Annotated in this window: 45 protein-coding genes (1 of these 45 cut by a window edge); 36 read left to right on the top strand and 9 right to left on the bottom strand. The window is 53.4% G+C overall.

From position 1 onward, the window contains the following. From SCARR_RS07805 to SCARR_RS07745, 13 genes are all read left to right on the top strand, one after another. On the top strand, positions 1–376 hold the 3' end of the coding sequence (locus SCARR_RS07805; protein WP_136060927.1) for a sulfatase family protein. 1,154 nt of this gene lie to the left of the window's left edge; only the last 376 of its 1,530 coding nucleotides appear in the window; its start codon lies off the left edge, out of view; its stop codon occupies positions 374–376. An 86-nt stretch (positions 377–462) separates the two neighbouring features. Continuing rightward, on the top strand, positions 463–1,866 hold the full coding sequence (locus SCARR_RS07800; RefSeq protein ID WP_168433110.1) for a sulfatase family protein: 1,404 nt from the start codon (positions 463–465) through the stop codon (positions 1,864–1,866). Positions 1,867–2,175: 309 nt separating this feature from the next. Next, complete coding sequence (locus SCARR_RS07795) at positions 2,176–3,528, top strand: sulfatase-like hydrolase/transferase (RefSeq protein WP_136060925.1); 1,353 nt, start codon at positions 2,176–2,178, stop codon at positions 3,526–3,528. A 27-nt stretch (positions 3,529–3,555) separates the two neighbouring features. After that, entirely contained in the window at positions 3,556–5,070 is a 1,515-nt protein-coding gene (locus SCARR_RS07790) for a sulfatase family protein (RefSeq protein ID WP_168433109.1), read from the top strand. Between the two features lie 346 nt (positions 5,071–5,416). Then, positions 5,417–6,574: a hypothetical protein gene (locus SCARR_RS07785; RefSeq protein WP_136060923.1), complete on the top strand. Its 1,158-nt coding sequence runs from the start codon at positions 5,417–5,419 to the stop codon at positions 6,572–6,574. Positions 6,575–6,679: 105 nt separating this feature from the next. Beyond that, positions 6,680–8,644, top strand: coding sequence for a sulfatase family protein (locus SCARR_RS07780; protein WP_136060922.1), 1,965 nt, complete (start codon positions 6,680–6,682; stop codon positions 8,642–8,644). Next, the gene (locus tag SCARR_RS07775) at positions 8,641–8,988 is read left to right on the top strand and encodes a hypothetical protein (protein WP_136060921.1); all 348 of its coding nucleotides are present in this window, start codon (positions 8,641–8,643) and stop codon (positions 8,986–8,988) included. The genes SCARR_RS07780 and SCARR_RS07775 overlap by 4 nt, the downstream gene beginning before the upstream one ends. A 95-nt stretch (positions 8,989–9,083) precedes the next feature. After that, entirely contained in the window at positions 9,084–10,649 is a 1,566-nt protein-coding gene (locus SCARR_RS07770) for a sulfatase family protein (protein ID WP_168433108.1), read from the top strand. A 192-nt stretch (positions 10,650–10,841) separates the two neighbouring features. Next, entirely contained in the window at positions 10,842–13,406 is a 2,565-nt protein-coding gene (locus tag SCARR_RS07765) for an outer membrane protein assembly factor BamB family protein (RefSeq protein WP_168433107.1), read from the top strand. 158 nt (positions 13,407–13,564) lie between these two features. Next, entirely contained in the window at positions 13,565–16,579 is a 3,015-nt protein-coding gene (locus SCARR_RS07760; RefSeq protein WP_136060918.1) for an HzsA-related protein, read from the top strand. Between the two features lie 110 nt (positions 16,580–16,689). Next, positions 16,690–17,550 (top strand): beta-propeller domain-containing protein, encoded by an 861-nt coding sequence (locus tag SCARR_RS07755; protein WP_136060917.1) that lies wholly within the window; start codon positions 16,690–16,692, stop codon positions 17,548–17,550. A gap of 461 nt (positions 17,551–18,011) precedes the next feature. Continuing rightward, positions 18,012–21,749 carry a glycoside hydrolase family 38 C-terminal domain-containing protein gene (locus SCARR_RS07750; RefSeq protein ID WP_136060916.1) on the top strand — a complete coding sequence of 1,246 codons (3,738 nt, stop codon included), beginning with the start codon at positions 18,012–18,014 and terminating at the stop codon, positions 21,747–21,749. Positions 21,750–21,880: 131 nt separating this feature from the next. After that, complete coding sequence (locus SCARR_RS07745) at positions 21,881–23,368, top strand: sulfatase-like hydrolase/transferase (RefSeq protein WP_168433106.1); 1,488 nt, start codon at positions 21,881–21,883, stop codon at positions 23,366–23,368. A 480-nt stretch (positions 23,369–23,848) separates the two neighbouring features. On the opposite strand, the gene tnpC is transcribed toward SCARR_RS07745, so the two are convergent. The 3 genes from tnpC to tnpA (SCARR_RS07730) all read right to left on the bottom strand — a co-directional run bounded on the left by tnpC (position 23,849) and on the right by tnpA (SCARR_RS07730) (position 26,101). Beyond that, entirely contained in the window at positions 23,849–25,372 is a 1,524-nt protein-coding gene (gene tnpC, locus SCARR_RS07740; RefSeq protein WP_168432867.1) for an IS66 family transposase, read from the bottom strand. A 64-nt stretch (positions 25,373–25,436) separates the two neighbouring features. Beyond that, positions 25,437–25,784, bottom strand: coding sequence for an IS66 family insertion sequence element accessory protein TnpB (gene tnpB / locus SCARR_RS07735; RefSeq protein ID WP_136059629.1), 348 nt, complete (start codon positions 25,782–25,784; stop codon positions 25,437–25,439). Continuing rightward, on the bottom strand, positions 25,772–26,101 hold the full coding sequence (gene tnpA, locus SCARR_RS07730; protein ID WP_136059628.1) for an IS66 family insertion sequence element accessory protein TnpA: 330 nt from the start codon (positions 26,099–26,101) through the stop codon (positions 25,772–25,774). Before tnpA (SCARR_RS07730) ends, tnpB (SCARR_RS07735) begins: the two co-directional genes overlap by 13 nt. A 407-nt stretch (positions 26,102–26,508) precedes the next feature. On the opposite strand from tnpA (SCARR_RS07730), the gene SCARR_RS07725 reads away from it, so the two are divergent. The 9 genes from SCARR_RS07725 to SCARR_RS07690 all read left to right on the top strand — a co-directional run bounded on the left by SCARR_RS07725 (position 26,509) and on the right by SCARR_RS07690 (position 37,892). Next, complete coding sequence (locus SCARR_RS07725) at positions 26,509–29,589, top strand: hypothetical protein (protein ID WP_136060914.1); 3,081 nt, start codon at positions 26,509–26,511, stop codon at positions 29,587–29,589. 177 nt (positions 29,590–29,766) lie between these two features. Beyond that, on the top strand, positions 29,767–31,071 hold the full coding sequence (locus tag SCARR_RS07720; RefSeq protein ID WP_136060913.1) for a hypothetical protein: 1,305 nt from the start codon (positions 29,767–29,769) through the stop codon (positions 31,069–31,071). A 353-nt stretch (positions 31,072–31,424) separates the two neighbouring features. Further along, a complete protein-coding gene (locus tag SCARR_RS07715; protein ID WP_136060912.1) occupies positions 31,425–32,909 on the top strand; it encodes a hypothetical protein in 1,485 nt (494 codons plus the stop codon). 161 nt (positions 32,910–33,070) lie between these two features. Continuing rightward, complete coding sequence (locus SCARR_RS07710) at positions 33,071–34,099, top strand: metallophosphoesterase (protein ID WP_136060911.1); 1,029 nt, start codon at positions 33,071–33,073, stop codon at positions 34,097–34,099. Between the two features lie 54 nt (positions 34,100–34,153). After that, a complete protein-coding gene (locus SCARR_RS28095; RefSeq protein WP_168433105.1) occupies positions 34,154–34,318 on the top strand; it encodes a hypothetical protein in 165 nt (54 codons plus the stop codon). Positions 34,319–34,337: 19 nt separating this feature from the next. Continuing rightward, positions 34,338–34,646 carry a hypothetical protein gene (locus SCARR_RS07705; RefSeq protein WP_136060910.1) on the top strand — a complete coding sequence of 103 codons (309 nt, stop codon included), beginning with the start codon at positions 34,338–34,340 and terminating at the stop codon, positions 34,644–34,646. A 232-nt stretch (positions 34,647–34,878) separates the two neighbouring features. Continuing rightward, on the top strand, positions 34,879–35,811 hold the full coding sequence (locus SCARR_RS07700) for a DUF1670 domain-containing protein (RefSeq protein WP_136060909.1): 933 nt from the start codon (positions 34,879–34,881) through the stop codon (positions 35,809–35,811). Then, the gene (locus tag SCARR_RS07695) at positions 35,808–36,620 is read left to right on the top strand and encodes a DUF1670 domain-containing protein (protein ID WP_168433104.1); all 813 of its coding nucleotides are present in this window, start codon (positions 35,808–35,810) and stop codon (positions 36,618–36,620) included. The genes SCARR_RS07700 and SCARR_RS07695 overlap by 4 nt, the downstream gene beginning before the upstream one ends. Before the next feature lie 447 nt (positions 36,621–37,067). Then, positions 37,068–37,892: a reverse transcriptase domain-containing protein gene (locus SCARR_RS07690; protein WP_222846217.1), complete on the top strand. Its 825-nt coding sequence runs from the start codon at positions 37,068–37,070 to the stop codon at positions 37,890–37,892. A 292-nt stretch (positions 37,893–38,184) separates the two neighbouring features. Here the strand turns inward: SCARR_RS07690 and SCARR_RS07685 are convergent, their stop codons facing one another. Further along, complete coding sequence (locus SCARR_RS07685; protein WP_136060907.1) at positions 38,185–40,830, bottom strand: glycosyl hydrolase family 28-related protein; 2,646 nt, start codon at positions 40,828–40,830, stop codon at positions 38,185–38,187. A gap of 132 nt (positions 40,831–40,962) precedes the next feature. Then, positions 40,963–41,937, bottom strand: a complete 975-nt coding sequence (locus tag SCARR_RS07680) for a glycoside hydrolase family 130 protein (RefSeq protein WP_187356372.1) — start codon at positions 41,935–41,937, stop codon at positions 40,963–40,965. Between the two features lie 273 nt (positions 41,938–42,210). Here SCARR_RS07680 and SCARR_RS07675 point away from each other — a divergent pair, with 273 nt between their 5' ends. From SCARR_RS07675 to SCARR_RS07650, 7 genes are all read left to right on the top strand, one after another. After that, complete coding sequence (locus SCARR_RS07675; RefSeq protein WP_168433103.1) at positions 42,211–43,620, top strand: MFS transporter; 1,410 nt, start codon at positions 42,211–42,213, stop codon at positions 43,618–43,620. 741 nt (positions 43,621–44,361) lie between these two features. Then, the gene (locus tag SCARR_RS07670; RefSeq protein WP_136060904.1) at positions 44,362–47,175 is read left to right on the top strand and encodes an alpha-mannosidase; all 2,814 of its coding nucleotides are present in this window, start codon (positions 44,362–44,364) and stop codon (positions 47,173–47,175) included. 3 nt (positions 47,176–47,178) lie between these two features. Continuing rightward, entirely contained in the window at positions 47,179–47,334 is a 156-nt protein-coding gene (locus SCARR_RS28090) for a hypothetical protein (protein WP_168433102.1), read from the top strand. Further along, complete coding sequence (locus tag SCARR_RS07665; RefSeq protein ID WP_136060903.1) at positions 47,334–47,744, top strand: hypothetical protein; 411 nt, start codon at positions 47,334–47,336, stop codon at positions 47,742–47,744. Before SCARR_RS28090 ends, SCARR_RS07665 begins: the two co-directional genes overlap by 1 nt. Continuing rightward, positions 47,741–48,319, top strand: coding sequence for a hypothetical protein (locus SCARR_RS07660; protein ID WP_136060902.1), 579 nt, complete (start codon positions 47,741–47,743; stop codon positions 48,317–48,319). Before SCARR_RS07665 ends, SCARR_RS07660 begins: the two co-directional genes overlap by 4 nt. A gap of 71 nt (positions 48,320–48,390) precedes the next feature. Then, positions 48,391–49,410, top strand: coding sequence for a LacI family DNA-binding transcriptional regulator (locus SCARR_RS07655; protein WP_136060901.1), 1,020 nt, complete (start codon positions 48,391–48,393; stop codon positions 49,408–49,410). Between the two features lie 201 nt (positions 49,411–49,611). Beyond that, positions 49,612–50,562 (top strand): HAD family hydrolase, encoded by a 951-nt coding sequence (locus SCARR_RS07650; protein WP_136060900.1) that lies wholly within the window; start codon positions 49,612–49,614, stop codon positions 50,560–50,562. A 143-nt stretch (positions 50,563–50,705) separates the two neighbouring features. Here the strand turns inward: SCARR_RS07650 and SCARR_RS28085 are convergent, their stop codons facing one another. Then, entirely contained in the window at positions 50,706–50,879 is a 174-nt protein-coding gene (locus SCARR_RS28085) for a hypothetical protein (protein WP_168433101.1), read from the bottom strand. A 22-nt stretch (positions 50,880–50,901) separates the two neighbouring features. Here SCARR_RS28085 and tnpA (SCARR_RS07645) point away from each other — a divergent pair, with 22 nt between their 5' ends. The 3 genes from tnpA (SCARR_RS07645) to SCARR_RS07635 all read left to right on the top strand — a co-directional run bounded on the left by tnpA (SCARR_RS07645) (position 50,902) and on the right by SCARR_RS07635 (position 52,296). After that, positions 50,902–51,231 (top strand): IS66 family insertion sequence element accessory protein TnpA, encoded by a 330-nt coding sequence (gene tnpA, locus SCARR_RS07645; RefSeq protein ID WP_136060899.1) that lies wholly within the window; start codon positions 50,902–50,904, stop codon positions 51,229–51,231. Continuing rightward, positions 51,219–51,566: an IS66 family insertion sequence element accessory protein TnpB gene (tnpB, locus tag SCARR_RS07640; protein WP_136060898.1), complete on the top strand. Its 348-nt coding sequence runs from the start codon at positions 51,219–51,221 to the stop codon at positions 51,564–51,566. Before tnpA (SCARR_RS07645) ends, tnpB (SCARR_RS07640) begins: the two co-directional genes overlap by 13 nt. Before the next feature lie 64 nt (positions 51,567–51,630). Then, complete coding sequence (locus SCARR_RS07635; RefSeq protein ID WP_136060897.1) at positions 51,631–52,296, top strand: IS66 family transposase; 666 nt, start codon at positions 51,631–51,633, stop codon at positions 52,294–52,296. Between the two features lie 167 nt (positions 52,297–52,463). Here SCARR_RS07635 and SCARR_RS07630 read toward each other — a convergent pair whose 3' ends face one another. Then, positions 52,464–53,204, bottom strand: coding sequence for a hypothetical protein (locus tag SCARR_RS07630; RefSeq protein WP_136060896.1), 741 nt, complete (start codon positions 53,202–53,204; stop codon positions 52,464–52,466). Positions 53,205–53,543: 339 nt separating this feature from the next. Here SCARR_RS07630 and SCARR_RS07625 point away from each other — a divergent pair, with 339 nt between their 5' ends. Next, on the top strand, positions 53,544–53,753 hold the full coding sequence (locus SCARR_RS07625) for a hypothetical protein (protein WP_136060895.1): 210 nt from the start codon (positions 53,544–53,546) through the stop codon (positions 53,751–53,753). After that, on the top strand, positions 53,753–54,760 hold the full coding sequence (locus SCARR_RS07620) for an ISL3 family transposase (protein ID WP_136060894.1): 1,008 nt from the start codon (positions 53,753–53,755) through the stop codon (positions 54,758–54,760). The genes SCARR_RS07625 and SCARR_RS07620 overlap by 1 nt, the downstream gene beginning before the upstream one ends. Here SCARR_RS07620 and SCARR_RS07615 read toward each other — a convergent pair. Then, positions 54,721–55,497, bottom strand: coding sequence for a hypothetical protein (locus tag SCARR_RS07615; RefSeq protein WP_136060893.1), 777 nt, complete (start codon positions 55,495–55,497; stop codon positions 54,721–54,723). The genes SCARR_RS07620 and SCARR_RS07615 overlap by 40 nt on opposite strands. A gap of 142 nt (positions 55,498–55,639) precedes the next feature. Here SCARR_RS07615 and SCARR_RS29485 point away from each other — a divergent pair, with 142 nt between their 5' ends. Both SCARR_RS29485 and SCARR_RS29480 read left to right on the top strand, forming a co-directional pair. After that, a complete protein-coding gene (locus SCARR_RS29485) occupies positions 55,640–56,005 on the top strand; it encodes an IS66 family transposase (protein WP_136060892.1) in 366 nt (121 codons plus the stop codon). Then, positions 56,002–56,535 (top strand): IS66 family transposase, encoded by a 534-nt coding sequence (locus SCARR_RS29480; protein ID WP_136060891.1) that lies wholly within the window; start codon positions 56,002–56,004, stop codon positions 56,533–56,535. Before SCARR_RS29485 ends, SCARR_RS29480 begins: the two co-directional genes overlap by 4 nt. 186 nt (positions 56,536–56,721) lie before the next feature. Here the strand turns inward: SCARR_RS29480 and SCARR_RS07600 are convergent, their stop codons facing one another. Then, entirely contained in the window at positions 56,722–57,648 is a 927-nt protein-coding gene (locus tag SCARR_RS07600; RefSeq protein WP_136060890.1) for an amidohydrolase family protein, read from the bottom strand. Positions 57,649–57,671: the final 23 nt, after the last annotated feature.

The following is a 57,671-nucleotide window of genomic DNA, read 5'->3' as shown; positions in this document are numbered from 1 at the left end:
CACATTGGCCGAGCTGTTGAATATTGAAATCCCCGCGAAAGAGCTTGGCGCAGAGGACAGTGTGAGCGTGCTGGATACCTTTTACGGCAAGCCCGTTGATCGCGATGCGCTCGCAACCTGCATTACGCACAGCGGGTCCGGTACCTTTGCTCTTACGCTCGGGAAATGGAAATATATCGAAGGGGTGGAGGTTGCGATAAAACGTAAAAAAATGGATCCTCCCGGTACAACCTGCCAGAACACCAGAGCTCTGTATGATTTGGAAAAAGATCCGCACGAGGACAATAACCTGATTGAAGCAAATCCCGAAGTCGCAGAGAAAATGCAGGCACTGCTGGATCAAACCAGAACTCGCTCCTTTTCACGCAAGCATTAATCTATATTTTTCACCGGATAGGTTCGAACTGCAGGAAATCCTAAATTCGAAGCATCCAAATCCGAAACAAAAAAATGGGAGAAAGTATGAGAAAACGTTGGTTACAAAGTCTTGTAGCACTGGGAGTGTGCGCATTTGTTTGTGGTGCATTTGCGGAAAAGCCGAATATTATTTTCATTCTGACGGATGATCTGGGTTATGGCGACCTAGGGGTGATGGGGCATCCCTATGTTCAGTCACCCAATATCGACCGGTTGGCGAACGAAGGGATCCGGCTGGAACAGGCGTATGCCGCTGCGGCCTGGTGCATGCCCAGTCGGGCGGCGTTTATGAACGGGGTCTATCCGGCACGGGAGTTTAATAAGACCAGAGTGCTTTCCGCGGATCGGCTCACGCTGGCGAGCATGCTGAAAGAGGCGGGTTATGCTACCGCCCACTTCGGAAAATGGCATATGGGAGAAGGCAAGGGGGCACCGCCTCCCGCTGAGTACGGAATTGACGAGAGTTTTACGAAGTATAGCACCGGGCCGGGATGGACGGACAAGGAGATGAAGGAAAAGCATCACCGCGAAAAAACGGCGGCGCGTTATGTTGATCTCTCTATTGATTTTATGATGCGGAAAAAGGATCAGCCCTTTTTTATCAACCTCTGGGTGCATAACCCCCACGCCGTTGTGAACCCGACCCCGGAACAATTGGCGGTCTATAAGGATTTGGAGGTATCGATCGCTGATTTCGAAAATCCGCTGCAGCGCGAATTTATGGAGTTTGTTTCCAAGTATGGAAATGTGCAGAAGGCCATGCGTGCTTTTTGTGCGGATGTGACCGCCGTCGACAAAGAGATTGGCCGTCTGCTCGACAGCCTCGCTGAACTTGGGCTTGAGGAAAATACGATCGTGGTTTTTTCGAGCGACAATGGCCCGGCTCCGTTGTTGAAAGTTGGGGAATGGGATCAGATTGTCCCGCGGTATAAGAAAGATCCGAACTTGATGAACAGTCTCGGCTCCGCCGGACCCTATCGGGATCGAAAAATCGCATTGCATGACGGGGGGATTCACGTCCCGTTTTTCATTCGCTGGCCCGCGAAAATTAAACCCGGCATCGACCGCAATACGGTGTTTTGCGGAGTGGATCTGGTTCCCACGCTTGCCGGACTGGTCGGTGCGGTTGCTCCGGAGGGAATGGATGGCGAAGATCTCAGCACGGCGTGGCTTGGCGCTCCGCAAGCCCGGGAGAAAGCGCTCTTGTGGAGCGATACTTCCGCATGGCTCGCATTGCGTGATCGGCAGTGGAAGGCGCATCTTCAGGGGGATACGGTTCGCCTCTACAACTTGGATGAAGATCTCTCGGAGTCGAACGATCTGGTTGGCGCTTATCCGGAGATTGCCGCGAAATATTTTAAAACGCTCAATCAATGGGAGGCCTCGATCTATCCGAAAAGGACATCAAAATCCAAAGTAGGCGGCAAGAAAAAGAAGCGTAACGATTAGAACCTGCGTGCCTTTAATGGATTAAGCATCAGGTAGCAGAAAGAACCTCGAGCAGAATCGGTACAACGGACGCCAGATCGTTAAGCGAGAGCTTGGAACAGAACCAGCGCACGAGGTTATTTAAATTATTTTTCATGGGTATTCCCTTGGTTGGATTTACCCACGATTTCATTCACTGATGTTCAGTATTTTGAAGACAAAAGAGGGGGCGAACCCGAACGGGTCGGGTTGCTCCCATAAACATTGATTGAAATAACAAAACAGGGTTCTGGGGTTTTACAGAACCTTTCACCGGCAAGGGAGTGGTTTATGAAAAAAGCAATTTATTTATTCATCGCAGGCGTGTTGGTTTCGTTATCAGCAGGGGCTGGGAATTCCAGACCGAATATTGTTGTGATTGTTTCGGACGATCAGGGCTATGCAGATGTGAGCTATAATCCTCACAGCCCAAAGGAGGTCCAGACGCCGAACATTGACCAGCTGGCAAAATCGGGCGTCGTCTGTTCGGCGGGCTATGCCTCGGGCTATGTCTGCTCGCCGACGCGCGCTGGGCTGATCACCGGCCGCTACCAGCAAAGGTTTGGAATTTATACCGCCCAACAGGGCGGATCGGGAATGCCGCTCGATGAAACCTGGTTTCCGGTGCACTTGAAACAGGGGGGCTACCGCAGCGGTGCATTCGGGAAATGGCACCTTGGTCTGACGATGGACTATCACGCGCTCAATCGTGGGTTCGACTATTTCTACGGCTTTATGGAACGCGGGGCGCATGACTACTTTCATCTGAAGCCGAAGACGGATAAAGGACGGGTGCACCCAATCTATCGGAACCTGGATGCTGCTGAGAATGAGGAGGGCTATCTGACGACTCTCATCACCCAGGAGGCCGTCAATTTTATCAAGCGCGAAAGCGACGGGCCGTTCTTTGCCTACGTGGCCTACAACGCAGTGCATTCGCCCGCGCAAGCACCGGCGGAGGATATCGCACGTTATAACACGGGCGATGAGAAGCGAGATATTCTTATGGCGATGCTTTACCATCTAGACCTCGGCGTTGGCGAAATCGTCAAGGCGCTGAAAGAGGCCGGCGTTTATGAAAACACGCTCATTTTTTACCTGAGCGACAACGGGGGTGACAAAGGGATGAAAGCCAGTAACGCTCCGCTGAGCGGCGCTAAACATCAGGTCCGTGAGGGCGGTATTCGCGTTCCCTTCATTGTTTCGTGGCCAGGCAGGTTACAAGCGGGAACCACGTGCGATGTGCCGGTTTGGTCGACGGATATTCTGCCAACATCGCTGGTTGCTGCGGGGCTGGAAGCGCTGCCCGGCTCCAAACCTTTCGATGGGAAAAACATCCTTCCGGCACTGACCGGAAAAAGCAATAAGATCCACGATGCGCTTTACTGGTGCAGCGGCAGTGATGGCAAGTGGGCGGTCAGGAAGGGGGACTGGAAATTTGTATTCACCCTCGGAAAGGTTGCCCTCTACGATCTATCGAAAGATATTGCTGAGGCCAATAATCTCAAGGATGCGCATCCCGAGAAGCTGCAGGAACTGCAGAAACTATACGATGCCTGGTTCGCGGAAATGGGCGATCCTTCTGAAGGATCAAAACATTGGGTTGCGGGGAAAAATAAGAAAAATAAAAAAGCGAAGAAGTGAGGGGTTGAGATGATGAAGACGAGAAATATGAAATGTGCACTATTGAGTTCCATGGCGGTGATGGTCCTGATTTCTACGGGGCAGGCGGCGGGTGAAAACAGGATTCCGGCCTCTGGTAAAAAACGTACCGACAAACCGAATATTGTCGTATTTCTGGCTGACGATTTCGGGACGGGGTGCATCAACGCCTACGGCGCAGATGAGCAGTTGGTGCGGACGCCGCGCCTTAATCAGCTGGCGAAGGACGGCATGCTCTTCACCGAGGCCTATGCGCCGGGCTCGGTTTGCACGCCGACGCGCTATGCCATGCTGACCGGGCGATACGCCTGGCGCGGGCGGCTCAAGTCCGGAGTCGTCAATCCCGGCGATCCGCTGCTGATCGAAGAGGGCCGACGTACGGTGGCCATGATGTTGCAGGAGCAGGGCTACCGTACGGCGCACATTGGTAAGTGGCATCTGGGCTACACTCGTGAGGTTAAGACGCGTAATTATGCCGCGCTTGAACATGTTTCGCCGGGACCGAACGATATCGGCTTTCACTATCATTTTGGACTGCCTAACAACTTGGACGACCAAACGCGCATCTACATGGAAAACGACGGGATTTATGGATTGCGTTCGCGCCGGGTGAATCCGTATTCCAAGAGTTTTTACGGCAGCCAGTATCACGGCTACGATGCGCCGCAGCGACAGCGGGAAAAGGTGACGCAGGATCTTAACGCTTGCGCCCGTAAATGGGTACGATCCTCTATTGAGGAATATCCTGATCAGCCGATGTTTCTCTATTTTGCCGCCGCTGCAGTGCATCATCCGATTGAGCCTTCTGCCCAGTTCCGCGGCACCAGTCCGGTCGGTGCTTATGGCGACTTTATTCAGGAACTGGACCACTCCGTCGGCGAAGTGATGGATGCGCTGGCTTATGCCGGCGAGATGGATAATACGCTGTTTATCTTTTCGGCCGACAACGGTAGCGATGCCCCCGGTAACGGCCGGCCGGAGGGGTTCGCGATCGATGCCGGGTTGAAGATCAATGGCGAGCGCAGGGGCGATAAACATACCATATGGGAAGGCGGCGTGCGTGTTCCGTTTATCGTACGCTGGCCGGGGCAGGTGCAAGCGGGGCAGGTGTCTGACCGCCTCGTCAGCTTGGCGGATATCTATTCCACGCTACAGCATATCGTGACCGGCAAGCCGGTCAGCGGTTTCGATGATGCGCCCGACAGCTTCAGCTTTGCCGATGAAATTTCGCGTTGCAACCACGCCGGCCCGATGCGTAAGCATGCCGTGTTGAATAACGTGCATGGCATCAAAGCGCTGCGCATGGGCAATTGGAAATATATCGAAGGCATGAATGATGAAATTGGCGAGTGGGCTCGCAAGCGGGTTTCGAAGGCTGAAGCAGAACCCGGCCTCTATCAACTCGATAAGGACCCGATGGAGCAGAACAACGTCATCGACCAGTTCCCCGAAGTGGTTGAGCGGATGAAGGCGCAATTCCAGAGCATTCGGGAAACCGGCTCCGAGCGCAAAGTCTCTCAGTAAGGTTGGAAAATAAGATGGGTGCAGGACAATTTTGTTTTCTGCCTAAACTCCCTTTTCTTCATTGCTTGGAAAAATCCGTCCGCAAAGTTCCAAGGGTTGGGACAGCCTTTCAGGAAAACGTTTGCGTATCATGCTTGAATACGGGGTGTCTATCTCCGTTTTTCGGATCCTTCTTAAGGATCTTACTGCGATTAAAATAGCGTAGATGGCGTTGTTCTTGGCTGAGGATAAAAAAAAGAAAACGTTTGCATTTCGGGGGCGATGGGGCTATGTTGCTTGACAATGGATTGTGGGTCGGTAGGCGAGTTGCCTACATAAATGGTACAGTGCATAAAAGGAGAATGAGATGAGATCGTTATTCAGAAAAGCAACCTTGTTCGGGCTGGTTGTATGTGCGGCGGGGCAGTTGAGTGCGGATACGGTGGGCTATTGGCGTTTTGAGCCGGGCGCTGTAACGAATGATTCCAGCGGAAACGGGTTGGATCTGACGCAACTGATTGCGGGTGCCTCCGGTGGAGGCGGCATCGGCTATCCAACGGGAGTGGCTCGCAATGAATCCGGAGAAGGCTCGTATTTGCCGACCATCCCTCAGAGCGGGGTGACGAACGCCGGGGTTTCTTTTTTTAATACCAAGGGGAATCACTGGTCCGTTGGCGATACGAACCTGTTCGATTTCGGAGCCAACGCCTTTTCGTTCGAAGCGTTTGTGACGCCAGCGACAGGGAATGGGTTTCAAATTGTTGCTTCAAAGGCTGAAGAGTGGCGCGTAACGGTTAATGAACTATATGGCGATCTTGCCCTAGCGGTATGGGATCCTTCCATCAGCAACTGGGCGATTGCGCAGGCCAGGCTGGATGGGACGAACTCTTTTACGGGATCGGTTGATTATTATATTGGAGTCGTCGTGACACCCGGAGCAACAGATACGTCTGTCACGCTCTATTATCAAAACCTGACCGATGGCGGGGATCTGTTGAGCGCGGAGAGAACCATTGCCGGGGTGACTGCCATTCAGAACACAACGAATTCTTTCTTGCTGAATGGCGATGCAAACCAGAGGGCTGTCCGCTACATGGATGAGGTGCGCATTACCAGGCGCGTCCTGGCGCAGTCGGAACTGCTGATCAGCCCTGGCACACCTGAGCCCGATCCGAGCGGGTTTGATCTGTTTGTCGACACGTATGGCCTTTCCGGCGACCCATCCTCCAATGCGGACGGTGATGAACTTACGGACTGGGGCGAGTATGTCTTTGGCGGAAATCCGACCAATTCGGGGGATATCGGAACGCAGCCTTCGTTGGTTTCCGGGGACTACCTGTTCTCGATTGTCGGCGACAACACCCTGCAGTATTATGTACTGACAAACATCAATCTGGTCGTGGGCAGTTGGGGAACCAATATCGGCCCCGTTGCGATCACCGACGAGAGCGGAGAGCTGGGCAGTTACACCAATGTTGTCGGAACCGCGGACGACGAACTGTTCATTAAACTGCTGGTAGAATAAGAATCGTTGTCTCACTTGGATTGCCCCTGTTTGTGCCTGGATGTTCGGGCACAAGCGGGGGTTTGTATGTGACGATATCAGTTGTTGAAATTGAACGGGGTGGATATGAATTGTTTGTTGCGTAAATATAGTGGTTTGGTTTTCGGTCTTCTCCTGATCGCTGCGGTGGTCGCACGGGGCGGTGAGAAGCGTCCGAATATTCTGTTTATCTTGACAGACGACCATCGTTGGGATGCGATGGGGTTTACCGGGGCTTATCCCTTTCTGGAAACCCCGAACATGGATCGGCTGTGCTCCGAAGGCGCGTATATTAAAAACGCATTTGTGACGCTCTCGATGTGCGGTCCCTCGCGGGCATCGTTTTTAACCGGCATGTATCCGCATAGGCATGGGGTCAAGGATAACGAGAGTCATCGCGAATGTGATTGGATGAAGACTCCGTCGTTCGGGCAGTATTTGCACGATGCGGGATACCATACGGGCTATCTCGGTAAGTGGCATATGGGGCACGGCAATGATCCGCGCCCGGGATTCGATTTCTGGGCGATGTTTTCGGGGCAGGGCAACTATGTTGGCAACGACCTGAATGTGAATGGAAAACCGGTGCATGAGCCGGGCTATGTGACCGATGTGCTGAACCGTTACGCGAAAGAGTTCATTCAGATGGATCGCGGCGATGCGCCGTTCATGCTCTACCTCTCACACAAGGCGGTGCACCAGCCGTTCGATCCGGCCGAGCGGCATAAAGAGCTGTACCCTGATGCACATTTCCCCGCGCCGGAAACGTTGAGGGAAAACCGTGAAAATAAGCCGGATTGGCAGGGGAAGATTTCCTGGGAACAGACGGTGATGGTGAATGGGGAGCTCAACTCCGCAGTACCCAACACCAAGCTGCTTGGGTGGGATGAAAAGACGGGATTCATCGGCCGCAACAGGAAATATCTGCAATGCGTTGCGGCGGTCGACGAAGGCATCGGCGAAATTCTTGATTTGCTCGAAAAACGCGGCGAGCTGGATAACACCTTCATCGTTTATGCCGGCGACAATGGGTATATGCTTGGCGAGCATGGGCGCAGCGACAAGCGCGTGGCGTATAATGATTCGATCCGCATTCCGATGCTGGTTCGTTATCCGGAACGGATTGCACCCGGAACGACGATTGAAGAGATGGTGCTGAATATCGATCTGGCCCCGACGCTGCTGGAACTCGCAGGTGCGAAGATTCCCTCCTCGATTCAGGGAAGCTCAATGCTGTCGCTCTTTGCCGGAAACCAGGCCGGATGGCGCGAAGGATTTCTCTATAACTATAACCGGGATCTCCAGCCGCTGCTTCCGACCATTGTGGCGTGGCGCACGCCCGACTTTCTTCTTTCAACAACGCCGCTTCGTAAAGACCTGAACGAGTTGTACGATTTGCGGTCCGACCCGCTGGAAAAAAACAACTTGATCAACCATCCCGAATATGAGCAACGGCGCAAAGCGCTGCTGCGGGATATGGAGAAGGAAAAGAAAAAGCTCGGCTTCACGCTCGATGTGCCCGATCCGCACCCGGACCGCTGGAAGGTGGAACGCGAGATGGATTTTGTGCACGCCCCCGCTTCCGTTGATTTTTCGCCGGAAAAACAGGACGTGCTTTCAAAAAATAGAAATGTGGATCTGCGTTACGGCACCGCCCGGTTTGATCTCGATTTTGTGGCGGAATCCGATGGGATGGTGCTGAGCCAGACCCGGGAAAATAACGGGATCTGGCTTTATGTTCAGGATGGAAAGGTGAACTTCTGTTATCACAACCGGAAGTTTTCATACATCGCTCGGGACGATCTTTCTGTGCTCGGAAAACCTGCCCATGTGGTGGTCCGGTTTGACAATGCCTCCTCATCGTTTTCACTCTCCGTGAATGGCCGTCCCGAGAAATCTGGGTGGTTTGTGAATCACTACAAACCGTTGGGTAAAGTTCCGCCGCCCCTCACGCTCGGTAAGCCGCGGAGCACTTCCCCTAAACCTGTCGCGCTTCAGAAGGGAATCGAGGGCGTGATCAAACAGATTTCTGTGTCTCAAACGAATAAATGATTGCCTATTTCGCGTCCCTCGGTTTTTCTGATCAGCCAACCGATCATCTGAACCTCTTTATTGACACGGGGTATAACGGACACACTTTTCCTTCGGCAACGGTGCCGTTTGGTGCGGTGGTTCCGGGGACTGAAGCCGAGCCGGGAACGGGCTATCGCTCGCGCTTTTCCCACGATGACGAGGCGGTAGAGGTCGGGTATTATCAGGTACGCCTGAAGAATTATAATATTAATGTGGAGCTGACGGCAACCGAACGGGTAGGCATGCATCGGCATACCTTTCCGGGTGGCGCGCCCCGCCAGATCCTCATGGATCAGGAGCGTCGCGCAAAGAGGAAGAAATAATCGAAAACGAAATCGTAATCATGGCAGTTGTCGCGGCACTGCCCCTCGCGCGGCGTGCTGCAAAAACAGCAAAACAGAGGGTCTCGGAGAATAGAATGAAGAAGCAAATTTGGATATTTGGAGTTGTTTCGGTTGTGAGCGCAATCCTGCAGGCAGGCACGGCGCAGGCACGGCCGAATTTTTTGATTATCGTCGCCGATGATTTGAATCATGACAGCCTGGGGTTTTCCGGGGCGGGGATTGCCCCGGATGTGACTCCGAATCTGGATCGTCTGGCCAGCCAGAGCTACTATATTGAAAATGGGTTTTCTACGGTCGCGGTCTGTCAGCCATCCCGGCAGTCGATGTTAACGGGCCGTTATCCTGGAAAGTATGGCAGCGAGGGATTCTTTCCGATTGGTAAAGAGGTGGAAACCGTTACGGCGAGGCTCAAGAAGCATGGGTATATAACAGCAACGCTACACAAGGTCCATCATATGCTGCCTGTGGAAAATTTCGCCTGGGATTATACCGCGCAGCAGTTTGGGATCGAGGAAGAGGATTTCATCGTTGGTCGATCGCCCGACTTGTTTTACAAGTCGGTCAGCCAGCTCGCGGAGCTGTCCAGAGAGCGAGACGCCCCGTTCATCTTTGTGGCGAATTCCGCCGACCCCCATCGTCCGTTCTCCGGGAACGCGAAGGAGGAAAAGAAGTTTATGCCGACCCGTTATCAGGAGATCCCGCCCCCGTCGCGCACCTATTCACCGGAGGAGATCAACGTGCCGGCGGTTCTTCCTGATCTGCCGGGAGTACGCCAAGAGCTGGCTTATTATGCAAATTCGGTACGGCGGCTCGATGATACGGTGGGTGCCTGCATGAAAGCGCTTCGCGACTCGGATGTGGAGGGGCAGACCGTTGTCATCTTTGTGGCGGATAATGGAATGGCACTTCCGTTCGCGAAGTTTGACTGCTACTTGGACAGCAATAAAACGCCCATTCTTTTCCGGCTTCCCGACGGGGTGGGGGCGGGGAAGAAAAACTCGAACGCCCTCGTTTCGCTGATCGACATTACGCCGACGCTTTTGGAGTTGGCGCAGCTCCCCCCGATGGAAGGGATTGACGGAAACTCTCTGGTTCCAGTTTTTCAGGCCGCTGAAGAAGGCAAGATGTCCAGCTTCAGGGATTACGTTGTTACATTTCGGCACGAGGATATCTTCTATGCCAACTATATAAAGATGTTCTCGGAAGGGAATCCTGGATTTCTCGATGGTTTAAAAGCAAAAGGCTGGCGATTGCGCCCCGATCATCCGAGTCCCGGAACCTATTCATTGGATCGCAATATGAGAATGATCTTTGATGGGCGTTATTCCTATATCTATAACCATTGGATGATGCATGGCAAGAAGCGGGTAACTCACCCTTCTAATATGACGTTTGATGCCATGTTGAAGGGCGCAAAGTCCGATCCGATACTTGCGGAGCGGTTGGATTCCTTCATGTATCGGGCTCCTGAAGAGCTCTACGATTATACGAAAGACCGGGACGCACGGAAAAACCTGATGGGTTCTCCTGAATATCGCGGGGTTTCTGAAAGGTTGAAAAAAGAGCTGCTGGATTGGATGCAGCGCAACGATGATCCGCAGATGGATGATTTTTCCTCCGATGCTGGGTTGATTCGTTAGAGAGAGGGCGGGGTAGCTTTAGTTTCGTCATGTTGACCCGTTTGCGTTGCTCTCTGTTGATGGTTTGGAGTTGGATGTAATAAAGAATGGATGGCCGGCTTTTGGTGAGTCGGAGAGAAGACTGTATGTGCTTTGTAAAAAGAGAGGTTGATTATGAGAAAGTTGGGTTTTGTGTTTTTAGCGGGGTGTTTTGTGGCTAATTTAAATCTTTTTGCGCAGGTAAAAACGGGAGTAGAGGAAATTGACGCTGCTTGCCTTAGCGTGAAGAGCGCGCCGACAAACGATCAGAACGCCCAGCATCGCCAATCGGTACTGTTTTCGTGGTTTCGTCACATGATCAATCGGGGTGTCGATCTGCAGAGTATGCACGAATTGGGGTTTACTCTTGCTCATTGGGGGGTTGTTAAGCCAAAGAATTATCATCTGCTGGATGAGGCCTATGCAGTGATGGAAGAATTGCAGGAAAACCCGGTTTATATCGAAGAGATTCGCGGGCCTGGAGCCGCCCCGGACAAGGATGTGACCGATTGGCCATTCTTTGGCGGGAGTCCCCTACAGGCGGGTTTGTCGAAGGATACTGGGCCGACGACCGGCGACATCGCGTGGAAATTCCCGACTGGACACTCCTACTACGCACCGGCCGCCGTCGAGGATGGCCGAGTTTATATTACCTCGCCCGGAATCCGGTCTCTCATGTACTGCCTGGATGAGGGGACCGGCGAGGTCATCTGGAAAACAGAGCAGGACGGCCTGCAGATGTATGCTACCCCGCGAGGGGCCTCCAATGTGGAGATTCTGAAAGACCAGGTGGTCATGCGGGCGACCAGTGGCAGCTGGGAATATGAGGAGCCCGTCAAGCACATCTTTTACATTGATAAAAAAACCGGAGAGATCCGCAATCAGATCGATGCAAACCGTGTGGATTATCGGAGAGGAGCCACGTCCGTTACCGCGACGGAAGAGGTGGTGGCCTATCCCTATGGCCGGGTGGATCTGAAGAACAAGCCGGGCACAACCATTATGCAGGACACCGTCACGGTAAAACTTCGTAATGGTCGCGGTGGGTGGGCCCTCCGCACGGGCCAGTTGTTCGGTGAAATCGTGATCGATGACGATCTGGTCTTTGCTGGAACCGATGGCGGCCTTCTCTATGCCCTCAATCTGTGGGGGGGGAACCGGATGAAATGGAAGTATGATGCGGGCTCTCCTATCCGCACGACGCCTGCGGTCGACAAAAATATCGTCGTGACGACCACGGAAAGCGGATGTCTTATTGGCCTCGACCGTTCCTGCGGAAAGGAACTCTGGCGCACACAACTTAATTCCGGTGAAGCCCGGGCATTCCAGCTGTTTTCCGCCCCGGCCATCAGCGATGGCAAGATCTTTATTGGATCCGCCACCAAGGAACTCTACTGCGCGGATTTGGAGTCGGGCAAGCTCCTGTGGCGGGTGGCGGCGAGTGACTGGATTCGGTCCAAACCTTTGGTCATCAAGGATCGGGTTTACTTTGCGTCTCTGGATGGAACCGTCACAGCCTTAGAGTTTAATGATTCCGGAACCAAGCAACTTTGGAGTGAACAAGCGGGCCGCCACGAGATTTTCTCGGATCTGTCTGGAACCGAAAGCGGAATTCTTGCCAGCACCTCCGAGTTGTATCTGTACTCACTGAACCCTGAAAACGGAGCGGTGCAGTGGAGGCATAGCGTGGTCGAGTCCACCTACGAAGACGGCGAGAGAAGGATGGCCGATATCGTCGCCGGCGGGGGGGATTTCCAAAGTCCCCCAACCGTGAGTAACGGCAAGGTCTACGTCGGCACTCCCTCGCGCTTTGTCTTTGCGGTGGATGCCAAAACCGGCAAAAAGATCTGGCGGTTTGAAACGTCCGGACAGGTTTCCGGAGCCCCCAGCGTCTACAAGGGGCGGGTCTACTTTGGCCAGCAGGGCGGTAATGAGGAGATGTATTGTGTCGATGCGGAAACGGGAGATCCCGTCTGGTCGAGCAAGGTCGGCTGGGTCTGGTGCACCAGTACGCCCGATGATGAGCGGGTCTATACCGGCACCGTGGATGGACGGATCGTCGCCCTTGATGTCGAGACTGGCGAAGAGGTGTGGGAATACCTGACGAATGGAGGCGTCTATCCTGCTCCGGCGGTTGATGACAAACGGGTCTATACCGGGGCGTGGGATGGACACTACTTTGCAATCGACAAGAAGACCGGCTTGCTGGACTGGGCCTATTCCTCCTTTCGGGGGGCCCCGGATTCCGCCGCGGGCGTTCTCTGGAAGGGCATGTACATTTGTCGCTCGTCTGGCGAACTGTGTGCCTTGGACGCAAATACCGGGGGAATGTATTGGACCTTTAAAGACCCGCGCTCTGGGCCGGGACGAATGACCGTCATGAACGCCACGCCCTCGAATTCGGGCGATTACACCTTCGTTTCCGCAACGATCGACCACGACGGGGCCGCCCTGGGGGGAATCTTGTATTGCCTGGATACGTCCACGGGAAAAGAACTCTGGCATTATACCGGTGCCGGTGGCTGGACGGGTTCCTCCTGTACAGAGAATACCGTCATTTGCGGTTCCTCTACGGAATCCTTCGTCACGTGCCTGGATGTTGAACCCAATCCGGATGGTACGCCGAAAATTATCTGGCGCACGAAGATTGGCGGTATCCTGGAGGAGACCATCCCGGCCATCTCTGGAAACAGGGCCTATCTTCTCTGCTCCGATGGCTATTTGTATGCCTTTGATTAGCATTTAAATTCAATACGTCAGAGAGTGCTGAAATAGTTAACGAAGGAGCAGTTCTTAAAACGAATCGGTGGGTGAGAGAGCTGGGATAATGAAAGCGGAAGGCGGCCAGCGATGGCTGTCGAGCCGTGCTAAGGTACATATCTTAAAATGGATTAAATATGACGATGTTGAAATTTCTACTTTCTGGATTTCTAACCATATCCTTGTGTAGTATGGCCGCCTTTGCCGACAGCAAGCAGACGTCCACTACGGTTTCGGCGGATACCAACGCATCCGATCTGTTTCAGTCCGGTCAAGAGCTGGAGGGCATACGCATCCTGTGCGTCAAACGAGCGTGGCCAACGTGGAGCAAAAAAAAGGACAAAGACGTTCTGGATCACCTGGGCTTTCCGGTAAACCACGTCGCCCACTCGTCACTGTCGCGCGATTCCTATCAGAATGAAATTGGCATCTACGATCCGGCAACGGGGAGCTATAAAACGCTTTACAAGCCTGACGGAAACTACTTCGTCGGCCAGATCGACCTGCACTGGCAGGCGGACAAATTCCTGTTCACCGAGTCCAACAGCACCAACTGGAAGATTTTTGAAATGAACATCGATGGTTCGGGGCTGCGGCAGGTCTCCCAGACCCCGGAGGATGTGAGCAGCTTTGATGCGTGTTACCTGCCGGATGGGGGGATCGTCTTTGCCAGCGATGCACCCAAGCAGGGTGTGCCGTGCTGGCATGGCTGGCGAGCCCGCAAGGACCCCAAGAGGTATGTGGCGAACCTGTACAGGATGAATGCCGATGGCAGCGGAATGCGCCGTTTGTGTTACGATCAGGATCACGACCTGCATCCGTTTGTTCGCAATGACGGGCAAGTCATGTTCAGCCGGTGGGATTATACGGGCATCAACCGGATATACATGAGGACCATCATGACGATGAACCCCGATGGAACCGGTCAGAAATCCATCTACGGCAGCAACCGGTGGTTTCCAAGTGGCTTTTACTATCCCCAAGAATTGCCCGGGCAACCGGGAACGTTTTTGGGCATTGTGGCCGGATACCACCAAAGCTGGCGATCCGGCAAGCTTGCTTTGCTGAACTTAAGTGACACGGACAATGCCCACGCCGGCACCACGCAGATCCACGGGCCGTGGGAGCCCTTAGAACCGGCCGTCCGGGATGGCTGGACACACTCGAGCTGGCCGGAATTTATGACGCCGTCCTACATTACGAGTCGACACTATCTCACCTCTGCATGGGAAACGCCTGCAAACAAGAAGATTGGCATCTATCTGGCCGATGCAGACAACAACATCTTGCTCTTGCACGAAGAGGAGGGCGTTGCATTCCTGGAGCCCATTCCCGTTCAACCACGAAAAGTACCACCGGCCGTCCCCCAACGGGTCAACCTGGATAAGGATGGTGCCACCGTTTATATCCAGGATGTGTACATGGGGCCGGGATTAAAGGAGGTGCCCCGCGGAACCGTCAAAAATCTGCGCGTCATCGCCTATGACTTCGGCTATTCGCGTTTGGCCGGGACCGATAAGATCGGGCTGTCGGGGCCCTGGGAAGCCATGCGCATCCTCGGGACTGCGCCAGTGGAGTCAGACGGATCCGCCATGTTTAAGATTCCGGCTAATACGCCGGTGGCCTTTCAGCCGTTGGATGAAAACGGACGCGCGGTTCAGCTCATGCGTTCGTGGGTGACCGCCATGCCTGGCGAAACCATGTCGTGTGTTGGGTGCCACGAGTCGCCGGAGACGGCGCCGCTGTCCAAGCGGTCAATTGCCCTGCTCAAAGAACCCGAACCGCTGGCCGAATGGTATGGCCCCGCCCGCGGGTTTGATTTCGAACGCGAGGTGCAGCCCGTCCTCAATCGCTACTGCGTCAGCTGCCACAACGACGAGCAGCCACTGGATCTGCGCGGGGAAAAGTATTTTCCCGAGTATACCGGGCGCGTGCCGGGCACGTGGGATTTCTTGCGCTTGCATCCGGACCTGAAAGCCAAATATGACAACAAGGTGTTGTACACCCCTGCCTATGAAGCGCTGCTACCCTACATTCGGCGGGTTAATGTGGGTGATGATGTTTCGTTGCTGGAGCCCGGTGAATATCACGCCAACACCAGCGAACTGGTTCAGCTGTTGAAGGAAGGACACAAGGGCATTGAACTCGATCCGGAATCCTGGAGTCGGATCACGACCTGGATTGACATGAATGGCCCCTGTCACGGCACTTGGTACGATGTGTATAATGAGCCGGTTCCGGAAGATGACACGAACCGCAGATGGGAGCTGGCCGCTCTGTATGGCGGGCCGGCGGTGATCCCGGACATCATTCCGGAAGTGGATCCCTACGATGAAACCCCGGTTACGTTTCGTTATGAAGAAACAAAATCGCTCGAAAGAAAGCCGCTGAAGGACCTGCCGAAGCCAACCAGTAAATCGCTCGACCTGGGCAATGGGGAACGCATTGATCTGGTGAATTTTGGCGCCGGATATTGGATGGGCTCTTGTGAGATCAGCAACGCCCAGTTTCGGCAGTTCGACCCGAACCACAGCAGCCGCTATTTTGGCAAGCGCCATGATGAAGAGAGTGATGGCAGTGGAAAGGGGTTGCCGCTGGACGAGGATGAGCAACCGGCAGTGCGGGTTTCGTGGAACCGGGCCATGGCGTTTTGTGCGTGGCTGTCCGAACAGACCGGGACGAATGTAAGCCTGCCAACCGCCGCGCAATGGGAGCAGGCCTGCTTGGCGGGGGGCCGCGGCGAGTTCTATTACCCGGGAGACGATTTCTCTGTATACGAGAATATGGCGGATAACACGTTTGCCTCGTATGGATATAAAGGAGACTCTGCGACCGGACATTTTCAGGTGGCGGGGGATGTGGATTTGGTCATTTCAGAAGGTGTTGACTTCGCGGATAGAACATTTGATGACGGAGCCTGCGTGACCGCCCCCATCGGCAGTTACGCTCCCAACCGATTCGGATTGTACGATATGCACGGAAATGCTGCGGAATGGACGCTTTCTGATTATGGACGTAATGAAAAAACGGTCAAAGGCGGCTCGTACCTGGACCGCCCCGAGCGCTGTTCAGTTTCCGTTTCGCATGGCTATCCTGCATGGCAAAACGTGTATAACGTCGGCTTTCGGATCATTGTCACCGAACGGCAATAACCCAACCCGGCTCTGACGGGCCAGAAAGAGGCACTATGAGAAAAACAGCCGCGCTGTCAGTCATTCTAATCTGTTCCGTAACAGCCGCTTTTGCACAACTGCCGCGGTTGTTGGTCGCCGGCGGAAATAAAGTATTTGTTCTGGAACCGGACAAAACGGTGAGCTGGGTTTACCAGGCAAACGCAGGCGGGTTATACGATGCCTGGCCGCTGGAATCAGGACATGTTCTGTTTTCGACACGGTGTGGTGTTCATGAGGTCACGCCTCAAAAAAAGATTGTGTGGGAATATGTTTTGGAAAAGAAGAGAGGCGTGGAGATCGACGCCTGCCAGCCCTTGGAGAATGGCAATGTCTTAATGATTGATTCCGGTAATAATCGGCTGGTGGAGGTGAACAAGGACAACGACATTGTTGTCGAGGTGCTCCTGCCTTCTACATCCGAAAAAATTCATTGGCGCTATCGACTGGGCCGTAAAAACAGACGTGGGAACTATCTGGTTGCCATGCTTCCTGACAAAATAATCGAAGTGGATGCCGCCGGCAAACTCCACCGGGAGATTGACTTAAAACGGTATGGAAAGCCGCAGGGTCAAGGCATGTTGCACAGTTTCGAAGTTCTTGAACTGGACGATGGAAACCTGCTGGTTTCAACCGGGTTTGATGGCCGGTGGCTTGAAATCGATGCAGACGGCAACGCCGTGTGGGAGTTTTCTAAACAGACTCATCCTGACATTGAGATCTGTTTTGCCGGGGGGGCGCAACAGCTGGAGAATGGCCATTTTATCTTGTGTAATGCGGATTATCATACAACCGATCCCGAACAGCAGAAGGTGCAGCTGCTGGAGGTTACTCCCGATCATAAGATCGTCAACCGCGTGCTGTTTGACGAGTTAGCTCCGCTTATTCAATTAAATAAGGAGAAGGGTAAAAATATGGATTATATCCATTTGATTGGGGCGAAACCTTTTTAACCGCAAGAGCTGTGTCGCCCCGTTCTTGGGGCTGACTCTGGGTGTCGCAAGGTCGAGCCGGGGGCATCCCGCCGTACGCCGCTTTCCTTCAACAAATTCACATCTTGATTCAACATAACGTTGCTATTTGCGGCTCAATTTTATTGTTACGTTCTCCCTCTTTAAGCTGAGATCATTTTAAGGAGTTTGAATTTGCTGAATACAGTAATATTCAGGTGTCTCGGGCTGATTCTATTAGCTGTGTGTTGTCTCTCTCTTGTGACTCCTATTGTGGCGGGGGCCTGAGTGCGCAAGGGCTATGAATCAAATATGATGGACTGCTATCCGACATTGGCCTCGCGCTGGCCGGAATCAGGGTTTCGAAAGACGTGATCCTTGAGGGGCGCGATAAGACACATTTGAAGATCAATCAGCGATTTTCACTGAGTTGGTTTTCGAGAAAAATAACAAGGGTAAAGATTATGAAGAAATTGAGTCTGGCAGCACTTCTAGGTATCGCATTTAATTTAGGTTTGTTTTGCTGTAATAGTGCGGCAGCAGCTGATCAAGCGGGCTCGGAGTTGTCCTCCGAAAAGGCGAAGAAGGTCTTGATCTTTTATGACAGTGCCTATCCGGCCTGGGGCTATTTGCCCTGGTTTTTATATGACCCGTTGATCCGTTCTGAAGTGAATGTTGAGGTGGATAAAGTTTATGCAGGTCAGGGGGAAACTGACCCGTTGAAATATATTAAAGCCGGTGCTGATTTGCAATCAGATGATGCAGGTGCCGCGACCACTCCGATGCTAACCGAGCAAATCATCTCATCGTATGATTTGGTTATTGTTCCGTATCCTCACACCATTAAGAACGAATATATCAATGACCTTTTAAATTATGTAGACAACAACGGTTCGTTATTGCTCGTTCAGCCCACATTTGAGTCCCCGACCCAGGCCGCCCGGTTCTTGAGCAAACAGGGGATTGCATTTAAAGGGATCGCGGATCAAACGCCGGCGTCTTCCTTGCTGACCGATCATCCGTCTGCGAGAATATTAGGTCTTCCCGAAGGGAGCAGTGTTTATCCGCATCGGACGTGGCTGCCGCACGTGAGATTTGACCCGGGCCAGAGTACGGTCCTGACCCAGGTGGGTTTGGGAGGGGACCCCGACCTGTTTGTGAGTGCAAACGGGAGGGTGGGCCTGGCCGCCACTGACATTTTCAGTGATTTGGATGCTCATGTCCGAAACGCGAAGGAGTACGCTCAGTACAAAACGAACATTGGGCATCTCATTGTCAATACATTCAGATCTCTTTTAGGCATGGAATTTTTTGACCAGCCGGTACAAGCGCCGATGCGGAGGTGGAGCGAAATGTTCTACGCGTATGCTTCCAGCAGGGACTATGTATTGCTGGCCCAGCAAGAAGAGCCGTTTTCGGAAAGGTTATCCGCCGAAAAGTTGATGCGGATGCTTGATAAAGCCGACCATGGAATCGGGCAGGCCGCGAGCCTGTTGGTTCAAGGGAAATTTGATGAAGGAAAAGCTGCATATAATTCAAGTGTGAAGCTTTTATCCGAGTGCATGGATCAAATGACCAGCGTAAAGCGCTATATGATCCGGGGCTGGCACTCGAGCGTCCTGACTCCCGATTATTATGGCGGGGGCTTGTTGGGTTTCGCGGAACCCGAGTACCAGGACCACCTGATGCAGTGGATGGAAAAACAATTAGGCTGGTGCGAACGTACGGGCGCAAGACGGCTCATGAACGTATACCCCTGTGACTTGCAGTTGCTGGTCAAATATTACCCCGATGAATTCAAGCGGTTTCGCGACGGAATCAAAGATGGTTATTTGGAATCCGTGCACGGCATTTATTCCGCCGCCTTTCTTCCGATCCTATCAGAAGAAAGTAATGTGCGGCAGTTTGCTTATGGGTTGCCCGTATTTGAAGATACCCTTGGCAAAAAAGTGCAAACGTATGCGACCCCGCGAGATCATTTCGATTACCACCCCCAGCTACCCCAACTATTAAATAACTTCGGATATAAACAGGCGATTTTGCATTCCGGATGGTTAGGGGAGATCAAGCGGATCCGAGCGGATAAGATCATGTGGCGTGGCTTAGATGGCTCGGACATTGAAGCGTGTCCTCAATATGAAGGGATTCGAAAACCGTTATTTTTGGCTCACCCTGAAAACATTGCAAAAGCTGACAAACTTGGCTACAAGACGATTCTCCTGGGAGATACGCTGGATGCGACCTGCCCGCTCTACCCGGTCAAGATCCCAAGTGAAAAGGAATTAACTCTGATCAACCCGATTGCTCCCATTGCAGGGACTTGGGTCACGGCGAAAGAGTTTTTTGAACTAACTCCCAAAGCCGAGCAATCGGTCTTCCTGGGCGTGGATGATTTGTGGGCGTGTCGAATCGATATCTGGTCCAGCTGGGGCTGTCTGAATCAGCACGCGGAATGGAATCGAACGACTGAGAATAAAATCCTGGCAGCAGAGAAATTAAGCGCAATGGCGGCAGTGTTAGGCAAAATGCCGAGCACGGATTTAATGAAAACAAAGGAACAGCTGGATGAATCCTGGCAGACCCTGCTGCGGACCCAGGATCACATGTTTTATGGTCCTGTGAATTACGCAAATCAGGTGCCGCCTGTGTCCGTCAAACCAGGGGAAGAGAAAGCCGGCGGGCACGCTTGGGGATATGATCGCGAAATATTGCCGAGGTCATCTGCAACGCCTGGCGGTATGGAAAATTATACCGAGGACTTAGGACCGAATTACGCCGGCCCAATGATCCCGGTCAATCGGTACAACCGGGTAAAAGAGTTCATCAAAGAGACCCAGGGGACCGCCGATACCATTGCAAGCAAAGCATTCAGCGAGTTGTCCGGAGAAGTGACCGCCCCGCCGCGGGATAAGAGTTCGATTCCCCTTCTGGTGTTCAATCAACTTGGCTGGGACAAAGGCAATTATGTCGAGTTTGAAAAAAGCTTCAGTCAGGGGGAGGTCTTCCACTTTAACTTAAATGATGGAAGCAAGGAGGTCTCGTATCAGGTCGTCTCGGAGGACCGGTACGCGGATGGTTCTGTGAAAAGGGTTAAGGCGCTGTTTTGGGCGGATATTCCATCCCTCGGCTATAAAACCTATTACCTGAAACCCACGACAGAAAAACCGGCCCCCGTGGTGGCGAAATCATTGCAAACGGGCCCAGCTCATTTGGAGAACGATTACTACCGGGTTGAAATTAATTCTGAGAATGGCGGGATAAGCCGTATTTTTGATAAAACACTCGGGAAAGAAATGCTTGATTCAAACCGGGTCGGCAACGAGCTGTTTTCTCCCTGTCTCCCCGCGGTTCGTTCTTCTGACGAATCGGCAACGGTTGAAGTCGTGGAACAGGGCCCGTTGCGGTCGACGATCCGTATTCGGTCAAAGGTTGGGGCCGCCCCGTATGACTGTTTGGTTCGCCTCTATGACAACATGAAACGGATTGATTTTGATTTGACCGTCGATTATGGCAAAGAGGGGATGAATTTTGGCAGGAACGGGATGAAATTTGGCGAGATCGAAGACCGCTATACAGGATTATTTGTTCAGTTCCCGTTAAATTTCAAGGGCAAGCTATACATCAACCAGCCCTTTGGGCTGTACGAGACCCAAAAAGAACGGCAGGTCACGACGGATTTTGCCGATGTATACCAAGGGCAATATGGGCTGTCGCTTATCCACAGGAATTCGCCGTCCTATAGATATCGGAACGGCATTCTGTCGATCTGCTTAACCCGTGCGCGTCCCTATGTCGTTGGAAAACAGAACTATCAGTATTCCATATATACCCACAAAGAGGATCCCTTCCAGGGAGATGCATATACGGTTGCAAAAAGTGTAAATACGCCGTTTATCGTCTACTGGCCTGATACGTTGCCGGTAGAGCAACAGCAGGCATTCTCGTTTCTCTCCGTTAACAAGCCAAATATCGTATTGTCCGCCCTTTATTATGAGGGGGATACCACATATGTCCGGTTTTACGAGAGAAGTGGTAAGAAAACGAAAGCCAGTATCCATCTGCCGTACCTCAAGTCAGGCGAATATAGCAAGGTCAAATTGAATCACGAAAAGGTCCGCGAACTAAAAAGTAGAAACGGAAAAATCAAGCTTGAGTTTGAGCCTTGGGAGATCGTGACTATTGCCATCAGCGGTGCGTTGTAAGGTTCATAGACCAGATAGGATTCAAGAACTTCAGAGAAGATAGAGATACACATATCGGGCCGCGCACCGAGCTTTTAGTTCGTATCGCTTGAGAGCTCGCGCAATAGTCAAAGGAAATCACGATGAGAAAAATGAAAAATAAAATAGTGCTGGCGGCGTTGGCGCTCACCCTTATGCCGGTTGGGTTGCAGGCCACCCAGCAACCGAACATTATCCTGTTTCTAGTAGATGATTGCAGTACGCATGAGCTGGGCTGTTATGGGAATACGATGGTATCGACGCCGAACATCGATGCATTGGCCGAGGGCGGTATTAAATTCAAGTCCGCCTGGGCGACGCCGGTGTGTGTGAGCAGCCGTGCGGCCATCATGAGTGGTCAGTATGGGTTCCGCAATGGTGCCTACGGCAACTCATACAAAGAAAGCGAAACGTACGATGCCATGCCCTGGGGAAAAATGACTCTTTTCCGCGCGATGAAGGAATCCGGATATGCAACGTTTCACGGAGGCAAATGGCATCTGCCTACCTCTCCGGCGGATCCGGACTGGGGTGTGGATGAATATTTTCTGTACGGTTCACTGATGGGCGGGGATGGACTGAATCCGGAATGGACCCGGGAATATTCCGGTTCATGGTGGTCGTGGGGGAACTCAAACAAATTTTCGCCGACCGAGAAACCCCAGCACAGCCCATCAGCAACCTGGCACCCGATGGTGATTAAAAATGGCCAGTTGCGATCGACGGGGCCCGATGATTTCGGCCCGGAAATGCTCGCGGATGCTGCCCTTGATTTTGCACAACGGAACAAACATGCCAAAAAGCCGTTTTTTATCTATTATTCTTCCCACCTGACCCATTTTCCCTGGACGGAGATGAAAGCGCCGGGCAACCATGAGGTCACAAAAACGGAGCCGGGCATGGTGTCCAATGTACAATATCTTGATACGGTAGTGGGCAGGCTGGTGAACGAGCTCAAAGCGATGGGTGAATACGAAAATACGGTCATCGTTTTCATGGCGGATAATCCAACCTATGGGCTCGGGAAAGGCGCCGCGTCGGAGATCGGGGCACACATCCCGTTTATTGTGGCCGGGGGATCCAAATGGGTAAAATGGCATGGCGAGACCGGAAGTTTGACCGATTGCGTGGATCTGTATCCTACCTTGTTGGAGTTGGCCGACCATCGGGCCTTGCCGTCCCAGGTGCTGGATGGACAAAGCCTGGTTCCGTTGCTGGAGGGCGATCGTGCACATAGCCGTGAGTGGCTCTTCAGTTATACATTTGGGTTTCATCGGATGATTCGTAATCGGGACTATTCGCTGGATGCTCAGGGGCAGCTTTGGCGTTGCAATCCATCGGGGAACCCTTTCACGTTCGAAAAAGTTGAGACGGACAATGAGGCCAGCCGAACCGCCCGGATGGTATTGGAATCCCAGCTGGAGCATCTGCCGATTCCTGATGAAGACCAGATGAAAAAGAACCCGAAGGTGTATAAGCAGTATGTCAATGTCATGGCCGGTCAGCTAACCCATCGCCAGAAAAACGCGGAAACATTTTACCAGACCGGAGTTCAATCCCTTTTAAATCGGCCGGGACGACTGAAGTATGACCTTAAATAAACTAACGAATATCCTATTCATACTGAAGATAAAGGCGGAGGAGAACCCAAATGGGTCGGGTTCCTCCCATGAACATTGAGTAGGGGAGTCAGGGGCTGCACATTGAACAAAGACGAACGTGCCAGTCCGTCTAAATCATCGGTCCGGTTTTGAACCACTCGTTCCTCGTTATTTTACTGCGTAAAATTATTTATCGCTGCGCTTTCAGGCTCTACTCTTTGCGTCGTCGCGTCTTCGCGGTCAAAACTTGCCCCGCACCGAATTATTGCCGCTACGCTTCTTTCGGGGAATACCGAAAGCACTTTCGGAGTACCTCAGGTCTGTCCATAATTGTTCTGTTAAAATTGCAGTCGCATCAATCTGAGAGCATCGGCGTAATCTGTGGATTCCTCCTCCGGCGGATCAGCCGTTGGCTGAAAAACCAACTCCGCACCGTCCCATCATTTGTATGCGTCTGTTCGTTCACCCACTTGACAGCATTTATGCTGACTGTGCGCGGGATGAGTTCCATTGAGCCGGAGTCCAGCTGGCAGCTTCGTTCTGTCCCATGGTTGGAAGGGCTTCGAGCACATCCCGCAAATAGTCGGCGGGGTTGATGTCGAGTTTTCGGCAGGTTTCGATGAGACTGTATATGATGGCGCTATCCTGACCGGATCGGGGGCTGCCGAAGAAGAGGAAGTTTTTCTTGCCGATGGCCGTGGGCCTGATGGCATTTTCGACAAGGTTATTGTCGATTTCCAGCTTCCCGTGCTCAAGAAACAGGTTCAGGCTGTCCCAGCGTTTGAGGGTATAGCTGATAGCTTCTCCGAGCTTGCTTTTGGGCAGTTGTTTTTTCTGTTCACGATCCAGAATGGTTTTTATTTCATTAAGCACTGGAGCAGAGTGTTCCTGCCGATAGGTTGCCCGGTCGAGCTCCGGTTGTTTGCGCAACGTGGTTTCGTTGCGATAGAGCTTCGCAATGAGTTTGATAATTTTCCGGCTGATTGAATCCCCGGCCTCATGAAATTTACGCCGGGCATGTGCCCAGCAGCAGGCATGAATAATATTTCCCTTTTCCTGTTCATGAGCCGGGTCGTTCAGCCATGACGGATAAGAACCGTATCCATCGCTTTGCAGAAGACCGGCGTAATCTGTCAGCATCGAATCAAGACATGATGCAGCACGACTCGGAAACCATTCAAAGAGCACTCCAACGCCTGGACTGTGATAGGCCCATAGGTATCCATTGGGACAATGGTCCTTTTTCGGGTCTTGGTATTTGATAAAAGTTTCGTCGGCCTGAATATACTCACTTTGCCGGATTTCATTTCTCAGTGCTTCGTAGATCAACGTTAACCAGTCGGCGATAAGATACATCCAGTTGCCCATGGTTTTGCGGCTGATTTCGATGCCGTGGCGGTATTTTAAAACCTGTTCCTGACGGTAGAGCGGAAGATGGTCGCAATATTTGCTCAGAATGATCTGTAGGAGCAGACCGGCAGAAGCATAGCTGTTTGGAATCAGTCTTGCCGGAGCTGGTGCGATCAGCGGCGGCACTTCACGGTTATCAATCTCAATAAACTTTTCTCGAATGATTTCACGGATAAAATACCGGGTCGGAACAACGTCGAGCTCCCGTACTTTTTCCTCCCCGATTTTTTTATAGCGACCAGGATTTCCCTGAACCTCATCGGGAATGATGATCACCTGCTCAACCGGCAGGTCTTCCGGGACCCGTTCCTTGAGCGGCTTGCGCTTTCCTCGACGGGACTCAACCGGCTCTGAATCATCCTGTTCGGCCTCTTCCGCTATTTCCAGAGCCTCTTGGGCTTCCTGCAGTTCATCGAGCAGTAGTTCCATCTGATCCGGGCTTAACTTTTCGGAACTGCGCCCGAACAGTTTTTTCAGCAGATACTGAACTTTCTCATTAAGCAGTTTAACTTCGGTTTTGAGCTGAGTGTTTTCGGCATTCAGAGACGTCCGCTCCTTTACCATCAGATCAAAATTTTCCCGGTTAAAATTCATGCCGTACATTATACCAAAACACGTTGAAAATGCGGCACCAACCTGATGGAAAATGCAAAAAAAATCAGCGCTGATACCAAGGTTTGAGCGAGCCTTGTTTTAGATCAACTCCATCGAGCAGCAGGGCCAGCGCTTCCGGAGCAAGACTAAGCTTTTCATCTGCGCCAACGCCTTGAGGCCAACTGAAACAGCCCTTTTCAAGCCGCTTGATAGCAACCCACATGCCGGTACCATCCCAGTACAGCGTCTTGATCCGGTTTTTCCGTCGGTTCGTAAACACAAACAATGTGCCCGAACACGGATCTTCATTTAACCTATCCTGCACTACACAGTGCAATCCGTTGAAGCTCTTACGCAGATCCACCGGCTCAACCGCCAGAAATACCCGGATTGAATTACTTAATCCAAACATCCGGCAGCCTCCCGCAGAACCATACCGAGTTCATTCAGTGACGGAATTGGAAGCTGAACCTCAATCCCGTTCGGCAGAAAGATCTTCAGTTCATCTATCTCAGGAGGTCCGGGCTGAACTTCCACCTCGCAAAAAGCAACCTCAGATTCCTGACGTTCAATTCGCAGCCAACGGGCCAGCGTTTTCGGGTTGATGCTCCATTCCCGGCAAAACGCCGCCTGGGTCAGCCCCGCTGAATTAAACTCCTCGATCAGTTCCCGGCGTTCTTCCTCCGTATAGGAAGCCCGCCCCGACACATTGTTTTCATTCGTATCCATGCCTGACAAATTATCAGGCTTTGCCGGAGCTGACTACGGGGTGAAAGAAGAGGCGTTTACCATCATTTTGTCGTCAAATGATTTTGTCATCATCAGTTGCCGCATCGTGCCGAGTGCAACTCGGCGATCCTGTTGTTTCCAATGTCTGGAACCTTTTTTTCCAATGCTTGGAAAACCTGGGGGGCTACTTTGAGTTCTCTGCCCCGATCCGAAGGGTCGGATTCAAGGAAAGTGTCGGGGTAATCACGCTCTCTTCGAGCGTCAGGCTGATTCCCTTCAACAAATTTACATATTGATTCAACGCAATCAAGCTGGGGTCGCGACAGGTGGAATTGTAGTTTCTAGGTTCTAAATAGAGTTTTAGGGTGAACGGTATGAACGCCGTGTTTAATTCGATGAGGAAACAAATGATGCGCTGGAATAGTTCGACACTTCTTTGTGTGGCGATGGTGGTGGGAGCGGGGGCCTTGACGCAGGCAACCGAGGCTGCCTCTCCCCCGGCCGATCATCGCAATTACGCGTTTCTTGATGGGGAGATCTCACAGGAGGTGCTGGAAAATTACCTCTCCCGTGCGATTACCATTGCGGAATGTCTGCATTCAAACGGCTTGTACAATAGTGGGATGCCCTATGAGGATTCGGATGATGATCTCCGCATGATTCTGAATACCGGGGCCAAATTTGTCGGCCGGGCCATTTTTCAGTGGGACAAACCGGCTCTGTTTAATGAGCCCGGCTGGCTCGCCGCCGCTAAGACGAAAATGGAAGCGGTCCATCAGGAGGATCCCACCGTTATTTTTCAGGCCGCAATCTTTGAGAGTGTCACTGACAAAGTAAATGAAGTCCCGATCCCGGACTGGGTGTTTGAAGAATTCGGAATGAGCGTGGAACAACGGAACTTCAACTATGAAGCGATGCTCAATCTCAATGGGAACTATGTGGCCGGGACCCCGGGATGGGACAAGGGCTTTAGTGTTCCGGATATTACTCGCTTGGAAACGCAGCTGTTCTTTTACTTTATGGCCAGGCAGTACATCGATATCGGGATCGAGGCCATTCACTGGGGGCAAATGTCGCTCATGGCCATGGGGGACCACAATAATGATTATACCGCCTGGCAGACGGTGCTGGGCAAAGTTCGGGCGTATGCCCGCGACCACGCCCGGCGAGGCACGGTCCTGTGTGACGCACACATGACCAACTATGGTCTGAAGACGGCAGATGGTCATTTCCTGTGTGACTTTTCCTCATTCCCCTTGCGGGTGAAAGAGGATCTTGCCAACGAGGGCGGCGGGCTGCTGGAAGTGGGGCATATTAGCTCGATTTACGGGAAAACTCCGGGCGGAATCACTCCCAGCGGATGGTTCTGCAAACGCATTCCCTATCTGGTCGAGTTTGATAACTTCGGAGGTGTGCTCAATCCCGGGGTTGCTGATCTCAACAGCCATTGGGTTTGGGGATATGACGAAATAAGCTGGTTTGGGTCACTGGATGAGGCCCGCCGCAACGAATTTCTGCGCTATGCCTTCAGCTGGTTGAAGAAGCATGACAACATGGGATATCTGGAAATGCCGGGGAACCGGCGCCACAAACTCACGGTTGAGGGTAGTTGGTCACGCTTCCGGGCGAACCTGAAACAATACTGCTCGACCGGGACGGATCTGGAGGTTGTAATTAAAGAATTATGGAGTGCGGGTACGGTGGGATTCTGGCGTTTTGAGACGGGTGCCGTTACAAATGATTCCAGCGGGAACGGGTTGGATCTGACGCAACGGATTGCGGGTGCCTCTGGTGGCGGTGCCGGCTATCCAGAGGGAGTCGCCCGTAATGAATCCGGCGCAGGCTCTTTTTTATCGACCATTCCTCAGACCGTGGCGGCGAACACCGGGGTTTCATATTTTAACGCCAAAGGGAACCATTGGGCCGTTGCCGATACGAACCTCTTTGATTTCGGAGGCGGCGGTTTCACATTCGAAACGTTCGTGACGCCATCGGATCAGGGCCTTCAGCAGGTTGCAATAAAGGACGAAGAGTGGAAGGTTACCATTAATAGCGCCAATGGAATTCTGACTGTGTCGCTATGGGATAGCGCAACCAATGACTGGGTGGATGCGAAGAATACATTTGATGGAAATACGACCTTTGCGACGGGGAAAGATTTTTATATTGCCGCGGTTGTGGATCCGGGCGATACCGATACCGCACTGACACTCTATTATCGGAACCTGACCGATGGGGGAGATTTGTTGAGCGTGGATACAACGATTGCCGGATTAAATTCTATCAATAATACAACGAATGATTTCTTGCTGAATGGTTCGCAAAACTTCCAGGCGGTGGACTATATGGATGAGGTTCGTTTGAGCTACGGGGCGCTGAGCCGGTCCGAGTTGCTTGCAACCGTGCCCGAACTCGGCTATTGGCGTTTTGAGCCAGGTGTCGCCACGCATGATTCCAGCGGAAACAGGTTGGATCTGACGCAACTGATTGCGGGTGCGCCTACTGGCGGTGCCGACTATCCAAAGGGTGTGGCTCGTCCTTCCACCGGCGACGGCGTGTATCTGCCGACCATCCCACAGAGTGGCGTGACGAACGCCGGGGTTTCTTTTTTTAATGCCAGGGGGAATCACTGGGCCGTTGGCGATACGAACCTGTTTGATTTCGGAGCCAACGCCTTTTCGTTCGAAGCGTTCGTAACGCCAACGGCGGGGAATGGTTTTCAAATCGTTGCCTCAAAGGCTGAAGAGTGGCGCGTAACTCTTCATGAAGGAACGGGTGACCTTATCTTTGGGATATGGGATACAGCCATCAGCAACTGGGCAACTGCGCAGGCCAAGCTCGATGGAACGAACTCTTTTGCGGGATCGGTTGATTATTACATTGGAGCCGTCGTGACACCGGGTGTGAGCAATACAGCGGTAACGCTCTATTACCAGAACCTGACCGATGGTGGGGATCTGTTGAGCGCTGAGAAAACCATTGCCGGGGTAAACTCTATTCAGAATACAACGAATTCTTTCTTGCTGAATGGTTCTGCAAACAACAAGGCTGTCCGCTACATGGATGAGGTCCGTTTGAGCGCCGGGGCGCTGAGCCGGTCCGAGCTGCTGGTTTACTCCGCGGTCGTGGCCGACCCGAGCGGGTTTGATGCGTTTGTCGATCAGTATGACCTTTCCGGTGATCCGTCCGCCAATGCGGACAACGATGAACTCACCGACTGGGGCGAATATGTCTTTGGCGGAAATCCGACCAATTCGGGGGATATCGGAACGCAGCCTTCGTTTGATTCCGGGGACTACCTGTTCTCGATAGTTGGCGACAGCGCCCTGCAGTATTATGTGCTGACAACCACCAATTTGGTCGAGGGCAGTTGGGGAACCAATACCGGCCCCGTTGCGATTACCGACGAGAGCGGAGAGCTGGGCAGCTACAGCAATGCGGTCGGAACCGCGGCCGACGAGTTGTTCATTAAACTGTTGGTGGAATAAGAACCGATTTTTATATATTTACATTTATATGGAGGTTTTATGAATACGGGTACAGAGTTTATTAAGGTTTCTGCGGACGGCCGCAACTACGGTGACTCGTTTGCGGTCGGCTGCGCCCCGACCGGCAGGCGCGATGTGAACGGTATGACCGCCGTGGTTTATTCGATGAGGAAACAAATGATGCGCTGGAACAGGTCGACACGTCTTTGTATGGCGATGGTGGTGGGAGCGGGGGCCTTGACGCAGGCAACCGAGGCTGCCTCTCCCCCGGCCGATCATCGCAATTACGCGTTTCTTGATGGGGAGATCTCACAGGAGGTGCTGGAAAATTACCTCTCCCGTGCGATTACCATTGAAGAATGCCTGCATTCAGACGGCTATTACAATAATCCTGCAGTCTATCATGATGCGGATGATGACGTCCGCATGATTCTGAATGTCGGGGCCAAGTTTGTCGGCCGCGCCGTCAAGCAGTGGAATAGTCCGCAGTTGTTTAATAAGCCCGGCTGGCTGGTTGCGGCAGAGAACAAAATTGAAGCGGTCCATCGTGAGGATCCAACCGTTATTTTTCAGGCTGGGATCTTTGAATGTATTTCTGAAAAAGTAAATGTAGTCCCGATCCCGGACTGGGTGTTTGAAGAGTTCGGAATGAAGCCGGAACAACGGAACTTCAGCTATGACGCGATGATCAATCCCGATGGCAAGTTATGGGCCGGGGACGTCAATTGGCCCCCAAACTTTACGGTTCCGGATATTGCCCAAACGGAAACCCAGCTCTTCTTCTTCTTTATGGCCAAGCAGTACATCGATATCGGGATCGAGGCCATTCACTGGGGGCAAGCGTCGAAAATCGCCATGGTTGACAAGAAGAATGATTTTGCCGCCTGGCAGACGGTGTTGGGCAAAGTGCGGGCTTATGCCCTCAAGCACGCTCGGCGAGGCACTGTCCTATGTGACGCACACATGGAATCGAACACCTTTGGTCTGAAGACGGCAGATGGTCATTTCCTTTTTGACTTTTCCTCATTCCCCTTGCGGGTGAAAGAGGACCTTGCCAATGAAGGCGGTGGGCTGCTGGAAGTGGGCCATATTAGCTCGATTTACGGGAGAACTCCGGGCGGAATCACTCCCAGTGGATGGTCCTGCAAACGCATCCCCTATCTGGTCGAATTTGATATCTTCGGAGGTGCGCGGAATCCCGGGGTTGCTGACCTCGACAGTCATTGGGTCTGGGGATATGACGAAATGAGCTGGTTTGCGTCATTGGATGAGGCTCAGCGCAATCAATGGCTGCGCTACGCCTTCAACTGGCTGAAGGAACATGACAGCGTCGGATATTTGGAAATGCCGGGGAACCGGATCTATCAGCTCAAGAAGAATGAAATCTTCAGACGCTTTCAGGCGAACCTGAAAGAACATTGCTCGGCCGGTACGGACCTGGAGGTTGTGATTAAAGAATTATGGAGTAATGATTGTCCCTGATTAAAGCGGCCCGGATCCTGGCGGTAGCGCGAGAATTGACCCGCACCGTTTGTGGCGGAGCTGCGCTAGGTTCCTTTGTTGCTGAATGCGGTTGGGGCCTCTTTTCTGCATCTTTGAACTGATGCATGAAATGGCAGAGGTGGGTTTAGCCGGCGGCGCGGGCGATCTCTTCGAGCGTCAGGCCGGTTCCCTTCAACAAATTCACATCTTGATTCAACGCAATCAAGCTGTGGTCGCGACAGGCGAAATTGTAGTTTCTCGGTTCTAAGTAGAGTTTTAGGGTGAACGGTATGAACGCCGTGTTTATGGAATAAGAATCGATTTTTACATATTTGCATTTATATGGAGGTGTTATGAATACGAGAGTAGAGCTTGTTAAGGATTCTGTCATACTGTTCAAGCAGGATGTAGCGAAGAAATTTACTTTAAATGCGGAGGGCCGCAATTACGGTGATTCGTTTGTGGTCGGCTGCGCCCCGACCGGCGGGCGCGCTGTGAACGGTATGACCGCCGTGCTTCATTCGATGAGGAAACAAATGATGCGCTGGAACAGGTCGACACGTCTTTGTATGGCAATAGCTGCGGGAGCGGGGTCCTTGCAGGCGACCGAGGCCGCCTCTCAATCGGGCGACCAGCGCAACTACGCGTTTAGTGATGGGGTCATCTCACAGGAGGTGTTGGAAAATTACCTGTCCCGTGCGATTACCATTGAAGAATGCCTGCATTCAGACGGCTATTATAAAGATACATTCCTCTATCCTGATGCGGATGATGACGCCCGCATGATTCTGAATATCGGGGCCAAGTTTGTCGGCCGCGCCGTCAAGCAGTGGAATAACCCGCAGTTGTTTAATAAGCCCGGCTGGCTGGTTGCGGCAGAGAAAAAAATTGAAGCGGTCCATCGTGAGGATCCAACCGTTATTTTTCAGGCTGGGATCTTTGAATGTATTAGTAAAAAAGTAAATGTAGTCCCGATCCCGGACTGGGTATTTGAAGAGTTCGGAATGAAGCCGGAACAACGGAACTTCAGCTATGAGGCGATGATCAATCCTGATGGCAAGTTTTGGGCCGAGGACGTCAATTGGCCCCCAAACTTTACGGTTCCGGATATTGCCCAAACGGAAACCCAGCTCTTCTTCTTCTTTATGGCCAAGCAGTACATCGATATCGGGATCGAGGCCATTCACTGGGGGCAAGCGTCGAAAATCGCCATGGTTGACAAGAAGAATGATTTTGCCGCCTGGCAGACGGTGTTGGGCAAAGTGCGGGCTTATGCCCTCAAGCACGCTCGGCGAGGCACAGTCCTGTGTGACGCACATATGGATCAGGCAACCTTTGGTCTGAAGACGGCAGATGGTCATTTCCTTTTTGACTTTTCCTCATTCCCCTTGCGGGTAAAAGAGGATCTTAGCAACGAAGGCGGTGGGCTGCTGGAAGTGGGCCATATTAGCTCGATTTACGGGAAAACTCCGGGCGGAATCACTCCCAGTGGATGGTCCTGCAAACGCATCCCCTATCTGGTCGAATTTGATATCTTCGGAGGTGCGCGGAATCCCGGGGTTGCTGACCTCGACAGTTTTTGGGTTTGGGGATATGACGAAATGAGCTGGTTCGCGTCACTGGATGAGGCTCAGCGCAATCAATGGCTGCGCTACGCCTTCAACTGGCTGAAGGAACATGACAGCGTCGGATATTTGGAAATGCCGGGGAACCGGATGTATAAGCTCAAGAAGAATGAAATCTTCAGACGCTTTCAGGCGAACCTGAAAGAACATTGCTCGGCCGGTACGGACCTGGAGGTTGTGATTAAAGAATTATGGAGTAATGATTGTCCCTGATTAAAGCGGTCCGGATCCTGGCGGTAGCGCGGGAATTGCCCGCTCCGCTTGCGGCGGAGACGCACCAGAAAGAAATGATCAGCCGAACTCTCTATTGCTAATGGAGCCTTCTGGAATCCACTGCGCTGTAAAATTCGGAACCTCTAAAAACGGATGTCTTGATGAAAACGAATAGAGTCTCAGTTCTTCTAATAGCCTTGCTATCTCAACTGTTTGCGGTGGCGGAGCCGTTGCCTGCGAGCTTGCCGAACTTTAAAGAGGGGCAGGCGTTCACCATTGCGGTTTTGCCTGACACCCAGTTCTATGCCGACACGCGACACAAGCTGTCGAGCAAGTGGGGCAACGGAGACCTGCGTCGCTACTTTTTCGAGCAAACCCGCTGGGTGCGTGACAATCAGGAGCGGCTCAACATCGCGTTTCTCATTCACGAAGGAGATATCGTGCAGGCGGACGGGCCGGAGGAATGGGAAATCGCGAAAGAGGCCATGTCAGCTCTGGACGGAGTAGTGCCTTACTGCATGTGTCTGGGCAACCATGACATGGGGTATGAAAAGGTGCCTCAGGATAAAAAGTATGGCTTCAAGATTGCCGTTGATCGGACTACGCAATTCAACACCTACTTCCCCCGCGAAAAATTTGCAAAATGGCGCGAGTTCGGCGGCACCTTCGATCCGGATCTTCATGACAATTCCTGGTATCACTTCGAGGCTGCCGGTATGCAGTTCCTGATTGTGAATCTTGAATTTATGCCGCGCGATGCCGTGCTGGACTGGGCGAATAAAATCGTTGCCGAGCATCCAGGCCACCGTGTGATTGTGAATACGCACTCCTACCTGAACCCAAGAAAGATGAGACCCGTCAAGCGGGTGAAACCCGGCGGCAACCCCGGCGAGCTGATCTGGCAAAAGTTTGTCAGCAGGCACAGAAACATCTTCATGGTGCTCTGCGGGCACTACGGCGGAGAGGCGATCCTCACCTCCACCGGTGATCACGGAAATCAGGTTTACCAGATTTTGAGCGACTACCAGGGTCTTGAGAACGGGGGGCAATCATGGCTGCGAACCATGGTCTTTCAGCCGGAGGCGAACAAGATCGGCATCTATACCTACAACCCTGCACTCGATAAATTCAGAAACGGCCCTTCCAGCAGGTTCGACCTAGATTATCCCATGATACCTCCGGGAATGTAACGCGTTTGCATTGTCAATGATTACATAACCTCCGCGGGGATTGAATACCGGCTGGTGTATAAAAACGAGCTCACCTCCACGAACGGATGGCTGCCGGTCACACCGCCGATGCCGGATGGATGGACGAACGGCAGCGGATCAGCGATCCTGATTACAGATCCACAGAGTAGCCCGCAACGCTTCTGCCGCATCGAGGCCCGGGTGCCGGGAGGGAAGTGACCATTGGCGTAGCAGATCTGTGGGAACGCGACTATATCTGCGCCTCCTCCGGCAATCTGACGGCGCCGCCTTCACGGATCCAGAAGAGGCGCTTGCCGGAACCGATGCCGCCAGAGCCGATTCGATCTTTACGCTGCTGCCGACCACATCCGGTGCCATGAAGTGGAACGGCAAAGCAGGGTGCAGTTATACCGTCTCGGAATCGCCTGAATTGGATCCGGCGGATTGGAACGTGGCCACTAACATCGGCGCGCTCGCGACCGATCAGCTCATCGAGCTCTCCCTGCCCACATCATTCTTCTACCGCGTTGAAGTTCAGTATCCCTGAGGTAGGGCTCGGTCGGCGGTCCGTCCCTGCCGACGATGCGGACAGACGGGGATATTCAATATCTCCGCCTGTGTTTGCTATTCTAACCATAATTCTGTCAGGTTGTTACGCCATAATCATTCATTCTGCGATCTTCTGGTGTGTCAGGATAAATCGGACTTATCTATTCCGATTAGGGCACCTGTCCGGTGCCCTTAATCGGAAATAAGGGCAGGTGTACTGCAGGGGGTGGATGTCCTCCCGTTGGCCCCGCATAATGCGGGGTGAAAACCCAACAAACAGAAAGGACATCCACATGATCAAGCGTACGGACAATGCACAGGCGGAACAAGCCCGCCGATTAAGAATAAAGACGCAGGAGCAACGGTTGGCGAAGCTGGCCGTCGAGGGGGCTGGACTAAGCCCCTGGGAGGCTGACGAACTCGTCGAGGTCGTCAAAGAGGTCTTCTTCGCGGAACCGCAGAACCAGCCGCTGAGAAGCGGACAGATGTTTTACGAGTGCGTGGAGACCTCGGAGGGCGCAGGCAAGCCTTTGCGGGAATGCCGCTTGGCCCGCGTGGTGCTGACCCTCCATGATCCCGGGGATATCAATGAGGCCAATAAGTCGGGTGCGGACGGTCTGCGCCGCCACTGCATCCTTCGGTTGACCGAAGAAGCCCGCGAGCAAGGCGGGTTGCTTTCCCAGGAAGACCTGGCGAGATTGCTCCATTGCGATGTGCGCACGATTCGTCGCGATGTGCGGGCTTTTCGCGAAATACAGATCATTGTGGCCACGCGCGGCCAGCAGAAGGACATCGGGCCGGGCGTATCGCACCGGGGCGTGGCGATCCGCCACTGGATCGATGGCGATGACACGCCGGAGGTCGCGCGTAAGATCAACCATAGTCTTGCCGCGGTGGAGCGCTACATCCAGGCTTTCGCACGCGTGGTCTTCCTTGCGCAGCACAAGTTCGATTGTTTCGCAACGGCGTTGACGATGGGCATTTCCGTCGCCGGAGTGAAGACCTATCTCGAAGTGCTCGCCGAACACCGCAACTCCCCGGGGTTCAAGCGAAGGCTCCAGGAGCTTGAGATCATCGGCGGGAAGTTCTTCGAGGCGGAGGACTTCCAAAAAGGGGGACCTTCACCCCGCGCGAATGCAAGAAACGCATGGAGGCAGCCGTGAAAAAACAACAGACCCACCTCCAGGCCACCTACAACCCGATGATGCAGAAAACCTTTGTCGGAGCGCTCGAATCGTTCTTCGCCGACGAATGTCCCCAGCTCGGCGGCCAGCGCACCCGCAAGGTGCTCGTGCAGGCCATCCTGGGCATGGTCAATGAGTTCTATCCGGAAACCTCGCACCTGCGTCAAGGGCAGATCCAATGGGTCACCGTCGACAAGGACGAAACCGCTTCCTACGGCAAAAGCATGCGCAACACCCGGCTCAAAAGCGTCGTGCTCGACCTCGTGCAACCCCAGGACATCGCCGACCGGGCCGATGGCAGGCGTCTGCGCGACATCAAGAAAGAAGCGGCCGTCCGCCTCTTCAAACAGGCCGACGACCAGAACGGCTGCATGACCAACGCCGAAGTGGCCATCCTATTGAAAATCTCGCCGCCTACCGTCGGGCGCTACATCCACGAATACGAGTTCGAGACCGACGAGCTGGTGCCGCGTCGCGGCACCATCCACGACATGGGGCCGACGCTCACCCATAAAAAGCCCATCATTCGCAAGCTGTTCCTCGAGGGAAAAGACGTCGGGCTGGTCAGCCGTGAAACACGGCACTCTCCCGAGGCGATCCACCGCTACATCCGCAACTTCCGGCAAGTGCTGCTTTGCCGCCAGAAAGGGCTCGACGAAAAGGAGACCGCCTTCGCTGTGAAAATATCAGAAAGGCTGGTGCTCGAATACCACGCGCTCATCGATGAGTTCGCCGAAGAGAACATCGTGCTCGAAAGCATCTTGCAATATATCGGGAAGGAATTATAACCAATGAACTTTTACGGGAGGACATCCACCCCCTGCAGGACACCTGCCCTTATTTCATCTGAAAGGAGATGAACTTGTCAATTGAATGTTCAACAGGTAGCCAATGCGGCGGTGAAAGGAGCAATCCCCAAGCCGAAGCCCGCAACGGCGAACCCGCGAGCCGTAACGGTAGAGAACTCGATTCGGCCTCGTTACGCTATTCGGAAGTGGTCAAGCCTTCAGAGATGCTGAAACCTGTAGCCAGCGATGAAGAAACATTCGCATGCGGTCGCTGGACTTCCCGGGGTGGTTGGAGATGGCGCGTGGGGAAAGATAAGTCGCGGAACCTGAGAGACCCTGCTGGTAATCAGGCTTGCAGGGAGTCGGATGGCCTCATAGTAGCGAAGAAGGACTCAACTCGTCTGGAGCGAAGGGGGCTGGCTATAAGTATGCAACTGTGGAGGTGTTATGCATCCGCTTGACCCCTTGGTCGATTACGGAATCTCGGAGCGAGGGTATCTGGACATCGGAGATGTTCAGCTCGAACTGCTACCGGACAAAGTGCACGAACAGAGACAGAAGCTATATCAAAAAGCGAAAGCTGAACCGAAGTTCCGCTTCTATGCGCTGTACGACCGAGTCTATCGGAAGGATGTGCTGGAGGCGGCCTTCAAGCACGTCGGTAAACGCGGCAAGGCCGCCGGAGTCGATGGGGTGACAGCGGAGGAGCTGCTCGACAGGGAAAATGGAGTGAAGGACTTTTTGGAAATGATCCATGAAGAACTATGCGCCAAAACCTATCGGGCAAGTCCGGCTAAACGGGTGAATATACCCAAGGCAGGCGGGGTGATCTCGCCCTTGCTGGCAAACGTCTATCTCCACTGGTTCGACCACATGTTCCACCGTAAGGATGGCCCCCGGCACTGGGCAAATGCCCGGCTGGTACGCTATGCCGATGACTTCGTAATCCTCGCCCGCTATCAAGGCAGCCGCATTGATGAATGGGTCAAAGGAACCATCGAAGAATGGATGGGACTGCGACTGAACCAAGAGAAGACGAAAACCGTAAAGCTGTGGCAGGACGAGCAACTCGACTTCCTCGGGTACACGTTCCAGAACCATCGCGACCTGCATGGGCGCGATAAAATGTACCTGAATGTATATCCTTCAAAGAAATCGATGAAGCGCGCGCGGCAGACCTTGAAAGAGAAAACCAACTCGAAGAAATGCTTCAAGCCCGCAACCGAGGTTGTAAAAGACCTGAATCGGTATCTGCAAGGCTGGGGAAACTAGTTCAACTATGGCTACTCTCGAAAAGACCGCCGTGACATCAGCCACTATGCGCGGGGACGGATGGTTCGCCACCTGAACCGACGGAGCCAGCGAAAGTACGCACGTCCGAAAGGGATGAGCCATTATCGGTATCTTGAAGAATTGGGGTTGGTACGCCTATGATGAACGCTTACAGGAGAGCCGGATGCGGGAAAACCGCACGTCCGGTTCGACGAGGGGGAGCAACGGGAAGGGCATTGCTTGCAACCGCCGCCCGTTGCTCTCTACTCTACCAAAGCTACGCATTCATAAGTTAGTTTTTTGTAATATCCTTGTTGATGACAACGCCTTTGAGGTGGAGGTTTCCGTTTTCGAAAGTGCCGCTTTTTTCGGCGCGCGGCTTTTTGTTGATGTTGAAGCCTTCGGCCATGGAGGAGCCGATCAGGCGGACCGGCTTATTCAGCGTTTCAAAGTTCAGGGTGCTTTCGGTGGGGCGCATCATGTGGTTGTTGATCATGTCGAGTGCACCGCCATTGACGAGGATCCCGTCGCCGGGCCGGACGTAGGTGGCGACCTGCAGGGTGAGTTTTCCGCCATCGACACGTGCCGTGTAGTTTGGCTTGCCCCACATCATGGTGTTGAACATCTGGATGCCGCTCTTTACGTCTTTTCCAACCCAAGCGTAGGATTTGTTGTTGGTTACGTGGTCGGGTTTGATATCACCGCCAAAGTGATCCATGCAGACGAGTTTGGCGTTGATGAGGCTGATCGGCTCTTTGTTGGCAGATTCGACATAGAGGCTGATGCGCGAGCCGTCGGTGCCGTGACCGATGGTGAGGCTGTTGCGCGGCGAGCGTCCATTTTCTTCGCGGTAAAGGAGTCCGTATTTAGATCCGTAGACAAAGTTTTCAAACAGCAGTTCGTTTTCGCAGTCACCGATGGCGAGCGCGTCGAGGTTGCTTTTCTGGTATTTCCAGAGGCCTGCCCATTTTTTATCGGTGTTTTTGACGACCTCCGGCTGGAATTTGGCGTCGTGGTTAGAGCGCAGCCAGTAGTGGGTATTAAATTGGGTGTGGGCAACCACGCCGTCTTTGGATCCTCCGCCGATCTGGATGCCGACCTGGATGCCGGCGCCGCCGATATAATCGGCGAAGTGACGGTCGGAGCGGTAGGTTTTGAAGTCGACAAACTGGTAAGGATTCACGCCGTTGACATAAATGACGTATACATCGCTTCCGCGGCTCTGAATGGTGAAGGGGTAGGGCTTGATGTTGTCCCACTCCTGTTCGGGGTAGTAGAAATGTATCCCCCGGATGCCCGATTTTTCCATGAGGGCGACAGCGGGAGCGGCGTCGGCTTTGCCGCGGTTTCCGACGGGCATGAGCGTGGTGCCTTCGGACATACTGTGGGTGGGGACTTCCGCGCAGCCGCGCAGCTCGACGCCGGTGGGCACGGTCAATTCACCCTTAAGGAGATAGTAGCCGGCGGGAATAAACACAATGCCGCCGCCGTTCGTTCCGGCTTTATCGAGCGTGGCCTGGATTTTTGCGGTGCAGTCGGTTTTCCAGTCGGTCGGCAGATCGACGACGAAGAGGTCGTTCTTTGCCGGTTTGTGGCCGCGCGCCGGCGGACGCTTGAGCACGGGCATTTTTGCGAATTCCATTTGCTCGTGGTCGATGACGATGTTTTCGTTTGCCGAGTCAAACTGGATGTTTGGCTTCCGTCTGTTGAAGCGGTTGCCGAGGATCGTGGCGGCGGTGCAGCCTTTTTCGAGGCGGATGGCGGAGTCTTTGTCTTCCAGTTCGGAGTCAACCATGGCGAGGGTTCCGTTGGAGAAGGTGATGTCGCCTGCTTCAATAGTGCAGTGCTGGAGGGCAACGCGTCCGCGCCCGGCATTGATGATGGCGTGGTCGCCGCCGGAAATGGTGCAGTCGTGCATCAGGATGGGGCCGCCGAGCCGTTTGCCGGTTTTGACGCCGATCTGGTTGCCTTTGAGTTTGCAGTTGGCGAAGGCGTAGCCGATGCCGTTGGCGGCTTCGTTGTAGAAGGCGGTTTCGCAGTTTGAGATGTCGAGGGCATAGAACTGGGAGTTGCCGCCCATGTTATTTATTTCATTAACGAACAGGCCGGTGTTGTAGCCGCGGATGGTGATGAAGGCGGCGTATTCCCAGTCGCTGCGTCCGATATGGATAGCGGTTCCGTTTTTCAGCAGCCATTTGCGGAATTTCTTTGCGAATTTCGGCGCACCCGGCAGGCCGGAGTTGATCCAGGTTTTGGGGGAAAAGTGGACGCTTTCCATGCGGCCGATGTCGGTGCAGTGGTGGATAAATACGCCTTTTTTCAGCGGGGTGCCGTGGACGTTTCGCAGATAGTGCAGGCAGAGGTTTTCAGGACCGGATTTGAAGCCTTGGTATGGATTGACCAGCGTCACATTTTCGAGCGTGACACAATGGTTATTTCCCTGCCACTCCTCGATCGGAACCTGTTCGATGGCCGCCGGGTAGGGGACGATTTTTTCAGTTTTCTGCTCCGGATACCAGATGGAGAGGTTCTTCAGTCCGGTGCCATCGAGCATGGAAATGAACGCCGTACCTTCTTCAAGCCCTTTGTCCGTGTAAACGTTTAGAATGGTACCTTTGATTTCCGGATTTAAGGCCGGATCCGCCCAGTCGCCGCGCAGTGTGACGTTTCGGGGAATGGTGAGGTGTCCGTGAAAGGCATAATGTCCGGCGGGGGCGTAGACCGCGCCGCCGCCCTGTTTCGTCATCGCGTCCAGCGCCTGCTGGAAGGCAACCGTATCATCGGTCTTGCCGTCTCCCTTTGCACCGAAGTCCTGAACGGCAAAGCCGACTACGGAAGGCGATTGTTCCGGTCCGGGGTTGTGTACAACCTTCCAGTTCGGTTTGGCTACGAAGGATGTGATGGTAAGCGATAGAAGGGCGCTGATGGTTTTAGACATAATAGTTACCTTTTTGGATATCGAACAATGAACAAGAAACTCCGAGTTTTGAAGGGAATCTATATTTCAAAATTCGACATTCCTTGTTCGTGATAATGCGGTTCAAGGCGGCGATTTCCCGCCGCCCTCTACTTAGCTGCAGTGTTCGCGCGGCTTTTCGTTGTTGAGGTATTCCATCACGTCATCGATGGTCGTGAAGGCGATGCCCATGTGGGTGTCAGCCGCGCCGTAGTAAACGGCGATGCGCCCGGTTTCGGCATCGGCCAGAGCCGCGCATGGGAAGACGACGTTCGGGACGCGCCCTGAAACTTCATAGTCCATTTCCGGTGCCAGTAGCGCGGTGTAGCTACGCTTGAGGACGATGGTAGGATCTTTGAGGTCGTGCAGGGAGGCTCCGACGGAGTAGATGTTGCCGTTACAGGTGCTGGTAACACCATGGTAGAAGGAGAGCCAGCCTTCGCTGGTTTCAATTGGAATGGAGCCTGCGCCAATTTTAACTCCCTGCCACCAGCCGTGCTTGAAGTCCGCGCCCATCACCCAGCGGTGTTCGCCCCAGTATTTCATGTCCGGGCTGTAGGAGAGGAAAATGTCGCCGAACGGGGTGTGGCCGTTGTCGGATGGACGGCTGAACATGGCAAAGCGGCCGTCAAATTTTTTCGGGAAAAGCACGCCGTTGCGGTTGAAGGGCAGGAAGGCGTTTTCGAGCTGGGTGAAGTTTTTGAAGTCGGTGGTGGCGGCCAGTCCGATGGTCGGGCCGTGCCCGTCTAGCGAGTTGCACCATGAAATATAGTAGACGCCTTCGATCTCGACCAGGCGCGGGTCGTAGGCCCACTGAATGATGCTGGGGGTGCCGTCTTCGCGGACGAAGGGAATCGGCTCGTGTTCAACGTCCCAGTTGACGGCATCTTTACTGTAGCCCAGGTGCAGGAAGGGGACGGTATCCATGTGGTCAACTCGGAAGACACCGATGAAGCCGCCTTCGTAGGGGAGCAGGCCGCTGTTGTAGACGCCCAGTGCGCACGGAATTTCGCGCGGACCCATGATCGGGTTTTGGTCGAAGCGCCACATCACATCGTTGGAATCTTCCGGACGATCCTGCCATGGCATGTTTGCTACAACCGGGCCGGTAATCTTCGGTGCTGTGCCCTGATTGGTGATGGTTTCGATTTCAGTAAAATCAATTACGGGTTGCTCGAGTGTGCTTTCTTTGCTCATCGAATGTCTCCTGATGTTGTATAATCGTTTCTGCACTAAAGTGCGAGGTTTGCGCATTGTTGGATAAAATGCCTCGCAAACGTTTACACCCTGTGCAGAATGAGCGGCTTTACAAGGAAAATATTTGAACAATCTAAGCGGGCACCATCCGCGAGGCAGGTGAAAATGGGACAGGAACACCACAAAACAGCGAAAAAAGATAAAATTCCGTTCGGTAAAAAACTGGCCTACGGCATGGGGGGGATGAACGACACCCTCATGAATAATGCCTTTCACAACATTGCCAACCCGATTCTTAACATGACGTTGCACATGAGCCCGACGCTGATTGCGTGGGCGCTCTTTATTCCAAATTTATGGAACGCTTTTTCCGATCCTATCTGTGGGCATATTTCTGATCAGGCGCGTTTTAAAAGAGGGCGTCGGCTTCCATTTCTTATTCCTGGAGCCCTTGTTGCCGCGCTGGCACTGGTTGGCTTGTGGGGCTTTCTTCCGGAAGGTTTGAGCGGCATGCAGTATTTCTGGATCACCTTAGTGGGTGCCATGGTGTTTTTTACAGGGACAACCATCTTTCTTGTGCCCTACAACGGGCTCGGCTTTGAAATGACGGGCGATTATCACGAGCGGACGCGCCTGATGTTTATTCGCAGCATCATGGCCAATGCCTCCGGCCTGTTGCTGCCCTGGATCGCGGCGGTTCTGTTCTGGGACGGTTTCGCTTCGCCGTTACGCGCTGTGCTCTGGCTCTCGGCCGGAATTTCGGTGGTGTTCCTCCTGGCCGCCTTTTTCCCTTCTAAATTCTGCGAGGAGCGGTTGCATGAACAGGCGCAAAAGCAGGAACGTATATCCATTTGGGTGGCCATCATGGATTCATTCCGGAACAAGCCGTTCCTGTTGGTGCTGCTCACAATTCTGCTGTTGGTGATGAGTTATTTTACGGCCGACCTGTCGGGGCAGTATCTGATCATCTACTACATGTTTGAGGGCGTGAAGGCCGACGGCGCCGCGCTTATCGGTATGAATGGCACGATCAACACCATCGTCAGTCTGGCGGCGATTCCGCTGGCCACGTGGTTGTCGCTCAAGATCGGAAAACGGCACGTAATTATCAGCTTTATGCTGTTGGCGGGGGTCGGTGCCGCACTGCGCTGGTTTTTCTATACCCAGGGCAATCCCTATCTGATCTTCATCACGACCATCATGATCGCGCCGGGGTTTTCCGCGCTTTGGTTGCTGATCCCTTCGCTGCTGGCGGATGTATGCGACTATGAGGAACTCAAGTCCGGTCGCCGCGCCGAAGGTACACTTGGAGCCATGTACAGCTGGGTCAACAAGCTGGCCTTTTCGCTGGCGTTCCTCGTTGCCAACCTGTCGCTCGACTGGGTTGGTTTCAATGTGGAGCTGGATGCCAACCAGACCGATGCCACCTTTCTCAAAATGCGCCTGTTGTTTGTACTGATTCCTGCCATCGGCTTTTCTGTCGGTGCGCTTGCAATGTGGCGCTACTCGCTCACTGAAAAACGAATGTATGAAATCAAGGCCGAGCTCGAACAGCGCCGCGCCGAAAGTAAATAAGGATATCAAATGAGTGCGCCAAGCAAAGCTGTTTTAAACAAGCTGGACAATCCAGCCCATGCAAAGGTTAGCCGCCGGCATGGAATAGACCTACACGGTTGAGGAGGTAACGAGTCAGTCGAAGCTGTAGGAATAGCAGTTCGTCAGCCACAACGGAAGTGAAGGCTATAAGCCCCGAAATTTTCCATTATTGCATAGGGCCAAGGGTTTCATTTCCTGGAAGCCAGTATCGTGCGGCTCGCTAAGGGCGAGAGTTGCACGGCGTGTCGGGGTCTCAGGCCGTGGCGGGCGGATGAATTGTTTAGGACGGAACTTGGGAGAACCGTAGCGTTTCGTAGAAGCTGTTGAGGAAGCCGAAGAGGCGACGAGACGGTATGTCGCTACGGTAGTCGGATCAACTCGTAGTAGGGGAGTAGGCAGGGTAATGCCCGCCGAGGACATAGAGCCACCCGAAGGGGTTGACGGTTTGTCGTAAAGGGAAAAGGCGAAGGATGCCATACACTGAGATGGATACAACTGAGCTCAAGCTTTTCCTTATATCGGAATACGCGAAAGGTGCTCCATAAGCCTTGGCAGGAACAGGGCGGTGGAGCGGGACAGTCCCAGTGCGGGATGTTCGTGTTGCGTGAGATGAATCGAAGAGCCGGATGTGGGAAATCCACAAGTCCGGTTCTGTGAGGGGCATTGACGTTCCTTGCAATATTGAAAGTGAAAGTTAAAAATATTGGAAGGAAGTATATTATGTCTACTCGACAGAAAAAAACTGCTCTGGTTGTCGCGCACACGCACTGGGACCGTGAATGGCGCTATCCGATTTGGAAAACGCGTTCGCTACTACTCGAATTCATGGATTGGCTGATCGATATTCTGGAAAACGACCCGGAATACGAAAGTTTTCTGATGGACGGCCAGACCGTGTGTCTGGACGATTATCTCGAAATCCGCCCTGAAAATCGCGATCGGATCGCTGCGCTGGTGAAGGCGGGAAAGCTCGCGGTGGGGCCGTGGTACACGTTGCCCGATCTTTTTCCAATTGCTGGAGAATGCCTCGTACGCAACCTGCAGACCGGCATTCGTTTTGCCGAGGAGCTGGGCGGCTACAACCCGATTGCCTACCACACCTTTGGCTGGGGGCAGACCGCGCAGTTTCCACAGATCTATCGTGATATCGGCATCGAGCACGCCGTCGCCGCCAAAAAAGTATCGGAAGAGCGCGCGCCAAACTGCGAGTTCATGTGGACCGCGCCCGACGGCTCCGAACTGCTGACTTCGCGCCTCGGCCACTTTACCCGCCAGAACGGCTATTTCTATCTGCACTTCCCGGTTCGTCTGAACAACATCTACGACAACAATGTCTATTCGTGGGATTGGGGAAAAACCGGCGTGGCCTATCACCGCGCCGACGAGGAGAATTTCCAGAACGACTATTTCCGCGTCGATCATGAGGACGGCTACTTCAAGGAAAACGTCAAGGATGCCGCGCAGCGCACCTGGGACAACATGGATAAAACGCTGATCGACGACTGGCGTTTACTCATGTGCGGTTGCGACTTCTCCACGCCGAATCCCTACCTGCCGAAAATGGTAGCGGACTGTAATGAGGCGTTGCCGGATATTGAGTTCAGGATGAGCTCGCTGCAGGAATATTTCGCGGGCGTTGATGAGCGGATCGACCGCTCCACTGTGCCGGTCGTACACGGCGAACTGCGCGACGGTGAGCCGTGTGGTGCTTCGGCCAACGCGCTGGCAACCCGTATCCACATCAAGCAGCTCAACAAGAAGGTTGAAAATTCGCTGATGCGTCGCACCGAACCCCTCGCCGCCGGTCTGAGCCTGCTCGGCGAAACCTATCCGCAGCGCTTCCTGCAAAAGGGCTGGAACTATCTGCTGAAGTCGCACCCGCACGATTCAATCAACGGGGTGACGCAGGATAAGACCGTCGACGACAACATGTATCGCCTCAATCAGGCGCTCGAAATTTCCGAAACGATTTATGAGGACATGCTCGCGAGCTTGCTCAAGCGTCTCGACCTTTCCGCGTTTGGTCAGACCGACACACTGCTGCTGCTGCACAACCCGCAGCCGCGCCCGGTTCGCGAAGTCATAAAAATGGGTGTCGATACCCCGCGCTCTGAAAGTGTCTGGACGCTCGGAATCGCGGATGCCGACGGTTCGCCGCTCGCGATTCAGGAAATCACGCGCGACGAACACAAGCAGCCCGTGCACGATATCGAAGCGCGCCCGTGGCCGTACTATGTTGACCGTCATCAGCTCTATCTCGACACCGGCGAAATTCCGGCGGGCGGATATAAAGTCGTCAAAGTCGTCAATCAGGAGACCTACTGGCGCGAAGAAGAGTGGTGGCCGAGCATGCGCAAGCACACCGGCGGCTTCATCGGGCAAGGCGCAACGCAGCTCGAAAATGAATTCCTCAAGGTCGAAGTCAACACCGATGGCACATTCAACCTGACCGATAAGCAAAACGGCCGCGTGATTGAAAACATGCACCACTTCGAAGACGAAGGGGATACCGGCGACTATTGGGCCTATTACGCTCCATACCGCAACCAGATCATCACCAACCGCGGCTTTGGCTCGCGCATTTGGATGGAAGACAACGGACCGCTCAGCGCCACCATCGGCATTGAAACCGTCATGAAAGTTCCGGCTCATGCCGAATACGGAAACGTCAAGGTGCAGGGCTTCGGTAAGCGTTCCGAGCGTCTGGTTGATCTGAAGATTGTTTCGCGCATCACGCTGAATAAAGACAGCAAGCACGTGAAGGTGAAGACCTCTATCGATAACACCGCCAAAGACCACCGTGTGCGTCTGATGATTCCGACCGATATTAAGACCGACTTCTCCGATGCGGCCGGACATTTCACCGTCGACCGCCGTGGCATCGTCCACGACAAAGATGAAAACGGCGAGTTTTTCCCCGAAATGGCGCTACGCCCGATGAGCGTATTTTGCGACGCGAACGACGGGGCCAACGGACTGGCCGTACTCAACAACTGTCTGACCGAATTCCAATTGCTGGAAGATGATCGTGGCACGCTCGCGCTGACCTTGTTGCGCGCTATCCGTAACCGCATCTGTACTGAGTCGCGTGTTTCCTCCGAGTTCCCGGAAGCACTCGGCAGCCAGATGCTCCAGACGGTAGACTACGAATATGCGATTTATCCGCACGCTGGAAACTGGGATGAAGGCAAGGTCTATGCAGAAGCCGACAAGCTGAACAGCAAGCCGGCCGTTACGCAGATTTCCATGAACCGCGGAGGTGAGCTTCCGACCGTCGCTTCGCACTACGCCATCGACAACGAATCGCTGGTGCTCTCTTCGGTCAAAAAGGCGGAAGACCGCGAAGGAATGGTTCTGCGCCTCTTCAATCCGACCGACGAGATACAGGAGGGCAAAGTCTCAATCGGCCTGCCGGTTTCCAGGGCCTGGAAATTGAACCTCATTGAGAAACGCGGTGAAGAACTGTCCATTGAAGACGGTTCCGTTTCGCTCTCTCTTGAAAAGGGAAAAATCGCAACAATCGAAGTGGAGTAGGCGATGAAAAATAGACGGCAATATTTAAAGATCGGATCCGTGGCTTCCGTGGCCATGTTCAATATTCTTCCAAGCCGCGGCTTGGAAGATGGATCCAAAGGTGCCGCGCCCATGGACAAGCTGAATGTCGCGTGCATAGGCTGCGGGGGGAAGGGCTAATGAAGAGATCAAAAACAGGAAAGGCGTTTTTTACAGCGCACGCTAAGTCGAGCGCAGCGCTGGTGAGTCTGGGTATCCATGCGGTGCTCATTGTCATCGCGTTGTCGTTTGTGGCCGTGACGGTGATCCAGAAGGAAGAGAAAGCCTTCGAGGCCAAGCCGGTCAACCGTCCGAAGATGACGCTTAAAAAACTGCAGGTTCCAGTGAATATCAAAAAGAAGACCACGAAGAAGCCTAAATTGCGCAAGCGGATCGTGGTGCAGCCGAAAATGAACGCTTCCATGCCGGACATCAAGATGCCGGAAATCAGCGGCGTCAAGGGCGGCCTTGGTGGTGGGATGGCCGGTGGCATTGGAAATTCAACTCGAGCGCAGCGCTCGAAGACTCCGGTTCCAATGGGCTGGCGTTGAAGGCAATAGGTGCAGCGACCGTTGCCGGCGGAATGGGGCATACCCCGAAAGGGGCGCGGGCGAAGTTTGAGGTTGAAAACGCGCGGTTCCGTTTTGGCTCTTCCCCGATTACCGTGGAAGCGATTGTGGTGCCGGAGGATAATGGGTTTCAGGATCTGGTGGGGCAGTGGAACGGCTGGTATCTCAATAGCTGGCGACTCTGTTTAAATACCAGTGGCAACGTGATGCTCACCCTTTCCCAGGATGGCCTCGATACGGTGCACCAACCTTTTTTCAATGTGCCGATAATGCCGGGGAACAAATACTATATCGCGGCGGTGGTGGTGGAGCCGGGCGTGTCGAACGAGGGAAAGGATGGGCGGCTTACGCTTCATTACCGCGACCTGACCAATGATGGCCCGCTGAAGTCGATGAAGCATCCGTTGTCCGGGTTTTCCAAGCTCAGGGCGGCCCCGCTTGCATCTGCCCTGACGCTCGGCGGTACGATCCCGCAAAATCAGCCGCGCGCTATCGACGAAGTCCGAATCAGTTGGGGCGCATTAGGTGTACACGAACTGCTTGATTCCGGAATGTAACACGTTTACATTGTAAATGTTTACATGACGATTTCGGGTGTTTTCGGTGAAATTAAGGCAGGGGAATTAATATGAGTGAAATCCACAAGGTGGCTGAACTGGCCGGGGTCTCGACGGCGACCGTGTCGCGCGCGCTGAACTTTGGCACCGGCAAGGTGAAGGAGGATACGCTGAAACGCGTGTTGAAGGCCTGCAAGCAGGTGGGCTATACCACCAATTCGGCCGGGCGCAATCTGCGCCGCAAGACCAGCGATGCCTTTGGGGTGCTGGCCTATCCTTCCTGTCTGCACGTGTTTAACGATCCCTATTATCTCCATATTTTCGAGGGGGTGGAGATGGCGATGGTGGAGCATAACAAAAATCTGCTGATCAGCGGCTACAACGCCAACAAGGAACAGCGCCAACGGCCGAAGTTTGTGGCGGACGGCAGCGTGGCGGGCATGCTGATGCTCGGAATTTTCCCGGAGGATGAACTGCTGTGGGCGATCGAGGGGGCGCTGGTGCCCGCCGTATTGGTGGACACCTATTCGCCGACCCTGGCGTGCGATGCCGTCCTGACCGATGGAGCCGAGGCTTTTGCCAAAACCGTGCGACGGTTCAAGGAATATGGCCATGAACGCATCATGATGGTCAGCCACGCCTACCCGGATTACAACAAAGGCATTCGTCTGGGGGCCTTCATCGAATCGGCGTCGGCCTGCGGTTATCCCGGCAGCAAGGTCTTTACCTATGATCAGGTTGCGACCGACGATGACTCTGTGGCGGCCTATCAGCCCGCTGTTGAGCTCATTAAGAAGAACGGAGTGACGGCGGTGGCGGTCAACCATGACCGCATGGGGCTGCATCTGAAAGCCGCGCTGGAGGCTAACGGGTTGCGGGTTCCCGAGGATGTTAGCCTGGTCGGTTATGACGCCGTGGAGGGATCCCCAAGTTCCGTCTGGCTCTCAACCTACAAAACAGATCTGCGCAAACTCGGTCAGATCGGGGGCGAAATCATCATTGAGCGAACGGAAGATCCCGACCTGCCGGTTCAGAAGCGCCTCCTCCAGCCTGAATTCCTCGACCGCGGAAGTCTGCGCAAACTGAATTAATCCCGATGAATCCATTGTGTTGAGTGGTGTAAATGGGTTTTGGGTGAAAACGTTTGCATTTGGTCGGCGGGTAATGTAATCAATCTCTTTCTTAAGAATTGGAGTTTAATTGGGGTTTCCGTTTCTGGGGCTACGAGGCTCAGTTTCGAGCGGGCTTCAGTAATACGGTGACTATCCAAAAGGCGTTATGGAGAAGGTGAAATGAATTTTAATGAGTTGATTGATTTGAAACAGAGCTGCGACGGCATGTTCAAGAGCGGCGAGAACGGGGTGGTGGATGTAAAAACCACGGCCGACCGCAAGGTCGAGTTTGTAACCTTTGAAAACGGGAAACAGCAGGCGTTGGTGAAATCGGCGATGGGGTATCGGGCCTATTATCCGGTGCACGACGTGAAGATTGAAAAGTCGCTCAAGGCGGTGCTGATGGATCTCGATGGCACGACCGTGCACAGCGAGCATTTCTGGATTTGGATTATCGAGAAAACCGTCGCCAGTCTGCTGGGCGATCCAGCGTTCCAGCTCGAAGCCTGCGACGAGCCGCATGTATCCGGTCACTCCGTCTCCGAGCACCTGCAATACTGCGTCAACAAATACTGCGCCGACAAAACCGTCGAAGAGGCGCGTCAGTGGTATTTCAAACACACCAATTTTGAGATGAACGAGATTATGGAGGGTCGTGGTAAAAAAGGTGCATTTACGCCATCGCCCGGTATCAAAGAGTTTCTTTACGAACTCAAAGATCTCGATGTAAAAATCGGGCTTGTCACCTCCGGGCTCTACGAAAAGGCCTGGCCGGAAATTCTCGATGCCTTTAAGACGCTCGACATGGGCGACCCGAATGAATTCTACGATGCCATCATCACCGCCGGTCACGCCATCCGCAAAGGCGAACCCGGCACACTCGGCGAGCTGTCGCCCAAGCCGCACCCATGGCTCTACGCCGAAACGGCGCGTGTCGGCCTCGGAATTCCGTTTGAAGATCGCAATCAGGTGGTCGGCATCGAAGACAGCGGGGCGGGGGTTGTCTCCATTCTGCTCGCCGGTTTCGCGCCGATTGGTATCGGCGGCGGAAACATCATCGACAGCGGCACGAAATCGCTCTGCACGCACTACGAAGAGAACTTCGAGCAGATCCTGAAGCGGTTGAACTAGCCGTAATGATAATGGGATGCGAACCCCCCGGGCGCGGAGAGTGATCTCCGCGCCCATTTTGTATGGTTGTGCAGAAGGGATGTGACGCTTTGCGCTCTGGACGTGCAAGGGGGCGTTGAAGCTTCTGCGTAGATCGGCCTGTTTTACACCGGAAACAGCCGCAGTGATCCGTTGTCCGAACACTTGAGAGCTTCTTGGAGCACGCATGCCGGTTCGTCCGGTGCCCCGACTGGTGCCGCAATCTCGATGCGGTTTGGCAAACGGATGCGCATCTCATCTGTATACGCCTCTTTATCGACCTCGTAGTCAGCTCCCATAAAGCCTGATAGTTTGTCAGGCATGGATACGAATGAAAACAACGGGTCGGGGCGGGCTTCATATACGGATGAAGAGCGCCGGGAGTTGATCGAAGAATTTAAAACGTCAGGTTTGACGCAGGCGGCGTTCTGTCGGGAATGGAATCTCAATTCCAAAACGCTGACCAGATGGCTGCGAATCGAGCGGGAAGATAATGAGGTGTCTTTTTGCGAGGTAGCGCTTAGCGGTGAAGCGGTTCTGGTTGATGAGGTGCTGATTCGCCTGCCAAACCAGGTTGAGGTTGTGGTGCCGGTTCCTTCTCAGGAAAAACTCGGAAGCCTTTTGCGGGAGGCTGCCGGATGCTTGGATTGAATAATTCTATCCGGGTGTTTCTTGCGGTGGAACCGGTGGATTTGCGTAAAAGCTTTAATGGTCTTCACGGTGTCGTACTTGATCGCTTGAAGGAGGATCCGTGTTCTGGAGCGCTGTATATTTTTACGAATCGGCGACGGAACCGGATCAAAACATTATACTGGGACGGCACCGGAATGTGGGTGGCGATCAAGCGCCTTGAACAGGGCCGATTTATCTGGCCGAAGGGTGTTGGCGAACGTGAAAAGCTTGCACTGGCTCCCGAGGCACTGGCGTTGCTACTGGATGGAGTTGATCTGAAGCAGGGATCGTTCAAGCCGTGGTATCAGCGCTGATTTTTCTGCATTTCCATCATCTTGATACCGCGTTTTGCGGAGCGGTTTTGGTATAATATGCCGCATGGTTTTTTCACGGGAAAATTTTGATCAGCTACTCGGTGAAAATGCGAACCTCAAGAGCGAAGTCAGCCTGCTTCAGGAAAAAGTTCAGTGCCTGATGAAAAAGCTGTTTGGCCGGAGTTCCGAAAAGCTGAGCCCGGACCAGCTCATGCTCGAACTCGAGGAGCTGCGCGAGTTACAGGAAGCTTTGGAGCTGGCCGAAACGAAAGCCGAACTGGCTGAAGAGGAACCGGCAGCATCCAAACGGGGTAAGCGCAAGGGGCTTGATGCGCGCGTCCCCAAGGACCTACCGACCGAAACCGTTATTATTGATCTGGATGAAGTTAAAGCCAATCCAGAGCTGTATAAGAAGATCGGCGAAGTGCGCACAGTTAGACTCGATGTCACACCGACACGCTTCTTTCAGACCGTCACCATTCGCAATAAATACAAGAAACGCGCTGATCGCTCGGTTGCCTCGCTGATCGCACCCGCGCCAAAGCAGCTGATCGAAAACTCCTATGCGTCCGTCGGTCTGGTTCTGCATATCATTCTCAGCAAATACTGCGACCACCTTCCGCTTTATCGTCAGGAACAAATCTTCAAGCAACGCTTCGGCGTTGAAATCAGCCGCAAAACCATGGGTGGCTGGATGTATCTCGTTGCCCAATGGTTGTCGCTTATTTAGAGCCTGTCCCAGCAGAGTGAGTTTTTAAATCGCATAGATCCCGCACTTCTAAAGAACGGCAAAAAGAGTGGCATCATAGGTGGGATCGGCTGGGGTTTCCTGAAAAAGCGGCGTTTTGGCTGAGCCAGGGCGCACGCCTGTCTTTGAGGGAGCTGGTTCCGGATGGATTATGCCGCGGCGGCAAGTTCAGCTTCGAGTTCGGCACGCTTCTGCGCGGCCATGGCGGCGAGCTTCCAGAGGTTGTGGCCGAGGATGCACCATTCGATGCGGGTTTTTCGGTTCTCATACCCTTTGCTTCGCAGGGGCGTTCCGAGGTAGGCGTTCTTAAAGATGCCGATGCGGCCTTCGGTTGATCCCCTTCGTTTTTGAAGCAAGCAGAAGCCTTCGTCTTCAAGCTTCTCCTTGAGCAGGGGCACGGAACGGGGGCAGATGGCATTGATGATGCCGAGTTCTTCGAGGTCGGTTCGAGCGTTTGCGCTGTCGAAGCCGCGGTCGCCTGTGTAGCTGTCGGGCTTGCCGTATGAGCCGGTGATCCGTTCGATGCTGGATTTGACGAGCTTGCTGTCCGAGGGGGGCTGGTCTTGCATGAAGTCCCAGTCCACGATGAGTCCGTCGGCTTGTTCGGCCAGGTAGAGGCCATTGCCGAATTCGACTTCAGCACCGGCCTTGCCGCGCACAAGGACGTGGATGTCGGGATCGTAGAGGCTCAGGATTTTTTCGCTGTTGGCGACGCGGCGTTCGCCGATGATGCGTTCGTGCGCCTGGTGCATGGCTTGCGGAAGCTGGTCGAGGATGCCTTGAATGCGATCGAGTACGATCTGTGCCTCGATTTCGCTCCAGTCGGTTTCGGCCCAGCGTTCTTCGAGCACGGCGTGGTAGTTGCGCGCATGGCCTTCAATGGTTTTCATGAGCGTCTTCATGCGCCGGAGGATTTTTTTGCGGGCTTTCTTTGCATCCTTTTTCGCCTCTTCACGGAAGAGCGACCTGACCGATCTCGTGAGTCTGGTCGGAAATGGTCAATTTCTTCCGAAGGAAGGATACGGACTCTCCGCCGGAGGGGGGAATGCAGATCAAGAACCATCTCGTATAAGTGCCCGAAGGGCCGAAGCGAAGCGGCGTTATGCCGAGATCGTTCTTGAGCAGAGTGGAGCGCTCTGGCCCGCCGCTCGGGTTTTTCGGTCTCGAATGGTTGAAAAGAGGCGCTGATTAACGTTTCCTTCCCAGCTCTCAAACCCAAAAGGAAACCTATGTTAATCAGCTCGCTCCATCATACTCAGGGAATCATTGGCTACAACTATCAAAAGACGGAACGCGCCAAGGGCACCGAAATCTACTACCTGCACTCCAAGGCGAAGCGGCACGTCTGCCCGCAGTGCCGCTCATGGAGCACCTCGATCGTAGAAACGGGGAAGACGCGTGATATCCGAGGCCTTTGCATCGGTTTTAAAAAACGCTGATGCGCGTCGCCGTTCGCCGCATCCGCTGCCGCGACTGCGGGGCGTCGAGCCACGAGCCGATCACGTTCTGCCCCGATCCGTACGTGCGCTACACCAAGTGGACGGCACGGTTCGTTCTGGCCCTTCGGACGGAAATGTCGATATCAGCGGCTGCGAAGTTCACCGGCTTGCACTGGGAGACCGTCAAGAACATCGAAAAAGCCTGGCTGGAAAAGAAATACAAGCGGGTGCGTCTCGATGATGTCGCCTATCTGGGCATCGACGAGGTCTACCTCGGGAAACGACTCGGCTACATCACCGTCGTGCGCGACATCGACTCCGGCGCCGTGCTCTTCATCGGCAAAGGCAAAGGCGGCGACGCGCTCAAAAAGTTCCGCAAACGCATCAAGCGCAAGGCCAAACAGATCAAGGCCGTCGCCATCGATATGGCCAACTCCTACAGCGCATGGGTCGCCGAGGTGCTGCCGGACGCCGACATCGTCTACGACCACTTCCATGTGATCAAATCCATGAACGACAAGCTCAACACCCTACGACGAAGCACCATGAACCGCCTGGAGGACGACCAGAAAAAGGAGCTTAAGGGCAAGCGCTTCCTGTTGCTGCGCAACGAGGAATCTCTTTCAGAAGAATCGAAGGAGGAGCTTGAAGAGTTGCGCGAACGTTTCGAGGATCTCGGCCTGGCTTCGGCCATGAAGGAATACCTGCGCAACATCTACAGGATCGCCCCGGGCGCAAGCATCGCAAAGCTTGCGTTCGAGAAATGGTGCGTCATGGCCGACGAATCAGGCATCGCCTGCCTGAAAACCATGGCCAAAACGATTCGGCAACGAATAGAAGGCCTGTTGGCCTACTGGAACCACGGTTGCCTGACCAGCGCCAGCCAAGAAGGCTTCAACAATAAGATCGGATGGTTAACCCGACAGGCCTACGGCTACCGAGATGAAAAATACCTGCATCTGAAGATCTATGATCTGCCCCACCTATCGACAAGACGGCATCTCTGAAAACGCTCTTCCGTGAAGAACCCCTTTTTCTTGCGGGTATGGGTCATCTCGATGCAGAGCTTATTCATTGCGCGGATGAACGTTTCCGGCGGGCGGATACGGTGCGAGAGGCCGTGCTTGCGAATGAGCACGATGGCGTTGACGAGCGTGAGCGCCCCGTCGCGCAACAACACCCAGTCGACGGGAACGTGAATGTTGGCCTTCACGCAGGTGGAGTCGGCGAAAATGCGGTCGAAGCGCAGGGCCGTTTCGCGATAGAGCAGTTGCTGAGCCGCAAGTGGGTCGGCGACGGCGCTGGTAAGCTCGTGGATGAGCGCGGCGACTTCGCCGTCGGGAAACAGTTTCTCGAAACGCTCAAGCGTGCTTTTGGAGACCGGGCGCACGCCATCGACAAAGGCCGTGTGGGTGAACCATTGGAACAGCAGGCTGTCGGCCGCCTGCCGGGAGAGCTTGCGGAACGAATCCCCGGTGATTCCAATCAGGATGCCGTAGCGCAGCGCCAGCCGGAAGGAGCGGAAGTGCCGTTGCGCCTGCCTGGCGGAGAGGCGCCTGCCTTTCTTTGCAAGTCTCTTTTCGAGATGCTGGATTTGGCGAAGAATGAAGCCGTGCTCGATTTGAGAAACCACAAGGATGCGATCCATTTCAATGAGAATGGCGCGGAATTCGCGGTAGTCTTTCGATGCGAAAACGGGCGGAAGTGCTGGACGCAGCTCGGGCTGAAAGGCGATAGTGATCATGTGTTTTATATCTCTTTGTTTTACTGACGAGAAATATAAAGCATTTCTTTCCGGTAAGAGAGGCAAAAACGCCTCTTTTATCCGGGACTTTCCTAATGTTCACCCCTGAAAATAGGGCTAATACTCACATAGGACTGGGTCTATTTATGAGGCGCTTCGAAATGAAATCCACGCGAGCGGATACATTCAGGCCGACGAAACATTCATACGCTATCAGGATCCGAAAAAGGACCATTGTCCCAATGGATACCTATGGGCTTATCATTCGCCAGGCAAAGGCGTGCTCTTTGAATGGCATGCCAGCCGTGCCGCGACCTGTTTCGACTCCATGCTTCCAGATTACGCCGGGCTGCTGCAGACCGACGGCTACGGCGCGTACCCCGCTTGGCTTAACGACAAAAAGCATGCCGAAGAAAAAGCGGCCATCATCCATGCTGCCTGCTGGGCGCATGCCCGCCGCAAGTTTAAGGAAGTCCCCCCGGCAACCCGACCGCGGAAGATATCGTGAAACGAATCGCAAAACTTTACCGGGTTGAAAGCAAACTGCGTGACAATCCCGAAGTCGATCGAGCCGCTTATCGTCGGGAACACTCAGTCCCCGTTCTGGAAGGGATAAAATCCATTCTCGAAACCGAGCGGTCCCGACAGTTGCCGCAAAGTAACTTCGGCAAAGCCATCCACTACACTCTCGAACGCTGGGATGCACTCAATCTCTACCTTGAACATAGCCGCCTCGAAATCGACAACAATCTGGTTGAGAACGCCATTCGCCCAACCGCCATCGGCAAAAAGAACTTCCTCTTCTTCGGCAGCCCCGATTCAGGCCAGACCAGCGCCGTCATCTACAGCCTCATCGAAACCTGCCGGAAACTCGGCATCAATCCGGCGGACTATCTTCGCGAAATCCTCGAAGCCCTGCCGACCATGCAGCAATCCGAAGCACCCAACTGGACGCCTGCCCGCTGGGCCGCCGCACTTTTCAACCGGCGTTTACACATACGGAGACAAACCCTTCTTTATGGCTTGCGGTATTCATAAACCGCATGTCCCGTTCTGGGCTCCTACCGTTTCGCATGGCTATCCTGCATGGCAAAACGTGTATAACGTAGGCTTTCGGGTTGTTTTAACAGAACGTCAATAACCGCCCCGGAAAATGTCTGGGATAGAAGACGGCCCCATCAGAGCCTTGTTTAAAATACATCCTTAAAGAGACTTTTCTGAAATCTACGAATCAAAACCGGTGAAAAAATCCAGCGCATTGATCCCCATGATCTGCTTCTTTTCATTCCCGGTTAGAAATTGAGCATGCTTCAAAACCACATCGATCATTTGTTGATAGGTATATTTATTAAGGGTTGTTGGCAAATCGCTTCCCCATACTATTTTATTTGCCCCAACAATGGATACGGCTTCTTCAAGGAGACGAAGTGCGCCAGGGCATGGATAATCTTCATCCAGCAAGATTCCTGCCGCGGAGAACCCTAAGAAGACGTTCTCTTTTTGGGCTAGCTCAATCAAATTGAGCCAACGTTTTTTTGCGGTCTCATCTCCTATTAAATCACCTGTAAAATATCCCAAATGCTCAAGCAGGAATTTTATTTGTGGGTATTTTTGAGAGATCGCATCAATCTGAGCAACTTGATATCCAGGGTTGTCAATCCGTCCCGGATCAACAATCACACTCAGCTCCAACTCAGATGCAAGATCCCAAATATCCATAAATTCCGGACTGTCGATTTGCAATCCGGGGTGAATGCCAGACCATCCCCATCCTCTGCTAAGTTCGAACTTTAGTGTTGATTGTTTCGGTGTCGCGATTTTTTTAACAGTTTCCAGCGCATGGTCGGACAATGGATCAACTTGAATGGTTCCAACAAACCGTTCAGGGAACGCGCGAATAGCTTCTGCAACGTCTTCGTTGATGCTCCCGAAAACCGGATTTTGGAGAAGGACTGCTTTGTCCACTCCATTGCAATCCATCATGTGAATCAGCATGTCCACATTGAAGGATGAATCAACAAATGTTGGAGGCAGCATTTGAACTTCATCATTACCGACGTTCACCTTCCCAAACGTACCAGACGAGGTTTTATTCGCCCCTCTTTGTCCTGCTATGTTTGTGAAAATATGTGCATGTGCATCTATGATCATAAGGACTCTCCGGAAAATTATGC

This window comes from Pontiella sulfatireligans, assembly GCF_900890705.1.
Lineage (GTDB): Bacteria > Verrucomicrobiota > Kiritimatiellia > Kiritimatiellales > Pontiellaceae > Pontiella > Pontiella sulfatireligans.
This window is presented reverse-complemented; position numbering and strand designations above follow the sequence as displayed.

Bases quoted from the DNA above. Each gene is read 5' to 3' on its own strand.
- SCARR_RS28085 (WP_168433101.1), bottom strand. From the start codon at position 50,879: ATGGGAGCTGACTACGAGGTCGATAAAGAGGCGTATACAGATGAGATG.
- SCARR_RS07790 (WP_168433109.1), top strand. From the start codon at position 3,556: ATGAAATGTGCACTATTGAGTTCCATGGCGGTGATGGTCCTGATTTCT.
- SCARR_RS07615 (WP_136060893.1), bottom strand. From the start codon at position 55,497: ATGATCACTATCGCCTTTCAGCCCGAGCTGCGTCCAGCACTTCCGCCC.
- SCARR_RS07715 (WP_136060912.1), top strand. From the start codon at position 31,425: ATGAATACGAGAGTAGAGCTTGTTAAGGATTCTGTCATACTGTTCAAG.
- SCARR_RS07685 (WP_136060907.1), bottom strand. From the start codon at position 40,830: ATGTCTAAAACCATCAGCGCCCTTCTATCGCTTACCATCACATCCTTC.
- SCARR_RS07780 (WP_136060922.1), top strand. From the start codon at position 6,680: ATGAATTGTTTGTTGCGTAAATATAGTGGTTTGGTTTTCGGTCTTCTC.
- SCARR_RS07760 (WP_136060918.1), top strand. From the start codon at position 13,565: ATGACGATGTTGAAATTTCTACTTTCTGGATTTCTAACCATATCCTTG.
- SCARR_RS28090 (WP_168433102.1), top strand. From the start codon at position 47,179: ATGAAAAATAGACGGCAATATTTAAAGATCGGATCCGTGGCTTCCGTG.
- SCARR_RS07795 (WP_136060925.1), top strand. From the start codon at position 2,176: ATGAAAAAAGCAATTTATTTATTCATCGCAGGCGTGTTGGTTTCGTTA.
- tnpB (WP_136059629.1), bottom strand. From the start codon at position 25,784: ATGTTTGGATTAAGTAATTCAATCCGGGTATTTCTGGCGGTTGAGCCG.
- SCARR_RS07770 (WP_168433108.1), top strand. From the start codon at position 9,084: ATGAAGAAGCAAATTTGGATATTTGGAGTTGTTTCGGTTGTGAGCGCA.
- tnpC (WP_168432867.1), bottom strand. From the start codon at position 25,372: ATGAATTTTAACCGGGAAAATTTTGATCTGATGGTAAAGGAGCGGACG.
- SCARR_RS07800 (WP_168433110.1), top strand. From the start codon at position 463: ATGAGAAAACGTTGGTTACAAAGTCTTGTAGCACTGGGAGTGTGCGCA.
- SCARR_RS07600 (WP_136060890.1), bottom strand. From the start codon at position 57,648: ATGATCATAGATGCACATGCACATATTTTCACAAACATAGCAGGACAA.
- tnpB (WP_136060898.1), top strand. From the start codon at position 51,219: ATGCTTGGATTGAATAATTCTATCCGGGTGTTTCTTGCGGTGGAACCG.
- SCARR_RS07665 (WP_136060903.1), top strand. From the start codon at position 47,334: ATGAAGAGATCAAAAACAGGAAAGGCGTTTTTTACAGCGCACGCTAAG.
- SCARR_RS07625 (WP_136060895.1), top strand. From the start codon at position 53,544: ATGTTAATCAGCTCGCTCCATCATACTCAGGGAATCATTGGCTACAAC.
- SCARR_RS07620 (WP_136060894.1), top strand. From the start codon at position 53,753: ATGCGCGTCGCCGTTCGCCGCATCCGCTGCCGCGACTGCGGGGCGTCG.
- tnpA (WP_136059628.1), bottom strand. From the start codon at position 26,101: ATGGATACGAATGAAAACAATGTGTCGGGGCGGGCTTCCTATACGGAG.
- SCARR_RS07725 (WP_136060914.1), top strand. From the start codon at position 26,509: ATGATGCGCTGGAATAGTTCGACACTTCTTTGTGTGGCGATGGTGGTG.
- SCARR_RS07675 (WP_168433103.1), top strand. From the start codon at position 42,211: ATGGGACAGGAACACCACAAAACAGCGAAAAAAGATAAAATTCCGTTC.
- SCARR_RS07635 (WP_136060897.1), top strand. From the start codon at position 51,631: ATGGTTTTTTCACGGGAAAATTTTGATCAGCTACTCGGTGAAAATGCG.
- SCARR_RS07690 (WP_222846217.1), top strand. From the start codon at position 37,068: ATGCATCCGCTTGACCCCTTGGTCGATTACGGAATCTCGGAGCGAGGG.
- tnpA (WP_136060899.1), top strand. From the start codon at position 50,902: ATGGATACGAATGAAAACAACGGGTCGGGGCGGGCTTCATATACGGAT.
- SCARR_RS07650 (WP_136060900.1), top strand. From the start codon at position 49,612: ATGAATTTTAATGAGTTGATTGATTTGAAACAGAGCTGCGACGGCATG.
- SCARR_RS07785 (WP_136060923.1), top strand. From the start codon at position 5,417: ATGAGATCGTTATTCAGAAAAGCAACCTTGTTCGGGCTGGTTGTATGT.
- SCARR_RS07630 (WP_136060896.1), bottom strand. From the start codon at position 53,204: ATGAAAACCATTGAAGGCCATGCGCGCAACTACCACGCCGTGCTCGAA.
- SCARR_RS07745 (WP_168433106.1), top strand. From the start codon at position 21,881: ATGAAAAATAAAATAGTGCTGGCGGCGTTGGCGCTCACCCTTATGCCG.
- SCARR_RS07775 (WP_136060921.1), top strand. From the start codon at position 8,641: ATGATTGCCTATTTCGCGTCCCTCGGTTTTTCTGATCAGCCAACCGAT.
- SCARR_RS07710 (WP_136060911.1), top strand. From the start codon at position 33,071: ATGAAAACGAATAGAGTCTCAGTTCTTCTAATAGCCTTGCTATCTCAA.
- SCARR_RS07655 (WP_136060901.1), top strand. From the start codon at position 48,391: ATGAGTGAAATCCACAAGGTGGCTGAACTGGCCGGGGTCTCGACGGCG.
- SCARR_RS07700 (WP_136060909.1), top strand. From the start codon at position 34,879: ATGTCCTCCCGTTGGCCCCGCATAATGCGGGGTGAAAACCCAACAAAC.
- SCARR_RS07670 (WP_136060904.1), top strand. From the start codon at position 44,362: ATGTCTACTCGACAGAAAAAAACTGCTCTGGTTGTCGCGCACACGCAC.
- SCARR_RS07720 (WP_136060913.1), top strand. From the start codon at position 29,767: ATGATGCGCTGGAACAGGTCGACACGTCTTTGTATGGCGATGGTGGTG.
- SCARR_RS07680 (WP_187356372.1), bottom strand. From the start codon at position 41,937: ATGCCATGGCAGGATCGTCCGGAAGATTCCAACGATGTGATGTGGCGC.
- SCARR_RS07750 (WP_136060916.1), top strand. From the start codon at position 18,012: ATGAAGAAATTGAGTCTGGCAGCACTTCTAGGTATCGCATTTAATTTA.